The 55,932-nt window shown below is 62.9% G+C and carries 52 protein-coding genes and 1 tRNA gene (2 of these 53 cut by a window edge); 30 read left to right on the top strand and 23 right to left on the bottom strand.

The genetic code is table 11. From position 1 onward, the window contains the following. Positions 1–512 carry the 3' end of an indolepyruvate ferredoxin oxidoreductase family protein gene (locus AB4Y85_RS11745; protein ID WP_441985075.1) on the top strand. 2,989 nt of this gene lie to the left of the window's left edge, so 512 of the gene's 3,501 nt are visible here — the last part of the coding sequence; the start codon falls outside the window, past its left edge; its stop codon occupies positions 510–512. A 172-nt stretch (positions 513–684) separates the two neighbouring features. Here AB4Y85_RS11745 and AB4Y85_RS11740 read toward each other — a convergent pair whose 3' ends face one another. Further along, positions 685–1,884 (bottom strand): amino acid aminotransferase, encoded by a 1,200-nt coding sequence (locus AB4Y85_RS11740; RefSeq protein WP_441985074.1) that lies wholly within the window; start codon positions 1,882–1,884, stop codon positions 685–687. Positions 1,885–1,987: 103 nt separating this feature from the next. Then, positions 1,988–2,695, bottom strand: a complete 708-nt coding sequence (locus AB4Y85_RS11735) for a uracil-DNA glycosylase (protein WP_441985073.1) — start codon at positions 2,693–2,695, stop codon at positions 1,988–1,990. Positions 2,696–2,896: 201 nt separating this feature from the next. Here AB4Y85_RS11735 and AB4Y85_RS11730 point away from each other — a divergent pair, with 201 nt between their 5' ends. From AB4Y85_RS11730 to AB4Y85_RS11710, 5 genes are all read left to right on the top strand, one after another. Then, positions 2,897–4,405, top strand: a complete 1,509-nt coding sequence (locus tag AB4Y85_RS11730) for a bifunctional metallophosphatase/5'-nucleotidase (protein ID WP_441985072.1) — start codon at positions 2,897–2,899, stop codon at positions 4,403–4,405. A 144-nt stretch (positions 4,406–4,549) separates the two neighbouring features. Next, a complete protein-coding gene (locus AB4Y85_RS11725; protein WP_441985071.1) occupies positions 4,550–6,781 on the top strand; it encodes an HWE histidine kinase domain-containing protein in 2,232 nt (743 codons plus the stop codon). 139 nt (positions 6,782–6,920) lie between these two features. Beyond that, on the top strand, positions 6,921–7,982 hold the full coding sequence (gene hemH / locus AB4Y85_RS11720; protein ID WP_441985070.1) for a ferrochelatase: 1,062 nt from the start codon (positions 6,921–6,923) through the stop codon (positions 7,980–7,982). Positions 7,983–8,209: 227 nt separating this feature from the next. After that, positions 8,210–9,196, top strand: coding sequence for an SPFH domain-containing protein (locus AB4Y85_RS11715; protein ID WP_441985069.1), 987 nt, complete (start codon positions 8,210–8,212; stop codon positions 9,194–9,196). Next, a complete protein-coding gene (locus AB4Y85_RS11710) occupies positions 9,193–9,642 on the top strand; it encodes an NfeD family protein (protein WP_441985068.1) in 450 nt (149 codons plus the stop codon). Before AB4Y85_RS11715 ends, AB4Y85_RS11710 begins: the two co-directional genes overlap by 4 nt. Here AB4Y85_RS11710 and AB4Y85_RS11705 read toward each other — a convergent pair. Beyond that, positions 9,639–10,634 (bottom strand): KpsF/GutQ family sugar-phosphate isomerase, encoded by a 996-nt coding sequence (locus tag AB4Y85_RS11705; protein ID WP_441985067.1) that lies wholly within the window; start codon positions 10,632–10,634, stop codon positions 9,639–9,641. The genes AB4Y85_RS11710 and AB4Y85_RS11705 overlap by 4 nt on opposite strands. 50 nt (positions 10,635–10,684) lie before the next feature. Beyond that, a complete protein-coding gene (locus tag AB4Y85_RS11700) occupies positions 10,685–11,551 on the bottom strand; it encodes a UTP--glucose-1-phosphate uridylyltransferase (protein WP_441985066.1) in 867 nt (288 codons plus the stop codon). 213 nt (positions 11,552–11,764) lie between these two features. On the opposite strand from AB4Y85_RS11700, the gene galE reads away from it, so the two are divergent. The 4 genes from galE to AB4Y85_RS11680 all read left to right on the top strand — a co-directional run bounded on the left by galE (position 11,765) and on the right by AB4Y85_RS11680 (position 16,125). Then, positions 11,765–12,751: a UDP-glucose 4-epimerase GalE gene (gene galE, locus AB4Y85_RS11695; RefSeq protein WP_441985065.1), complete on the top strand. Its 987-nt coding sequence runs from the start codon at positions 11,765–11,767 to the stop codon at positions 12,749–12,751. A 78-nt stretch (positions 12,752–12,829) separates the two neighbouring features. Further along, positions 12,830–14,038, top strand: a complete 1,209-nt coding sequence (locus AB4Y85_RS11690) for a lytic murein transglycosylase (RefSeq protein ID WP_441985064.1) — start codon at positions 12,830–12,832, stop codon at positions 14,036–14,038. Positions 14,039–14,098: 60 nt separating this feature from the next. Next, positions 14,099–15,340, top strand: coding sequence for an SGNH/GDSL hydrolase family protein (locus tag AB4Y85_RS11685; protein WP_441985063.1), 1,242 nt, complete (start codon positions 14,099–14,101; stop codon positions 15,338–15,340). Positions 15,341–15,423: 83 nt separating this feature from the next. Continuing rightward, positions 15,424–16,125, top strand: coding sequence for a hypothetical protein (locus tag AB4Y85_RS11680; protein WP_441985062.1), 702 nt, complete (start codon positions 15,424–15,426; stop codon positions 16,123–16,125). A gap of 23 nt (positions 16,126–16,148) precedes the next feature. On the opposite strand, the gene AB4Y85_RS11675 is transcribed toward AB4Y85_RS11680, so the two are convergent. Together AB4Y85_RS11675 and gltB are read right to left on the bottom strand one after the other, a co-directional pair. Then, on the bottom strand, positions 16,149–17,570 hold the full coding sequence (locus AB4Y85_RS11675) for a glutamate synthase subunit beta (protein WP_441985061.1): 1,422 nt from the start codon (positions 17,568–17,570) through the stop codon (positions 16,149–16,151). Between the two features lie 18 nt (positions 17,571–17,588). Beyond that, complete coding sequence (gene gltB, locus AB4Y85_RS11670) at positions 17,589–22,307, bottom strand: glutamate synthase large subunit (RefSeq protein ID WP_441985060.1); 4,719 nt, start codon at positions 22,305–22,307, stop codon at positions 17,589–17,591. A gap of 499 nt (positions 22,308–22,806) precedes the next feature. Here gltB and AB4Y85_RS11665 point away from each other — a divergent pair, with 499 nt between their 5' ends. Further along, complete coding sequence (locus AB4Y85_RS11665; RefSeq protein WP_441985059.1) at positions 22,807–23,883, top strand: threonine aldolase family protein; 1,077 nt, start codon at positions 22,807–22,809, stop codon at positions 23,881–23,883. Positions 23,884–24,054: 171 nt separating this feature from the next. Here AB4Y85_RS11665 and AB4Y85_RS11660 read toward each other — a convergent pair whose 3' ends face one another. After that, entirely contained in the window at positions 24,055–24,516 is a 462-nt protein-coding gene (locus AB4Y85_RS11660; protein WP_441985058.1) for an Hsp20 family protein, read from the bottom strand. Positions 24,517–24,722: 206 nt separating this feature from the next. Between AB4Y85_RS11660 and AB4Y85_RS11655 the strand changes: the two genes are divergently transcribed. Beyond that, positions 24,723–25,784, top strand: coding sequence for an alpha/beta fold hydrolase (locus tag AB4Y85_RS11655; RefSeq protein ID WP_441985057.1), 1,062 nt, complete (start codon positions 24,723–24,725; stop codon positions 25,782–25,784). On the opposite strand, the gene hisN is transcribed toward AB4Y85_RS11655, so the two are convergent. After that, positions 25,704–26,486: a histidinol-phosphatase gene (gene hisN / locus AB4Y85_RS11650; protein ID WP_441985056.1), complete on the bottom strand. Its 783-nt coding sequence runs from the start codon at positions 26,484–26,486 to the stop codon at positions 25,704–25,706. The two genes, AB4Y85_RS11655 and hisN, sit on opposite strands and share 81 nt — an antisense overlap. 114 nt (positions 26,487–26,600) lie before the next feature. On the opposite strand from hisN, the gene AB4Y85_RS11645 reads away from it, so the two are divergent. Further along, positions 26,601–27,860 (top strand): MFS transporter, encoded by a 1,260-nt coding sequence (locus AB4Y85_RS11645; protein WP_441985055.1) that lies wholly within the window; start codon positions 26,601–26,603, stop codon positions 27,858–27,860. A gap of 163 nt (positions 27,861–28,023) precedes the next feature. On the opposite strand, the gene AB4Y85_RS11640 is transcribed toward AB4Y85_RS11645, so the two are convergent. Then, entirely contained in the window at positions 28,024–28,914 is an 891-nt protein-coding gene (locus AB4Y85_RS11640; protein ID WP_441985054.1) for an N-formylglutamate amidohydrolase, read from the bottom strand. A gap of 284 nt (positions 28,915–29,198) precedes the next feature. Here AB4Y85_RS11640 and cpdR point away from each other — a divergent pair, with 284 nt between their 5' ends. From cpdR to AB4Y85_RS11615, 5 genes are all read left to right on the top strand, one after another. Next, complete coding sequence (cpdR, locus tag AB4Y85_RS11635; RefSeq protein ID WP_441985053.1) at positions 29,199–29,555, top strand: cell cycle two-component system response regulator CpdR; 357 nt, start codon at positions 29,199–29,201, stop codon at positions 29,553–29,555. A 200-nt stretch (positions 29,556–29,755) separates the two neighbouring features. Then, positions 29,756–29,830 (top strand) — tRNA-Val (locus AB4Y85_RS11630). 44 nt (positions 29,831–29,874) lie between these two features. Continuing rightward, entirely contained in the window at positions 29,875–30,000 is a 126-nt protein-coding gene (gene ykgO / locus AB4Y85_RS11625; RefSeq protein WP_009763379.1) for a type B 50S ribosomal protein L36, read from the top strand. Positions 30,001–30,127: 127 nt separating this feature from the next. Further along, positions 30,128–30,730 (top strand): tetratricopeptide repeat protein, encoded by a 603-nt coding sequence (locus tag AB4Y85_RS11620; protein WP_441985052.1) that lies wholly within the window; start codon positions 30,128–30,130, stop codon positions 30,728–30,730. A 12-nt stretch (positions 30,731–30,742) separates the two neighbouring features. Next, a complete protein-coding gene (locus AB4Y85_RS11615) occupies positions 30,743–31,732 on the top strand; it encodes an alpha/beta fold hydrolase (RefSeq protein WP_441985051.1) in 990 nt (329 codons plus the stop codon). Positions 31,733–31,863: 131 nt separating this feature from the next. On the opposite strand, the gene pyk is transcribed toward AB4Y85_RS11615, so the two are convergent. From pyk to AB4Y85_RS11600, 3 genes are all read right to left on the bottom strand, one after another. Beyond that, the gene (gene pyk / locus AB4Y85_RS11610) at positions 31,864–33,300 is read right to left on the bottom strand and encodes a pyruvate kinase (protein WP_441985050.1); all 1,437 of its coding nucleotides are present in this window, start codon (positions 33,298–33,300) and stop codon (positions 31,864–31,866) included. Then, a complete protein-coding gene (locus AB4Y85_RS11605; RefSeq protein ID WP_441985049.1) occupies positions 33,297–33,764 on the bottom strand; it encodes a DUF1036 domain-containing protein in 468 nt (155 codons plus the stop codon). The genes pyk and AB4Y85_RS11605 overlap by 4 nt, the downstream gene beginning before the upstream one ends. Positions 33,765–33,961: 197 nt before the next feature. Next, positions 33,962–34,885: a DMT family transporter gene (locus tag AB4Y85_RS11600; protein WP_441985048.1), complete on the bottom strand. Its 924-nt coding sequence runs from the start codon at positions 34,883–34,885 to the stop codon at positions 33,962–33,964. A gap of 126 nt (positions 34,886–35,011) precedes the next feature. Here AB4Y85_RS11600 and AB4Y85_RS11595 point away from each other — a divergent pair, with 126 nt between their 5' ends. The 3 genes from AB4Y85_RS11595 to AB4Y85_RS11585 all read left to right on the top strand — a co-directional run bounded on the left by AB4Y85_RS11595 (position 35,012) and on the right by AB4Y85_RS11585 (position 36,500). Beyond that, positions 35,012–35,860 (top strand): N-formylglutamate amidohydrolase, encoded by an 849-nt coding sequence (locus AB4Y85_RS11595; protein ID WP_441985047.1) that lies wholly within the window; start codon positions 35,012–35,014, stop codon positions 35,858–35,860. A gap of 20 nt (positions 35,861–35,880) precedes the next feature. Further along, positions 35,881–36,177: a DUF1244 domain-containing protein gene (locus AB4Y85_RS11590; RefSeq protein WP_441985146.1), complete on the top strand. Its 297-nt coding sequence runs from the start codon at positions 35,881–35,883 to the stop codon at positions 36,175–36,177. A gap of 65 nt (positions 36,178–36,242) precedes the next feature. Then, positions 36,243–36,500, top strand: a complete 258-nt coding sequence (locus AB4Y85_RS11585; RefSeq protein WP_441985046.1) for a DUF2312 domain-containing protein — start codon at positions 36,243–36,245, stop codon at positions 36,498–36,500. 73 nt (positions 36,501–36,573) lie between these two features. Here the strand turns inward: AB4Y85_RS11585 and AB4Y85_RS11580 are convergent, their stop codons facing one another. The 4 genes from AB4Y85_RS11580 to AB4Y85_RS11565 form a co-directional block, all read right to left on the bottom strand. Beyond that, positions 36,574–36,720 carry a hypothetical protein gene (locus tag AB4Y85_RS11580; RefSeq protein ID WP_441985045.1) on the bottom strand — a complete coding sequence of 49 codons (147 nt, stop codon included), beginning with the start codon at positions 36,718–36,720 and terminating at the stop codon, positions 36,574–36,576. Positions 36,721–37,088: 368 nt separating this feature from the next. Beyond that, positions 37,089–38,750 carry a DUF882 domain-containing protein gene (locus tag AB4Y85_RS11575; RefSeq protein WP_441985044.1) on the bottom strand — a complete coding sequence of 554 codons (1,662 nt, stop codon included), beginning with the start codon at positions 38,748–38,750 and terminating at the stop codon, positions 37,089–37,091. A 140-nt stretch (positions 38,751–38,890) separates the two neighbouring features. Further along, on the bottom strand, positions 38,891–40,624 hold the full coding sequence (locus tag AB4Y85_RS11570; RefSeq protein WP_441985043.1) for a L,D-transpeptidase family protein: 1,734 nt from the start codon (positions 40,622–40,624) through the stop codon (positions 38,891–38,893). Positions 40,625–40,729: 105 nt separating this feature from the next. Further along, on the bottom strand, positions 40,730–41,761 hold the full coding sequence (locus AB4Y85_RS11565) for a sigma-54-dependent transcriptional regulator (RefSeq protein ID WP_441985042.1): 1,032 nt from the start codon (positions 41,759–41,761) through the stop codon (positions 40,730–40,732). Positions 41,762–42,010: 249 nt separating this feature from the next. Here AB4Y85_RS11565 and AB4Y85_RS11560 point away from each other — a divergent pair, with 249 nt between their 5' ends. From AB4Y85_RS11560 to AB4Y85_RS11530, 7 genes are all read left to right on the top strand, one after another. Further along, positions 42,011–43,789, top strand: coding sequence for a M3 family oligoendopeptidase (locus AB4Y85_RS11560; protein WP_441985145.1), 1,779 nt, complete (start codon positions 42,011–42,013; stop codon positions 43,787–43,789). Next, positions 43,789–45,150 (top strand): ABC1 kinase family protein, encoded by a 1,362-nt coding sequence (locus AB4Y85_RS11555; RefSeq protein ID WP_441985041.1) that lies wholly within the window; start codon positions 43,789–43,791, stop codon positions 45,148–45,150. Before AB4Y85_RS11560 ends, AB4Y85_RS11555 begins: the two co-directional genes overlap by 1 nt. A gap of 64 nt (positions 45,151–45,214) precedes the next feature. After that, positions 45,215–46,432, top strand: a complete 1,218-nt coding sequence (locus AB4Y85_RS11550; RefSeq protein WP_441985040.1) for a glycosyltransferase — start codon at positions 45,215–45,217, stop codon at positions 46,430–46,432. Between the two features lie 110 nt (positions 46,433–46,542). Next, positions 46,543–46,836, top strand: coding sequence for an aa3-type cytochrome c oxidase subunit IV (locus AB4Y85_RS11545; RefSeq protein WP_441985039.1), 294 nt, complete (start codon positions 46,543–46,545; stop codon positions 46,834–46,836). Positions 46,837–46,910: 74 nt separating this feature from the next. Further along, complete coding sequence (locus AB4Y85_RS11540; RefSeq protein ID WP_441985038.1) at positions 46,911–48,047, top strand: Re/Si-specific NAD(P)(+) transhydrogenase subunit alpha; 1,137 nt, start codon at positions 46,911–46,913, stop codon at positions 48,045–48,047. Positions 48,048–48,063: 16 nt separating this feature from the next. Continuing rightward, positions 48,064–48,513 (top strand): proton-translocating transhydrogenase family protein, encoded by a 450-nt coding sequence (locus AB4Y85_RS11535; protein WP_441985037.1) that lies wholly within the window; start codon positions 48,064–48,066, stop codon positions 48,511–48,513. A gap of 4 nt (positions 48,514–48,517) precedes the next feature. After that, positions 48,518–49,915: an NAD(P)(+) transhydrogenase (Re/Si-specific) subunit beta gene (locus AB4Y85_RS11530; RefSeq protein WP_441985036.1), complete on the top strand. Its 1,398-nt coding sequence runs from the start codon at positions 48,518–48,520 to the stop codon at positions 49,913–49,915. Between the two features lie 138 nt (positions 49,916–50,053). Here AB4Y85_RS11530 and AB4Y85_RS11525 read toward each other — a convergent pair whose 3' ends face one another. Beyond that, complete coding sequence (locus AB4Y85_RS11525; protein WP_441985035.1) at positions 50,054–50,389, bottom strand: low affinity iron permease family protein; 336 nt, start codon at positions 50,387–50,389, stop codon at positions 50,054–50,056. A 239-nt stretch (positions 50,390–50,628) separates the two neighbouring features. Here AB4Y85_RS11525 and AB4Y85_RS11520 point away from each other — a divergent pair, with 239 nt between their 5' ends. Then, complete coding sequence (locus tag AB4Y85_RS11520) at positions 50,629–51,108, top strand: GNAT family N-acetyltransferase (protein ID WP_441985034.1); 480 nt, start codon at positions 50,629–50,631, stop codon at positions 51,106–51,108. Here AB4Y85_RS11520 and AB4Y85_RS11515 read toward each other — a convergent pair. Then, the gene (locus AB4Y85_RS11515; protein WP_441985033.1) at positions 51,083–51,925 is read right to left on the bottom strand and encodes a helix-turn-helix transcriptional regulator; all 843 of its coding nucleotides are present in this window, start codon (positions 51,923–51,925) and stop codon (positions 51,083–51,085) included. The two genes, AB4Y85_RS11520 and AB4Y85_RS11515, sit on opposite strands and share 26 nt — an antisense overlap. Positions 51,926–51,936: 11 nt before the next feature. Here AB4Y85_RS11515 and AB4Y85_RS11510 point away from each other — a divergent pair, with 11 nt between their 5' ends. Next, positions 51,937–52,521 carry a VOC family protein gene (locus AB4Y85_RS11510; protein WP_441985032.1) on the top strand — a complete coding sequence of 195 codons (585 nt, stop codon included), beginning with the start codon at positions 51,937–51,939 and terminating at the stop codon, positions 52,519–52,521. Between the two features lie 122 nt (positions 52,522–52,643). Here AB4Y85_RS11510 and AB4Y85_RS11505 read toward each other — a convergent pair whose 3' ends face one another. The 5 genes from AB4Y85_RS11505 to AB4Y85_RS11485 form a co-directional block, all read right to left on the bottom strand. Then, positions 52,644–53,504, bottom strand: coding sequence for a tetratricopeptide repeat protein (locus AB4Y85_RS11505; RefSeq protein WP_441985144.1), 861 nt, complete (start codon positions 53,502–53,504; stop codon positions 52,644–52,646). Positions 53,505–53,750: 246 nt separating this feature from the next. Continuing rightward, entirely contained in the window at positions 53,751–54,005 is a 255-nt protein-coding gene (gene rpsU / locus AB4Y85_RS11500; RefSeq protein ID WP_441985031.1) for a 30S ribosomal protein S21, read from the bottom strand. A 171-nt stretch (positions 54,006–54,176) separates the two neighbouring features. Beyond that, on the bottom strand, positions 54,177–55,253 hold the full coding sequence (locus AB4Y85_RS11495) for a 5-(carboxyamino)imidazole ribonucleotide synthase (protein WP_441985030.1): 1,077 nt from the start codon (positions 55,251–55,253) through the stop codon (positions 54,177–54,179). Positions 55,254–55,257: 4 nt separating this feature from the next. After that, the gene (gene purE / locus AB4Y85_RS11490) at positions 55,258–55,749 is read right to left on the bottom strand and encodes a 5-(carboxyamino)imidazole ribonucleotide mutase (RefSeq protein WP_441985029.1); all 492 of its coding nucleotides are present in this window, start codon (positions 55,747–55,749) and stop codon (positions 55,258–55,260) included. A 91-nt stretch (positions 55,750–55,840) separates the two neighbouring features. Continuing rightward, positions 55,841–55,932: the 3' portion of a YdcH family protein gene (locus AB4Y85_RS11485; protein WP_441985028.1), read on the bottom strand. Its footprint extends 109 nt past the window's final position; only the last 92 of its 201 coding nucleotides appear in the window; its start codon lies off the right edge, out of view — the gene reads right to left on this strand; its stop codon occupies positions 55,841–55,843.

The following is a 55,932-nucleotide window of genomic DNA, read 5'->3' as shown; positions in this document are numbered from 1 at the left end:
GCTCGCTCTTCAAGCTCATGGCCTACAAGGACGAGTACGAGGTGGCGCGTCTCTACACCGACGGCCATTTCGAGCGCCAGGTCGCCTCCGCCTTCGAAGGCGAGAACCTGCGCTTCGAGTTCCACCTCGCGCCGCCGCTGCTCGCCCGCAAGGACCCGGCAACCGGCGTGCCGAAGAAGATGAGCTTCGGCCCGTGGATGATGAAGGCTTTCCGCGTGCTCGCGAAGTTCAAGAGCGTACGCGGCACGCCGCTCGATGTGTTCGGATATACACACGAGCGTCGCATGGAACGCGATCTCATCCGCGAGTTCGAGGGACGGATCGGTGAGATCGTGTCAAAGGTCAAAGCCGACAATCATGCGATTGCAGTCGGCCTCGCCAACATCCCACAGAAGATCCGCGGCTTCGGGCATATCAAGGAGCGGAATTTGGAAGTCGCCAGGAAGGAAGAGGCCGATCTTCTCGCCAAATTCCGCACGGAGCCTCAGCCACTGCCGGTCGCGGCGGAGTGAGATATAAAAAACGTCATCCCGGACGGCGCAGCCGATCCGGGATTGTCAGCAGAATAAAGCACTGTCATTCCGGGGCCGCGCAGCGGAGCCCGGAATGACAACGGTGAGGTTCAAGCCACATCCTGCAGACGATCCCGGGTTCTGCTCCGCAGCCCCGGGATGGCACCTTGCCTTAACCCTGGCTCACATCCACGAAGCTCTTCGCGACCTTGGGTGCGTTCTCCTCGTTGAGACCGGCGACGCACATGCGGCCCGATTCCACCAGGTACACACCGTCGCGCTCGCGCATGGCGCGGACCTGCTGCGCGGTGAGACCCGTATAGCTGAACATGCCGCGCTGGCTGGTGAGGAAGCTCACATCGATTTCATTCGATAGGGCGCTGATGTGCTTGGCGAGGAGCTTGCGCACGGAATCCATGCGAATGCGCATCTCGTCCACTTCGCGGGTCCATTGCGCGCGCAGATCGTCGTTGCCGAGAACGGTCGCGACGAGGAGGCCGCCCATCATCGGCGGGCTCGAATAGCTGCGGCGCACGGCGAGCTTCAGCTGGCCCAGCACGCGCTCGGCCTCGTCCTGGCTCTGGCAGACGGCACTCAGGCCGCCGACGCGTTCGCCATAGAGCGAGAAGTTCTTGGAGAACGAATTCGCCACGAGGCAGCTTGCGCGTTCCGCATAGCGGCGCACAAAGGCGGCGTCCGCTTCCAGGCTTTCGCCGAAGCCCTGGTAGGCCATGTCGAACACGACGATGTGGCCCTTGGTCACCAGTACATCAGTGACGGCGGCCTGCTGCTTCTCGTCGAGATCGACGCCGGTCGGATTGTGGCAGACGGGCTGCAGGATCACGATGGAGCCGGATTCCGCTGCTTCCAGCGCCTTCACCATGCCGTCGAAATCGACCGACTTGGTGTCTTTGTTCCAATAGGGATAGGTCGTCGTCTTGAAGCCAGCACGCTGGAACAGGCCGTGATGGTTCTCCCAGGTGGGATCGCTGACGAGAACCGTGCGGCCCGGCGTATGCTTGGCGAGGAAGTCGGCAGCGATGCCGACCGCGCCCGTGCCGCCGATGGTCTGGATCGTGGCGATGCGCTTCTCCGTGCGGGCCGGGTGCTTGTCGCCGAAGACCAGCTTCTGCACGCCTTCGCGATAACCGGCATGGCCATCCATGGGGAGATAGGGGCGCTCAGCGAAACCGATACGCTCGTAAGCCGCCTTCACGGAGCCCAGCACCGGAATGCGGCCCTTCTCGTCAGTATAGACGCCGATGCTGAGATTGACCTTCTCGCTCCGGGGATCGGCCTTGAAGCTGTCGTTGAGCGACAGGATGGGATCGCCCGCAAAGGCTTCGACTTGTCCAAACAATGATTTCGTCATGCTGACCTCCAGGCGCACGCGGCATCTGGCCTGCGGAAGCGCCGTATTGACGCGAGTGTCCTAACTCCGAATGCCGGTTCCCGGCAAGATCGCTGATGGATGATCAAGGTTCCAGCCGCCAATCCACGGGCTCAAGGCCCTTCTCGGCAAGCCATGCATTGGCGCGGCTGAACGGCCGCGTTTTGCGAAAATCGTTGAGGCGGTTGAGCGGGGAGGGGTGGCCCGATTCGATCACCAGATGCTTGCCCTGATCCACCAGCACCGCCCGCTTGCGCGCAGGCCCGCCCCAAAGCAGGAAGACGACGGCGGGCTGCTGGGCGGAGATCGCACTGAGAACTTGGTCCACAAGGTTCGACCACCCGAACTTCATATGCGCGCCGGATTTGCCCGCCTCGACGGTGAGCGCGGTGTTGATGAGAAGCACGCCCTGCTTCGCCCATTTCGACAAATCGCCGGATTTCGGCATGGGATAGCCGAGATCATCCGCCATCTCGGCCAGGATCGTGCGCAAAGATGCCGGCAGCCGCCTTGCTCCGCGATAGGAGAAGGCAAGGCCATGGGAATCGCCCGGCGTCGGGTAGGGGTCCTGGCCCAGCACCACCACTTTGACCTTGTCCAGAGGGGTCAGCCGCATGCTCGTGAACACGGCCTCCGGCGGCGGCAGAACCTCGCCGCCCGTGGCGATGATTGCATCGACTTTTGCTGCCACCGCTTCCGCGCTGCCATCTTGGAAGAAGGGAAGCCTGATCCAGCCGGCGGCGTTCTTTTCTTTGCGGAAATCCGCCAGGGCTTGGGCGATTGGGCCGGTCATGGAGAAAGGTGCCTTTGGGTCAGGTGTGCGGACATCAAACGTGTCCGCCTCTCTTCTAGTCGCCACCGCCGAAAAAGGCATCACTCGGTGCCACCGAGTTGCCCTGTGGGGACATCGACAGATTGTTGCGATTGTGACACGTTGCCGGTCTAGGCTCTCCATGGCTAAGGTAAGCCAGCCCGCTATCAAGGACCTTTGACGATGCTTAAATGCCGACCCTCCGCCGCGCTGCGTGCCGGTTTTCTCGGAATGTCCGTGCTCCTGTCCGGCCCGGCTCTCGCTCAGGAGGCGGTCACGATCCGCTTCGTCCAGACCAACGACATCGACCGCATGGGCCCCGAGAAAGGCCGCGGCGGCTTCGCCAAGCTGGCGACGGTGGTCAAGGAAGAGAAGGCGAAGGGCAATGCCTTCTTCATCCATGCGGGCGACACCATTTCTCCCTCGCTCATGTCGGGCTTCGACAAGGGCGCGCATGTCATCGACATCCTGAACCGCATGGGCGTCGATGCGATGGCGCCGGGCAACCACGAATTCGACCTCGGCGACGCGGCCTTCCGCGCCCGCATGGCGGAAGCCAAGTTCGACGTTCTGGCCACCAACATCCTTGACGGCAACGGCCTGCCGGCCAACACCAAGGCCGACAAGATGGTCGAGGTGCAGGGCATCAAGATCGGCTTCTTCGGCCTGACCACCGAGGAGACGCCCATCGCGTCGAGCCCCGGCACCATCAAGTTCTCCTCCACCATCGACACGGCCCGCGCCAAGTCGAAGGAACTGCGCGAGAAGGGCGCCGACATCGTCGTCGCCATTGCCCACACTCCGCTCGAAGTCGACATGATCGTCGCCCGCTCGGCGAACGTGGACGTGATCATCGGCGGCCATGACGAGCACCTGCTCGCCTTCTACGACGGCAAGGTCACGCTGACCGAATCCGAGTCGCAGGCCAACTACGTCACGGTCACCGAGCTTGCCGTGACGAAAGCCACGAAGGACGGCAAGACCACGGTCGCCTGGACCCCGAACTTCCGCATCGTGGACACCGCGACCGTGAAGCCCGACCCGGAGATCGAAGGCGTCGTGAAGGGCTATGAGGACAAGCTGTCCAAGGAGCTCGACGTGGAGATCGGCGTCACCGAGACCCCGCTCGACAGCCGCCGCGCCACCGTGCGCGGAGGCGAGGCCGCCATGGGCAACCTCGTGGCGGACGCCCTCAAGGCTGCCGTCGGCGCCGACGTGGCCATCACCAATGGCGGCGGCCTGCGCGCCGACAAGCAATATGAGCCCGGCCAGAAGCTGACCCGCCGCAACATCCTGGCGGAAATGCCCTTCGGCAACACCACCGTGCTGCTCGAAATCAAGGGCGAGCACATCAAGGCTGCTCTCGAGAACGGCGTGAGCCAGGTGCGCGAGCTCGGCGGCCGCTTCCCTCAGGTCTCCGGCATCACCGCCGAGGTCGAAGTCAAGGAGCCGGTGGGCAGCCGCGTGAAGTCGGTCAAGATCAACGGCGAGCCGCTCGATCCGGCCAAGACCTACAAGCTTGCCACCAACGACTTCATGGCGCGCGGCGGCGACGGCTATAAGGCCTTGACGGAGGGCAAGTCCCTCATCGACGTCTCGGCCAGCCAGCTCATGGCAAGCCAGGTGATCGACTACATCGCCAAGGCCGGCAAGGTGTCTCCGAAAGTCGAAGGCCGCGTCGTCCTTCGCTGATGTGGAATGGGAAATTGACACCGAGGCTCGCCCGGGCCTCGGCGTCATTCTTTTTGGGGGTAATTTTCCTCTCCATCAATCGCCCGGCCTGTGCCATGTTGGCCGCTCAAACCGAATCCGGCCAAAACCCGGAATTGAAGCAAAGTGTCATTGCAGGCCCAGACCCGTTTAGAAACGCCGACCCTGACCCGGAAGCGCCGCCGTTCCCTTTCGCGCGGGCGCATGACCCTGGTCATGGGCCTGTTCGGCGTCGCCTTCATTCTCCTTACCTTCGGCTATATCGCGTGGGAGCAGCGCAAGCGTCTCATCGAGCGTAATGAGGAAGATATCGCGAGCCACGCCTATTTCCTGGCGGACCATACGGCGCGCCTCCTGGAGGTGACGGATCTCACCCTCAAGCAGACCGTCGAACTCATCTCCGGAAAGAGCTGGGATGAGATCCAGTCCTCGGAGGACCTCTGGCAGCAGATCCGATCCATCAGGGACGCGCTGCCTTATGTCAGCCATGTCTGGCTCAACGATGCGACCGGAAAGCTGCGCCTGACCTCCGCCGCGTTTCCCACGCCGAATGCCAGCGTGGCGGGACGCGAGGCGTTCGCCGTCCAGGCCCGATCGAATCAAGGCCTCGCCATTGGCGAGCCGATGATCGGGATGATCACGAAGGAGCCGAGCTTCCTGGTGACGCGCCGGATCGACGGGCCGGATGGCGCCTTCAATGGCATCACATCCGTCACGGTGGCGCAGTCCTATTTCAATGATTACTGGGGCAAGCTGCGTGTTCCGAAGGGCACGCGGATCACGCTTCTCAGAGGCTCCGACGCGCGGGTGATCGCGCAATATCCGTCACCGAAGGATGGGTTGACGTTTTTTCCCATCGACAAGGCGGCTTTCGACCAGGCCGTGGCGACAAATGCCCTGTCCGGTTCCTACGCCTTCCTGAGCGGCGGCGAACAGCGGATGGGCGCCTATCACCGCGTCGAGGAATTGCCGCTCTACATCAATGTGAGCATGCCGGAGGATGCCTATTGGGGTCCCTGGACGGTTCAGATGCGTCTTTACGGGGCCTTCGCGCTCATCGCCCTGGTGGCGCTTCTGGCGCTGACGTCCCTGGCCTATCAGCAATTCCATGAACAGGCCGCCACGGAAGCCCTTCTGCAACGCGAAGTTTCGTTGCGCACCGGAGAGCTGAAGGCGGAAACGGCGGCGCTCGAAGTTCTCAACCGCACCGGTCAGGCGCTGGCCGCCGAGCTCGATATCGAGCGCATCGTCGAGAATGTGGTCGAGGCGGCCGTTCTGCTTACCGGCGCGCAGACGGGCGTCTTCTTCTCAGGGGTCGATTCCGTTTCTCCCAACGAAGGCGGCAGGCCCGGTGTGCATTACGGACATTACGCATCAGGCGTAGAGCGGACCGCCTTCTCCGATCTTGCCGTGGAGAAAATCTGCGAAGCTGTGTTCGAGGATGGCCGCACGATCCGGATCGACGACATCACGGCGGATTCCGAACATAAGCACTATCTGGCGGAAGAAAGTTTGTCCGAAGGGCGTCCGCGCATCCGCAGCCTGCTCGCGGTTCCGGTGTCCTCGCGGACGGGCAAGATCAACGGCGTGCTGCTCTTCGTTCATGAGAAGGCAGGCGCCTTCACCGAGCGCGCCGAACGTCTCGTGACGGGCCTTGCCGCGCAGGCGGCCATCGCGCTGGAGAACGGGCGTCTCTATCAAGAGGCGCAATACGAGATCGAGGAGCGCCGGCAGGCGCAGAACCAGCAATCCTTCCTGATCCGTGAGCTGCATCACCGGGTGAAGAACACGCTCGCGACCGTGCAGGCCGTGGTGGGCGCGACCGCGCGCTCCACGTCGAGCATCGAGGAGTTCTACAAGGCTTTCGTCGGGCGCATCATCTCGCTCGCCAACACCCATTCGCTCCTCACCGAAGCCCTGTGGCAGACGGCATCCTTGCGTGAGATCCTGGAGAAGGAGCTTATCCCATACAACGATGCGAAGGGCGAGCGGATCGAGCTGGAAGGGCCGGACGTGAAGCTTCCCTCGGAGATCGCGGTTCCCATCGGCATGGCGGTCCACGAGCTGACGACGAATGCCGCGAAATACGGCGCGCTTTCCGTGCGCACGGGCAAGGTCTCGGTCATGTGGAGCGAGCATGGGGAAGGCGACGACAGGCGGTTGTCCCTGTCCTGGGTGGAGCGTGGCGGCCCCCGCGTGGCGCAGCCCGGCAAGCAGGGCTTCGGCTCCCGGCTCCTGCATCGGGTTCTCACGACCCAGCTCAATGCCCAGGTCAATGTGGATTACGAACCTGCGGGCCTGCGCGTCTCCATCGACGCGCCCATCAAGGCGACCGCCAGCCTGAGTCCGCCCGTGTAGCAGGCGCCTCTCCGGTAAAATACGGAGATGCTGCTTTGTCCCGTTGGCGTCACGGTGCAAAAGCCACTATCTAGACCAAATCCAGCACGCGCGGCCCGAGCCGGGTTTCGCGGCCAAGGTTTATTCAAGGGTCCTTTCGATGAATGAGCGAGTGAGCGTAGCGGAATTGGGCCAGATGGCGCGCCCCGTGGATCATCCGACCGTCCGGTCGGGCCGGATCGGTGTACTCCTGCTCAACCTGGGCACGCCCGAGGGCACCACCTACTGGCCCATGCGCCGCTATCTCAAGGAGTTCCTGTCCGACCGCCGCGTGATCGAGACGCCGCGTCTCCTGTGGTGGCCGATCCTCAACCTGATCATCCTCACCAAGCGCCCCGGGCCGAAGGGCCGCGACTACGCCTCGATCTGGAACAACGAGCGCGATGAAGGCCCGCTCAAGACCATCACCCGCAGCCAGGCGGAGCAGGTGGCAGCCCATATGAAGAGCATCGCGGGCGACAAGATCACCGTCGATTGGGCCATGCGCTACGGCAAGCCGGAGGTGCGCGAGCGCATCCAGGCGCTGCTGGACCAGGGCTGCGACCGCATCTTGCTGGTTCCGCTCTATCCGCAATACGCGGCGGCGACCTCGGCCACCGCCTGCGATCAGGCGTTCCGCGCGCTCATGGACATGCGCTGGCAGCCGAGCGTGCGAGTCTCGCCGCCCTATCACGACGATCCGGTCTATATCGAATCCCTCATCGCCTCGATGAAGCGGGACCTCGCCAAGCTCACCTTCGAGCCAGAAGTGATCCTGGTGTCGTTCCACGGCGTGCCGAAGGAATACCTGCTGAAGGGCGACCCCTATCACTGCCAATGCGTGAAGACCTGGCGTCTCATGCGCGAGGCTTTCGGCTGGCCGGAAGACAAATTCCGCCTGACCTTCCAATCTCGCTTCGGCCCGGACGAATGGCTCCAGCCCTATACGGACAAGACCGTCGAGGCGCTCGCGAAAAGCGGCGTGAAGCGCATGGCGATCGTCGCCCCCGGCTTCTCCGCCGACTGCCTCGAAACGCTGGAAGAACTCGACGTCGAGAACCGCGAAATCTTTATGCATAACGGCGGCGAGGAATTCGCCTATCTGCCGTGCCTGAACGACAGCGACGACGGCATGCGCGTCATCAACCACATCGTCGAGCGTGAGCTGCAGGGGTGGCTTTAAAAGAGGAGCGCTGCCGTTTCACTCTCATCATGGCCGGGCTTGTCCCGGCCATCCCGATTGGAAGAACGCAGCGCCTCAATCATCGGGATCACCGGCACAAGTCCGGTGATGACGTTCAGAAACGGGAAGCGGCTATCTCTCAGTTGAAATAAGGACTGACGACCTAGGCGGCACCGCCGCTTTCGGCTAGCCTGAGCCTCTTGCAACTCCGTTGCCTGGGGAAGTGAATGCAGTTTACCGGTTTCGACATCTTCGTGATCGTTCTCGTGCTCGTCGTCGTGGTGACGATTGCCATGGGAGTGAGAACGGTGCCGCAGGGCTATGCCTATACGGTGGAGCGCTTCGGGCGCTATTCGCGCACGCTCACGCCGGGCCTCGGCCTCATCGTGCCGTATATCGACCAGATCGGGAAGCGCGTGAATGTCATGGAGCAGGTGCTCGACATTCCGAGCCAGGAGGCGTTCACGCGTGACAACGCAGGCGTCACCATCGATGCCGCCGCCTTCTATCAGGTGCTCGATGCGGCCCGCGCGTCATATGAGGTTTCGAACCTGAGTCAGGCGCTTCTGGTTTTGACCATGACCAATATCCGTACGGTGGTCGGCTCCATGGATCTCGATCAGCTTCTCTCCCATCGTGACGAGATCAACGAGCGCCTGCTGCGCGTCATGGATGCCGCCGCCTCGCCCTGGGGCGCGAAGGTCACGCGCGTCGAGATCAAGGACATCCTGCCGCCGCAGGATCTGGCCGGCGCGATGGCGCGGCAGATGAAGGCCGAGCGCGAAAAGCGCGCCGCCGTGTTGGAAGCGGAGGGGTTGAGGCAGGCCGAGATCCTGCGCGCCGAAGGCGACAAGCAGGCGCAGATTCTCTCGGCGGAAGGCCGCAAGGAAGCTGCCTTCCGCGATGCCGAGGCCCGCGAGCGTTTGGCGGAAGCCGAAGCCAAGGCGACCTCCATGGTCAGCGATGCGATCACCCGCGGCGATCTTGCCGCCGCCAACTTCATCGTGGCGGAGAAATACATCGACGCCATCCGCAGCATCGCCACCGCGCCGAACCAGAAGGTCGTCATCGTGCCCATCGAAGCCGCAGGCCTTGCGGGCACGCTTGGCGGCATCGCGGAACTGACGAAATCCGTATTCGGCGGGGAGGGCGGCTCGACGTCTCGGCCCGCCCGCACCGTTCCCAAGGTCACGGGCGGATCGGAACGGTCATGATCGCCGATGCCTTCGCAAGCCTCGGCGCCTGGGCCTGGATCATCCTAGGCCTGCTGCTGATCGGAATCGAGCTGCTGGCGCCCGGCATCTTCTTTCTCTGGCTCGGCCTCGCGGCCATCGCGACAGGATTGCTCGATGCGTTGCTCGGCCTGTCCTGGCAGGCCGCCTCCCTCGTCTTCGCCCTGCTCGCGGTGGCGGCGGTGATTTTGGGGCGCTGGGTAACGCGCTCAGGCGCGCAGCCGGAAGCTCAGTCGGCCCTGCTCAACCAGCGCGGCCAGGCCCTCGTCGGGCGCGTGTTCACACTGGAAACGCCGATCAAGGACGGGCAGGGGCGCATCCGCGTGGATGACAGTTCCTGGCGCGTCACCGGTGCGGACCGGTTCGCGGGCGCGAAGGTCCGCGTCGTTCGCGTCGAAGGCTCGACGCTCGTGGTGGACGATCCTTAAGCAGCGCCCGCCCGCAGCAGGTCGAGATAGTGGACCAGTCCCACCGGCTTGCCGTTATCGACCACGATCAGCGCGGTGATCCGCGCCGTTTCCTCGATCTCGAGAGCAGTCGCCACGAGGGCATCCGGCGCGATGGTGCGCGGAGTGCGGGTCATGATGCTGGCGACGGGCAGGGTGCCGAGATCGGGGCGCAGGTTACGGCGCAGGTCGCCGTCGGTGACGATGCCGGCGAGCGTGCCGTCGGGATTGACCACGATCACAGAACCGAAGCCCTTGCGGCCGATCTCTTCGATGGCCTCGTCCATGCGGACATCGATGCCGACGATCGGCAGGCGCTCATCCTTGTGCATGATGTCGCGGACCAGCTTGAGCCGCGCGCCGAGCTTGCCGCCCGGATGGAACACCCGGAAATGCTCCGCCGTGAAGCCGCGCTTCTCCAGAAGCGCCACCGCCAGAGCATCGCCTAGGGCAAGCTGGATCGTGGTGGAGGTAGTGGGCGCGAGCCCATTGGGGCAGGCTTCCTTCGCCTTGGGCAGGGTCAGGCAGATATCGGCGGCCTGGCCCAGGGTTGAATCCCCGTTCGACGTGAAGGCGATCAGCGGCACCCGGAAACGCTTGGCATAGCCGATGATGTCGGCAAGCTCCGTCGTCTCTCCCGACCAGGACAGGGCGAGGATCACGTCCTCGGCCTGCACCATGCCCAGATCGCCATGGCTGGCTTCGGCCGGATGCACGTAATGGGCGGGCGTTCCGGTGGAGGCAAGGGTTGCCACGATCTTGCGGGCCACATGGCCGGACTTGCCCATGCCGGTCACGATGACGCGGCCCTTGGCGGCGGCGATCCGCTCGATGGCGGCGGTGAACGGCTGGCCGAGCCCGTTGCCGATGGAATCCATGAGGATCGACAGGCCCTCCCGCTCCGTCGCAAGAGTGCGGAGCGCCGAGGCGACGGCGGAATCGGACTGTTCGGGGGTCGGTTTTACGAGTGCCATGACCGCCCCTTTAGCATATCGAGGCGGCCATAGTTAACCCTGAAACCCGGTTACTTTTGGCGCAACAGCGCCTCGAGCTCCTTGCGGAAGTCGGCGGAAAGCTCCTCGCGCTCCAGGGCATAGGCCACGTTGGCCATGAGGAAGCCGATCTTCGAGCCGGTGTCGTAGGTCCGGCCCTCGTACTTCATGCCGAAGAAGGGGTGGTCCTTCATCAGGCGGATCATCGAGTCGGTGAGCTGGATCTCGTTGCCTGCGCCGCGCTCCTGGGTGGAGAGCAGGTCGAAGATCTCGGGCTGGAGAATGTAGCGGCCGGAGATGATGTAATTGGAGGGAGCGGTGCCCTTCGGCGGCTTCTCCACCATGCCGGTGATCTCGAAGGTCTGGCCGAATTCCTGCCCCACCGAGACGATGCCGTATTGATGCGTCTGGTCCTCCGGCACTTCCTCCACGGCGATGATGTTGCCGCCATGCTTGTCGTAGGCGGCGATCATCTGCTCCATGGAGCCGCGGCTGAGCATGTCGGGAAGAATGACGGCGAATGGCTCGTCACCCACGAGCTCGCGGGCGCACCACACCGCATGGCCGAGGCCGAGCGGTTCCTGCTGGCGGGTGAAGCTGGTCTGGCCGGCCTTCGGCTGGTCCTTGGCGAGAAGCTCCAGCTCCTTCGTCTTGCCGCGGCTTTCCAGCGTGCGGTTGAGCTCATAGGCAATGTCGAAATGGTCCTCGATCACAGCCTTGTTGCGGCCCGTGACGAAGATGAACTGCTCGATTCCGGCGGCGCGCGCCTCGTCCACCACGTGCTGAACCACGGGACGGTCCACGACGCACATCATTTCTTTCGGCACGGCCTTGGTGGCGGGAAGGAAACGGGTGCCGAGACCGGCAACGGGGAGGACTGCTTTGCGAATGCGCTTCATTGAGTAAGCCATGTTGGGGCAGGGAGGGAACGACAGGAGTCTAAGGCAAAAGAAGGAAAAGGAAACCGATCACGGTCAAGCTTCGGCCTCCCATAACGCCAGATATTGCCTTAGGTTGCATCTTTGTTGCTTCGTTTCTGGCGCCCTGGACCTGAATTGAACCTGAAGCGTTTTGGTTAAGCCGCGAACATAGGCGGTTTTGAGGAGATTCTCATGACAGTCCTGGTGACGGGCGGCGCGGGCTATATCGGCAGTCACATGGTGCTCGAACTGCTCGATGCGGGCGAGACGGTCGTGGTGCTCGACAACCTGTCCACGGGCTTCCGCTGGGCCGTGCCGCCGGAAGCGACGCTCGTCACGGGCGATGTGGGCGATCAGGAGCTCGTGACGCAGGTCATCGAGGAGCACGGCATCGACAGCATCCTGCATTTCGCCGCCCGCATCGTAGTGCCGGAATCGGTCACTGATCCCCTCGGCTATTATTTCAACAACACGGTCAAAACCCGCGCTCTCATCGAGACGGCAGTAAAGGCTGGCGTGAAGAATTTCGTCTTCTCCTCCACCGCCGCCGTCTACGGTAACCTGCAAGTGCCGCTGCTGACCGAGGACATGCCGCTCATCCCCATCAACCCTTATGGCCGCAGCAAGCTCATGAGCGAGTGGATGCTACAGGATGCCGAGGTTGCCCACGGTCTTCGTTACGCGATCTTGCGCTACTTCAACGTGGCGGGCGCGGACCCGAAGGGGCGCTCGGGCCAATCGACCCCGCAGGCTACCCACCTCATCAAGGTGGCGGCCCAGGCGGCGTTGGGGCAGCGGCCCCATCTCGACGTGTTCGGCACCGATTATGAGACCCCGGACGGCACCTGCGTGCGCGACTACATCCAGGTCAACGACCTTGCCCGCGCCCATCTCGTGGCTCTGCGCTACCTGCGCGCCGGCGGAGCCTGCACGGTCATGAATTGCGGCTACGGCCACGGAGCCTCGGTTCTGGAAGTCGCGGACACGGTCAAAAAGGTCTCCGGCACCGATTTCGATGTGCGCCTGAGCCCTCGCCGGGCGGGGGACCCGGCCCAATTGGTCGCGGCGGTCGACCGAATCAGAGCGCTCGGCTGGGAGCCGGTTCACGACAATCTCGAGGAAATCGTCGATCAGGCCCTGCGCTGGGAGCGGGTTCTGGTGGAGCGTAAAGCCGCATAAAGGCGGTCTATCAACCCGGTATTAACTCTCTTAATGTCGCTATGGCGGGACGAACTGTCCCGTACCATGAGCGACCCCATGCATCAGCCGATCCGTGCGATGCGCCGCCTATGTGGCGCACTCTTTCTTGGTCTGACCCTTACGAATGGGGCGATCCCGGCGGCGCATGCGCAGGATGCCGGCTTCCAGCGCTTCGTGCAGAACCTCTGGCCCGCCGCCAAGGCGAAGGGCGTCTCCCGCGCCACCTTCGACGAGGCCTTCCGGGGCGTTCAGCCCGACCCCAAGATCATCGCGCTCACCAAGAAGCAGTCCGAGTTCGTCCGCCCGATCTGGGAATACATCAACGGCTCCATCTCGGCTGAGCGGCTGAAGCGCGGCCAGCAGATGGCGTCCGAATGGTCCAAGACCCTCGCCATGGTCGAGAAGACTTATGGCGTTCCGAGCTCCGTCGTGCTCGGCGTGTGGGGCATGGAAACGAATTTCGGCAGCTTTACCGGCTCGATCTATGCGATTCGGGCGCTCTCGACCCTGGCCTATACGGGCTACCGGGATGACTTCTTCAAGGATGAGTTGCTCGTCGCCCTCCAGATCCTGGAAGGGGAGCACATCGACCGGAACAAGATGCTCGGCTCCTGGGCCGGCGCCATGGGACAGACCCAGTTCATGCCTTCGAGCTTCATGAAATACGCGGTGGACGGCAATCGCGACGGCGTGCGCGACATCTGGGGTTCCGTGCCCGATGCCATGGCCTCCACGGCCAATTACCTGCGCCAGAAGGGCTGGGAGCCGGGGCTTCCCTGGGGCTTCGAGGTCAATCTGCCGAAGGGCTTCGACTTCCGATACCTGAGCGGCACCTTCCCGCAATGGCAGCATGTGGGCCTGCGCCGCACTGACGGCAAAGCCATGCCGCGCGGCGGCGAGGCCACTCTGTTCCTGCCCGGCGGGGCGAACGGCCCGGCCTTCCTGGTCACCAAGAACTACGACGTGATCAAGACCTACAATTCGTCCGATGCCTATGCCATGGGCGTGGCGCATCTGGGCGACCGCCTGATGGGTGGCCTGCCGATCCAGGGCGCTTGGCCCAAGGACCAGCCCATGATGGAAAAGAACGAACGCGAGGAATTGCAGCAGCGTCTGGCGGGCCTCGGCTTCTACGAGGGCACCACGGACGGCAAGTTCGGCTCCAAGACCCGTGACGCGGTGCGGAACTTCCAGCTCAAGCGCGGCTTGATCCCCGACGGCTACGCTGATTACGCAGTCCTCCGCGAATTACGCGCAGCCCGCTGACGAGGTTCCGGTATAGCGCTATATTGAGGCTGCCCGGAACGAGAGGAGCCGCCGATGCGCATGGTGCCGATCCTTCGTATGTTGACGCTGAGCGCGCTGATCGTCGTCAGCGGCGGCCATGCCGCATGGGCGCAATACTACTATCCGCAACAACAACAGCAGCCGCCGGTGGGGCGCCCGAACCCCCGGGCCTATCCGCCCGGCTATTATCCCGGCAAGCTCGTCCAGCCGGCGCAGCCGCAGCAGGGCTTCAGCCTTCGCCGGCTCTTCGGGGCTCCCGAGGAGCCTCCGCCGCCCGCCCGAGAGCCGGTGGCAAGGCCTAAGCGGCTCGCACCTCCGCCGGCAGCCGTGGTGGCGAAGCCCGAAAAGCCGAAGGTCGATCCCACGACCCATGTGGTGGTGTTCGGCGATTCGCTTGCCGATTTCGCCCGTCAGGGCCTGGACGCCATGTTCTCCGAGAACCAGGATGTGGCCGTCGTCGCCAAGACGCGCGGCGGCAGCACCCTTGTGCGCAGCGACCCTGCAGAATGGCCTAACTTCATCAAGAGCACCTTTGATTCCGGACAGAAAGCGACGCTTGCCGTCGTCATGTTGGGCCTGAGCGACCGGCAGGCGCTGAAGGATGGCGACGACAGCGTGGACCTGCTCTCCGACCGCTGGAAGGACGTCTATACCCGCCGCATCGACGGCATCATGCGCAGCTTCAATGAGCGCAATATTCCGGTGGTCTGGATCGGCCTGCCGCCCATGAAGAACAGCCGCCAATCCGAGGACCTCGTCGCCATGAACGAGATCTACCGGGAAAGCGTGCAGCGCAACGGCGGCACATATGTGGACATCTGGCCAGGCTTCGTCGACGACGAGAACCGCTACACCACCAACGGCCCCGATGTGGACGGCGAGCCCGCTCGCCTTCGCACCAGCGACGGCGTCTCCTTTACCAGCGCGGGCGCGCGCAAGGTCGCGCATTTCGCCGATGTGGAGATCAAGAAAATCCTGGAGGCGGTGAAGGGCGGCACGTCCGTCGCGACGACGCCCCCCGATGGACAGCCCGTCTCCATCGAGGCCGCCTTGCCTGCGCCGCCGGACGCCGCCGCTCCCGTCTCCCTGCCCGTGAAGTCGCTGATCGGGCCCGTGCTTCCACTCACCAAGCAGGATGTGACACCCGGCGGAACCCTGGTCTCCGCGCCGCCGAAGCTGACCGGCGATCACGCCTATCCCGTGCAGCGCGCCTTGCGCACAGGTATCGCGCCGAACTCCCGTCCCGGACGGGCGGACGATTTCCGTTGGCCGGGAAGTTAGTCTTTCTGATATTTGGCAAAGGCAATTGTAACATCGTCGCTAAATGCTAACTTCCTGCAGAGGTTTCTGATAAGAAGTTAGCGATGACGACACCCTTAGCCTGCAAGTTGCGATGGGCGGATGATGCTCTCAGCAATCTTGCAGATGAAGCAACACAGAGAGTTTCGTGGTTTGGTCTCGATCCGAACTTTATGGATTCTCCAGGTGATATAATTTGCGATCTTCTCCATCCACTGGAGAACGGCTTCATCACGGATGAGGCGCTCGATTTTGCTCCTGATGTTCGAGCTATCCTCATCCAGATTATGGATTCAATCACGGCATATCAGCGGGAGGTTGGTCTCGATCCTGATCCGACGCTTACTATCGATCATCCGAAATGGAGAGAGATACGCGCTTTAGCAAAGAGAGTTCATGAAGCGATCTTCGCACAGCAGAACGCTTTCCTTGAGCATATCGCACTGAAACACGACATCCTTTCCATCCGAGATGTGGCGGGGTGCAGGCTTTACTCCAAACAGAACGCTCTGCGCCTTTTAGAGAAAGCTCACGATTCAAGTTTCGGCTGCCTGTGGATTGAAGAATGTGAGGAGCGTCGGGATGCCGAGTTGGGGCGCCATATGACAGGTGACTGGACAACGAGAGGCATCAAGCATCTGAGTGCTGAGTGGGTGAACATCTCGCTCGAATCGGCGAAGAGATTTCTAACCGAGGAGCCGACTGGCGCAGTTCCAAGCTTTTGGGTCTATCCCTGGAGCTTTCAAAATGAAGAGGCCGCCCACTAGACGGCCTCTTCGTCTTATTCTTCTTAAACCGGCAGCGTGCTGTCGCCCATCAGGAACGTGTCGATGGAGCGTGCGGCCTGGCGGCCTTCGCGGATCGCCCAGACCACGAGGGACTGGCCACGGCGCATGTCGCCTGCGACGAAGACCTTCTCGCTCGATGTCTTGTAGCTCCTGTCGTCGGCGACCACGTTGCCGCGACGGTCCATGTCGACGCCCGATTGCTCCAGCAGGCCTTCCTTCACCGACCCCGCGAAGCCGATGGCGATGAAGACGAGGTCGGCCTTGAGGATGAACTCACTGCCTTCAATCGGCTGGCGCTTCTCGTCCACGCGGGCGCATTGCACGCCGGTAGCCTTGCCGTTCTTTCCGACAATGCCGAGCGTCGCCGCCTGGAACTCGCGCTCCGCTCCTTCAGCCTGCGAAGACGAAGTGCGCATCTTCGTCGGCCAATAGGGCCACACGGTGAGCTTGTCCTCACGCTCCGGCGGGCGTGGACGGATGTCGAGCTGCGTGACTGAGAGCGCGCCCTGGCGGAACGCGGTGCCGACGCAGTCGGAAGCCGTGTCGCCACCGCCGATGACGACCACGTGCTTGCCGCCTGCAAGGATAGGTTCAGCAGTTACATCCTCACCGCCGACACGTTGGTTCGACTGGGTGAGATAGGGCATCGCATTGTAAACGCCCTTCAGCTCCTGGCCCGGCAGGTTCGGATTGCGTGGATCTTCCGCGCCGCCTGCAAAGAGCACTGCGTCGAATTCGTTGTGAAGCGAGGCGAAGCTGCGATCCACGCCGATATTCATGCCGCAATGGAAGATCACGCCTTCGGCTTCCATCTGCTTCACGCGACGGTCGATGTGGTACTTCTCCATCTTGAAATCGGGAATGCCGTAGCGCAGCAGGCCGCCGGGACGTGCCTGACGCTCGAACACATGCACTTCATGTCCGGCACGCGCGAGCTGCTGCGCGGCAGCCATACCTGCAGGGCCTGAGCCGATGACGGCGACGCGCTTGCCGGTGGAGATATCTGCGGGTTCCGGCTTGATGAAGCCCATCTCCCACGCCTTGTCGGCAATGGCCTGCTCGATGGTCTTGATCGCGACCGGCTGGTTTTCGAGATTGAGCGTGCAGGCTTCCTCGCACGGCGCCGGGCAGATGCGGCCCGTGAATTCGGGGAAGTTGTTCGTGGTGTGGAGGTTGGCTGCGGCCTCCTCCCAATCGTTCTGCCAGACCAGATCGTTCCAGTCCGGAATCTGGTTGTGTACCGGGCAACCCGTCGGCCCATGGCAGAAGGGAATGCCGCAATCCATGCAGCGCCCCGCCTGCTTCTTCAGATCGTTGTCGTCGAGCGGCAGCGTGAATTCGCGGAAGTGGCGCACGCGCTCACCGGCGAGCTGATACTTCTGCTCCTGCCGGTCGTATTCGAGAAAGCCTGTGACCTTGCCCATCGTTTGCCCCTTTAATCCTTATTCCGCCGCCTGCAGGTTCCGGAGACGATCCATCTCCTGGAGCGCGCGGCGGTACTCGACCGGCATGACCTTCACGAACTTCGTGCGGAAGGTTGCCCAGTTGTCGAGGATTTCCTTCGCGCGGGCCGAGCCCGTATAGGTGTGGTGATTTGTGATGAGCTGCATCAGGCGCTCTTCATCGGGACCGGACATGTTGGCCATGATGTCGATGCGTCCTTTGGTCTCCAGATCGCCGCCATGGTGGTGGAGACGGCGCATCAGGTCCTCTTCCTCCTCGACGGGTTCGAGATCGACCATGGAGAGATTGCAGCGCTTGGAGAACGTGCCGTCCTCGTCGAGCACGTAGGCGATGCCGCCCGACATGCCCGCCGCGAAGTTGCGGCCCGTCTGACCGAGCACGACCACGAGGCCGCCGGTCATGTATTCGCAACCGTGATCGCCCGTGCCTTCGACAACCGCGATGGCGCCGGAATTGCGCACGGCGAAACGCTCGCCCGCCACGCCACGGAAGTAAGCCTCGCCTGCGATCGCTCCGTACATCACGGTGTTGCCGACGATGATCGAGCGCTCAGGTGCCGCTCTCGTGTTCGGCGACGGCTTGATGATGAGCTTGCCGCCCGACAGACCCTTGCCGACATAGTCGTTCGCCACGCCCTCCAACTCGACGGTGACGCCTGCAGCGAGCCATGCGCCGAAGCTCTGGCCCGCGGTGCCCTTCAGCTTCACGGTGATCGTGTCGTCGGGCAGGCCCTCATGGCCGTAGCGCTTCGCCACTTCGCCGGAAAGCATCGCGCCAGCCGTACGGTCGGAGCTGCGGATCGTGGCTTCGATGCTGACGGCTTCGCCATTCTCCAGCGCGGGTCCTGCCTTTGCGATGAACTCGCGGTCGAGCACCTTCGCGATGGGATGAACCTGACGCTCGAGATGACGGATAGCGACGTTCGCGGGCACTTCCGGCTTGTGGAAGAGCTTCGTGAAGTCGAGGCCCTTCGCCTTCCAGTGGTCAATGGCTGCGTTCTTATCGAGAAGATCCGACTGGCCGATCATCTCGTCGATGGTGGTAAAGCCCATCTGCGCCATCAGCTCGCGCACTTCCTCGGCGACGAAGAAGAAGTAGTTGACGACATGCTCAGGCAGGCCCTTGAAGCGCTTGCGCAAGACCGGGTCCTGCGTGGCGACGCCGACGGGGCAGGTGTTCAGATGGCACTTGCGCATCATGATGCAGCCCGCAGCGATCAGCGGCGCGGTCGAGAAGCCGAATTCGTCGGCGCCGAGCAGCGCCGCGATCACCACGTCACGGCCCGTGCGCAGCCCGCCATCGGCCTGAAGCGCAACGCGGCCGCGCAGGCGGTTGAGTACCAGTGTCTGCTGCGTTTCGGCAAGGCCGATTTCCCACGGCGAGCCTGCATGCTTGAGCGAGGTCAGCGGTGAGGCGCCCGTGCCGCCCTCGAAGCCGGAGATCGTGATGTGATCGGCGCGTGCCTTGGCAACGCCGGCAGCAACCGTGCCGACGCCGACTTCGGCAACGAGCTTCACCGACACGTCGGCTGCGGGGTTCACGTTCTTCAGGTCGAAGATCAGCTGCGCCAGATCCTCGATGGAGTAGATGTCGTGATGCGGCGGCGGGGAGATGAGGCCCACACCCGGTGTCGAGTGGCGCACGCGGGCAATCGTTGCGTTAACCTTGTGACCGGGCAACTGGCCGCCTTCGCCGGGCTTCGCGCCTTGCGCCACCTTGATCTGCATCATGTCGGCATTGACGAGATATTCCGTCGTCACGCCGAAGCGGCCGGAGGCGACCTGCTTAATGGCGGAACGCTTGGAGCGTCCATCCGAGAGCTTACGGAAGCGCTCCGGCTCCTCGCCGCCTTCGCCGGTGTTGGACTTGCCGCCGATGGAGTTCATGGCGAGCGCCAGGGTCTCGTGCGCTTCCTTCGAGATCGATCCGAAGGACATGGCGCCGGTGGAGAAGCGCTTCACGATTTCCTGCGCTGGCTCGACCTCGCTCAATTCGACAGGCGTGCGTCCGTTATCTTCCGCATTCTTGATGCGGAAGAGGCCGCGAATGGTCTTCAGCTCGTTGTCCTGCTCGTTCACGAGGCGCGCATATTCGCGGTAGCGATCCTGCGCGTTGAGGCGCACCGCATGCTGGAGCGTCGCCACCGTGTCCGGGTTCCAGGCGTGAACCTCGCCGCGCTGGCGGAAGGCATATTCGCCGCCCACATCGAGCGCGTTGCGGTAGATCGGAGCATCGCCGAAAGCATCGCGGTGACGCTGGACGGTTTCCTCCGCCACCTCATCCATGCCGATGCCTTCGATGGTGGTCGCGGTACCGAAGAAATCGCGCGACACGAAATCGGTCTTGAGGCCGACCGCATCGAAGATCTGCGCGCCGCAATAGGATTGATAGGTGGAGATGCCCATCTTGGACATGACCTTCAGCAGGCCCTTGCCGATGGACTTGATGTAGCGCTTCACTGCCTCGTCCGCGTCCACCTCTTCCGGCAGCTCGCCGTTCTTGAGCATGTCGGCGATGGTCTCGAAGGCGAGGTACGGGTTGATCGCTTCCGCGCCGTAGCCGGCAAGGCATGCGAAGTGATGAATCTCGCGCGGCTCGCCGGATTCGACAACGAGGCCGACCGAAGTGCGCAGGCCCTTGCGGATCAGGTAGTTGTGCACGGCGGCGGTGGCGAGGAGCGCCGGTATCGGAATACGGTCCGGGCCCACCATGCGGTCAGTGAGGATGATGATGTTGTAGCCGCCGTGAACCGCTGCTTCCGCGCGGTCGCAGAGGCGGTCGAGCGCGCCGTCGAGTGCGGATGCGCCGAGTTCGGCATCATAGGTGATGTCGAGGGTCTTCGTGTCGAAGCGGTCCTCGAAATGGCCGATGCAGCGGATCTTCTCCAGGTCCTCGTTGGTGAGGATCGGCTGGCGCACTTCGAGACGCTTGCGGCGCGAGGTGCCCTCCAGATCGAGGATGTTCGGGCGCGGGCCGATGAACGACACGAGGCTCATGACGAGCTCCTCGCGGATCGGATCGATCGGCGGGTTCGTCACCTGCGCGAAGTTCTGCTTGAAATAGGTGTAAAGCAGCTTTGACTTGTCGGAGAGCGCGGAGATCGGCGTGTCGGAACCCATGGAGCCGACAGCCTCCTGACCGGTCACGGCCATGGGTTGCAGAAGCAGCTTCAGGTCCTCCGTCGTGTAGCCGAAGGCCTGCTGGCGGTCGAGCAGCGACACGTCGGTGCGCGACTCGCGTGCCTGCACGGGCTTCAGGTCTTCCAGAACGATCTGCGTGCGCTTCAGCCATTCCTTGTAAGGGTGTGCATTGGAAAGCTGCTGCTTGATCTCGTCGTCGGAGACGATGCGGCCTTCCTCCAGATCGATGAGGAGCATCTTGCCCGGTTGCAGGCGCCACTTCTCGACGATCTTCTCTTCCGGAATCGGCAGAACGCCCATCTCGGAGGCGAGCACCACGAGACCGTCATCGGTCACGAGATAACGCGCGGGGCGCAGGCCGTTGCGGTCGAGCGTCGCGCCGATCTGCTTGCCGTCGGTGAAGCACACGGCGGCGGGGCCGTCCCACGGCTCCATGAGGGCGGCGTGATATTCGTAGAACGCACGGCGGTCGTCGTTCATGAGCGGGTTGCCGGCCCATGCTTCCGGGATCAGCATCATCATCGCGTGCGACAGCGAGTAGCCGCCGCGTACTAGGAATTCGAGTGCGTTGTCGAAGCAGGCGGTGTCGGACTGGCCCTCGTAGGAGACCGGCCAGATCTTCGAGATGTCGTTGCCGAAGAGTTCGGAATCGACGGAAGCCTGGCGCGCCGCCATCCAGTTCACGTTGCCGCGCAACGTGTTGATCTCGCCGTTATGCGCGACCATGCGGTACGGGTGAGCGAGCTGCCATGTCGGGAAAGTGTTCGTCGCGAAACGCTGGTGCACGAGGGCGATGGCGCTCTCGAAGCGCTCGTCCTGGAGATCCAGATAATAGTCGCGCAGCTGCGTGACCAGCACCATGCCCTTGTAGACGACGGTGCGGGAGGAGAGGCTCACCGGGTAATAACCGGCGGCGCGCTCGTCCTTCATGTCGTAGACGGCGTTGGAGATGACCTTGCGGGCGAGGAACAGGCGACGCTCGAACGTCTCCTGGTCGTCCATGCCTTTGCCCTTGCCGATGAAGATCTGGCGATGTTGCGGCTCCGTGGCCTTCACGCTCTCGCCGAGATCGCTGGAATCCACGGGCACCTCGCGCCAGCCGAGAACCTGCAGGCCCTCATCGGTGATCGCCTTGGTGACGATCCCTTCGACGAGGTCGAAGCCCTCCTTGTCGCGCGGCATGAAGAGGTGGCCGACACCGTATTGGCCTTCCTCGGGCAGCCAGATGCCGACCTTGGCGCACTCAGCCGCGAAGAACTTGTGCGGGATCTGGACGAGGATGCCGCAGCCGTCGCCCATCTTCGGATCCGCGCCGACCGCGCCGCGATGGTCGAGGTTGTGAAGGATCGACAGACCCTGCTCGACGATCTCGTGGGTCTTGCGGTTCTTCATGTCGGCGATGAAGCCGACGCCGCAGGAATCCTGCTCGTTGGATGGATCGTAGAGGCCTTGCGCAACCGGCAGGCCCGGATCGCGCACGAACCTGACCTTATCCGTTTTGGCGGCGGTGCGGCTTGGGACTTGGGTTTCCAGGCTCTTCATCGGCACGTCGCTCATGGGCAGATCCTTCACATCCGAACACTATTCTAGTCGCTTCGAGGCGGTTTTCGGGCCGCCGGATGATGAGGATCGTCCGGGTGCCCGCCGCTTCTGGGGTTTCGAGGGTTGGGTCCGGCAGGGGAGCCCGCACCTCGCGGGCACCTTTGGGCTGTCTTCAGCCCAGAGTCGCCCGTTCCGCCCACGTTTTGCGGGCGGTTTTCGTGGTATCTCGTTTCGTTCGCGTCAGGCGAAGCATCAAGAAGACCTCAGGGACGAAAAAGGGGTGCGGGGCACCCCAAAAGGGACAGCATCGCTGTCCTAATGAGGTCAAAGTGCCAGAGTTCATTGCAGGGCACAAGAGGGTTTAGAAAGATTTTAGACAAAAGTTACAAGCTGCTAATTCCGAATGTAACAAAAGCTATTTTTGGATAGCTCAAACGAAAGCCTTCTCCAATGGGTCAATGATCTTGACATGTCGCCTTCATTCAGGAGGTTAGCGCCTCCAGGGAGTAAGGTTATGAACTTCGCGAGCGACAATATCGTAGGGGCAAGCCCCCAGGTCATGCAGGCCCTGGCCGAGGCCAATGCCGGGGCCATGGCCGCCTATGGGGCGGACGAGATCACCAAACGGGTGAAGGCCCGCTTCAACGAGATCTTCGAGCGCGAAGTGTCGGTCTTCTTCGTGACCACGGGCACCGCCGCCAATGCGCTCGCCCTTGCTTCAGCCGTGCCGCCCTATGGTCTGTGCGTCTGCCATCGGGAAGCGCATGTGATCGACGATGAATGCGGCGCGCCGGAATTCTTCATGCATGGGGCGAAGCTCGCAGGCCTCCCGGGCGTCGCCGCCAAGCTCGACGCGGAGGATGTCGCCGCCTATCTGCGCAGCCTGCCGAAAGCCGTGAAGCAGATGCCGCCGAAAGCCCTGTCGATCTCGCAGGTCACGGAATGCGGCACTGTCTACACCCTGGAGGAGATCGCAGCCCTGAGCGCAGTCTGCCGGGAACACGGCCTTGCATTCCACATGGATGGCGCGCGCTTCACCAATGCCCTCGTGGCGCTGGACTGCACTCCGGCCGAGATGACCTGGAAGCAGGGCGTGGACATTCTCTCCTTCGGCGGCACCAAGAACGGCTGCCTCATGGCCGAAGCCATCGTGGTGTTCAGGAAGGATTTGGCGGAAGCCATGGATTACCGCGCCAAGCGCGCAGGGCAGATCGTCTCCAAGGGCCGGCTGATCTCGGCGCAGTTCGAGGGCTATTTCGCTAACGATCACTGGTACGCCAATGCCCGCCATGCCAACCGGCTGGCGAAGCGGCTCTCCGATGGCCTTACGCAGCTTCCCGGCATCCGTCTGGCATGGCCGACCGAGGCGAACGAGGTGTTCGCGATCATCCCGGCATCCGTCGACAAGGCGCTGAAGGAAGCGGGCGTACTCTATCACCCCTGGACGGAGGCGAGCCTGCCGAAAGGCGAGCAGGTCGGGCAGGGAGAACATCTGGTCCGTCTGGTTCTGTCCTTCGCCAGCCGCGACGAAGATATCGGGAAAGTGATTGAGATCGCCAGCATAGCGATTGCCCGTCAGGCGGCGGAGTAGGTTTCTGCCCTAACCTTGCCGCATTCTCCCGCGATGTGTCCTCTCACGAGACCGTTGACCAACGGGGTACACCTCCAGCCCCGGCGGGATATCAAGGACCAGGTTTCAAAAAACAAAAAAAAGCGCCCCGGACAAACCGGGGCGCTCTTCGTTTGAGCTCTGGGGAAGGCGTTAAGCAGCCTTCTGGGCCTCGATGGCCGTCCGAGCGCCATTGGATGAAATCGGGATGAGCTTGGGCTTCTTGGCCTCCGGAATCTCGCGCACGAGATCGAGATGGAGCAGGCCGTTCTCGAGGGCAGCACCCACAACCTGCACGCCGTCGGCCAGCTGGAAGCGCCGGTCGAAGCTGCGCGCCGCAATGCCCTGATGGAGCACTTCAGCTCTGCGCTCGTCGGTGGGCTTGCGCTCGCCGCGCACGGAGAGGGTGTTTTCCTTGACCTCGATGGTCAGATCCTGATCGGTGAAGCCGGCGACCGCGATGGAGATGCGATACGCATTCTCGCCGGTGCGCTCGATATTGTAGGGCGGGTAGCTCGGGGCCGCGTCGACGCCGACCATCTGGTCGAGCATCGAGAACAGACGGTCGAAACCGACCGTGTTGCGGTAGAGGGGAGCAAGATCGAACTGTCGCATGGCATATTCTCCTAGAAGCAACATGCATCTGTCGAAGGATCCACCTGCCATAGGCTGGATCCGGATAAGCGCGCCGCCGTCATGGCCGGCGCTGTTTTGATGTGGGAATAGAGGAGGTTGTCCGCAAGGGGCTCGCTTATCGAGCCATGGGTACCCTATATATGAGGGCAACAGCGCGACCATGAGACCTGCTCAGAGACCTGCCCGTGGAATTCTTCCCCACTCCCGATAATTCCGTGCCCGGCGATCCGGTGCTCACCAGCATCACCACGGCTGACGGAATCGCCTTGCGCGTCGCCTATTGGCAAGCTGAAACCGATCAGCCGAAGGGCACGGTCTGCGTGCTGCACGGGCGGGCGGAGTTTATCGAGAAATATTTCGAGACGGTGAGCGAGTTGTTGAAGCGCGGCTTTGCCGTGGTGACCTTCGACTGGCGCGGGCAGGGACTCTCCGGCCGTCAGGTGAAGAACCCGCGCAAAGGCCATGTGCGCCGCTTCGCCGACTACCGCCATGACATCGAGGCCGTGCGCGACCAGATCCTGATGCCGCTCATGCCCGAGCCGCATTTCGCACTGGCGCATTCCATGGGTGGAGCGATTGCGCTCAACGCGGCCTATGAGAGCTGGCTGCCCTTCCGCCGCCTCGTCACCACCACGCCGATGATCGCGCTCTCCATCGTCAGGCGCACAGGCGGCGCGACTTTCCTCGCGCGCTTTCTCAGGACTCTAGGGTTCGGCAAGATGTTCGTTCCCGGCGGGGGCGAAACATCCATCTCCACTCTGCCGTTCAAGGGCAATCGCCTCACGACCGATCCGGTGCGTTATGCCCGCAATGCCGATGCCGCGACCGCCATTGGGCCGGGCGCCATCGGTGCACCGACCGTGGCTTGGCTCGATGCCGCTTTTCGTTTCATGAAGTGCTTTACCGCGCCGAATTATGCGCTGAAGATCCGGCTTCCGACGCTCATCGTCGCGGCAGGAGAAGATCCGGTTTGCGCCACGCCGGCGACGGAACGCTTCGCCGCGCGGCTGAAGGCCGGCCATGCCATCGTGATCCCCGGCGCACGCCACGAAATCCTCATGGAGCGCGACGACATTCGCGATCAGTTCTGGGCGGCCTTCGATGCGTTCATTCCGGGAACGCCCGATCCGGTCTTCGGGCAGAAGCCGGACCTCGCAATCCTCGGCTTATCGGCTGAGAAGCTCGACGGCGGCGGCGTGGACGCGCCGGTCGCCAGCAGCCACGATGCGCCCTCCTTCAGCGGGTGAACCGCCGTCCCAGGTGGTGACGATGCCGCCAGCGCCTTCGATGATCGGCACGAGCGCCGCGATGTCGTAGGGCTTGAGGCCCGATTCCACGACAATATCGATATGGCCTGCCGCAAGCATGCAATAGGCATAGCAATCGCAACCATAGCGGGCGAGGCGGACCACGCTCTCCACGCGGTCATAGGCGCGCAGCTCGTCGCCTGCGAAAAGCTTCGGGCTCGTGGTGGAGATCACCGCATCCTTCAGGGATTCGCAGCGGCGGGTCATGAGCTTGCGCTCGCCGCCGGGGCCGCGATAGGTCGCGCTGCCGCCATCGCCGAAGAAGCGCTCGCCCGTGAACGGCTGATGCATCATGCCGAAAACGGGCCGGCCCTTGTGGGTAAGGCCGATCAGCGTGCCCCAGGTGGGAAGCCCCGCGATGAAGGCGCGCGTGCCGTCGATGGGGTCGAGCACCCATACATATTCCGCATCCGCGTTCTCCGAGCCGAATTCCTCGCCGATGATGCCGTGGCTCGGGAAGCTGCGCTTGATGAGGTTGCGGATCGCCACTTCACCGGCCCTGTCGGCCTCCGTCACCGGATCGAAGGCCCCGCCGCGAGATTTGTCCTCCGTGGCGATGGCCGTGCGGAAGAAGGGCAGGATCGCCTGACCGGACGAGGTCGCGAGCTCGTTGACGAAATGCGAAAAGTCGATGAGCCCCATGACGCGCGAATTCCTCTATGTCTGTTCATGGGCCGCAATCGCCCGTTGTTCTCCAGCTTTTATCAAGCATGCTAGAGGCGGCAAGAGACTAACAGTATTTCGGGGGGCATGTTCATGGATACCGGCATCAAGGCGGCGCCGACCCGCCAGGAGACGGCCCTTTTCCTCGTAGGCGCCCTGGCGGCGATCTATGCAATCAGCCAGTTCCTGCGCAATTCCATCGGCGTCATCGCCAATGACCTCGCCCGCGAGCTCTCCCTTTCGGCGACGCAGACTGGCTTGTTGTCCAGTGCCTTCTTCTTTGCCTTTGCCGCGGTGCAGATCTCTGTCGGCATCGCCATCGACCGCTATGGGCCGAAGAACACCATGCTGGTCACTGCGGTGCTGACGGTTGTCTCCACAATCCTGTTCGCGCTCGCCCCTTCGGCTTCCGCGCTCATTGCCGCCCGTGCCCTCATGGGACTCGGCTGCTCGACCTTTCTCATGGCCCCTCTGGTGATCTTCGCAAGGCGCTTCACGCCTCTGAAATTCGCCGGGCTCGCCAGCCTGCATATGAGCCTCGCCAATATCGGAACGCTCTCGGCCACCGCCCCGCTTGCCCTGTCCGCCGCCTATCTGGGCTGGCGGGAATCGTTCCTGACTGTAGCCGGGTTTACCACCATCATCGCGGTCATTCTCGTCTGGGCCGTGCCGAAGGATCAGGCCAAGGGTGAGGGGCGAGAGAATCTGTCCGATGCCTTCCGAGGCGTCTCGGAGGCGCTGAAGGTGCGTTCCTTCTGGCCGGTCTTCTTCGTGCACCTGACCACCTATGGCTGCTTCGCCTCCGTCGTCGGCCTCTGGGGCGGGCCGTGGCTGAAGGATGTGCATGGGGCCGATCTGGAGACCCGAGGCAGCATTCTGCTGATCGCAGCCTGCGGGCAGATTGCCGGGCTCCTGACCTGGGGCGCACTCGACCGCCATTGGGGAAGCTACAAGCAGCTCGTGCTGCTGGCGGGAACAGCCACCGCTCTCCTGCTGATCGGTCTCATCGTGCTGCCGCTCAGCCTGACTGGGGCAACGATCTGGTTCGGCCTGTTCGGTTTCTGCGTCGCTTTCACGCCGATCCTCATGGCCCATGGAAAGTCGCTCTTCCCGCCCGAGATCATGGGGAGAGGCATCACGCTCATGAATATAGGCACCATGGGCGGGGCCTTCCTCTCCCAAAGCGTCACCGGCCTCCTGATCGACCTCGCCGGGCGCAACGGGCAGGGAGCCTACACGGCGGTCAATTATCAGCTCGTCTTCGGAGCGCTGGCGGCCTGGCTGTTGCTGAGCCTTGCCGTCTACACGCGGGCTATCGATCTGCATCCGAGCAGGCATGCATCCAAAGCATAGCCAAGAACGTCGATTCCACTTGCAATTTGTGCAGCGCGAAGTAATTATTGCACTGCGGTATGGCGATTGGCGTCGCCGCACCGCCGCCCTTCCTGGGCGTTTCCTCCCTAAACTTCGGGCCGCTTTCAGCGGCCTTTTTCTTTTTAGGGCAGAGTTTAGCCAATCACTCCGCAGCAATGGGCCGGATCGTGAACTCGCCTTCGAGGTCTGAGATGACTTGGGCGAAGGCGATGGACAGGTCGGCGGAAAGCGCGCCGAAGCCCGGTTTCTTCTGCATCGCACGCTCATCCATGTAGAGCGCCCGGTTGATTTCGATCTGTAGGGCGTGGCGGCCGAGCGCCGGCTCGCCGTAATGCTCGGTGATGAAGCCGCCCGCATAGGGCTTGTTGCGGATCACCGTATAGCCCCGCCCCCTCAAGGCCGCTTCTACAAGATCGATGAGCAGGGTGGCGCAGGAGGTGCCGTAGCGGTCCCCCAGCACGATATCGGCCTTGATGCCGTCGTCCCGGCTGACGCTGGAGGAGGGCATGGAATGGCAATCGATCAGGATCGCCTGGCCGAATGTCTCGGCCGTACGGCGCACGAGGCCTCTTAAAGTGCGGTGATAGGGCTTGTAGAGCCATTCGATCCGGTGGAGCGCCTCATCCACAGGCAAACGCGACTGATAGATCTCCTGCCCATCGGCCACGATGCGGGGGATGGTGCCGAGGCCGCCTGCCACCCGCATGGAGCGGGTATTGGCGAATGGCGGCAGCCGCCCGTCGAACATGCGGGAATCGAGCTCGTAGGGCTCCCGGTTCAGGTCGAGATAGGCTCGTGGGAAGCGCGCCGCCAAAAGGGGAGCGCCGAGATCGGGGACCGAGGAGAACAGCTCGTCCACGAAGGCATCCTCGGACCGGCGCAGGGCCATGGGATCGAGCCGCGAGGCCGCGAGGAAGGCCGCAGGATAAATCGCGCCGGCATGCGGGGCATTGAAGACGAACGGAATCGTCTGCCCCGTGGGCTCGCTCAGAATGAAAGGGGGGTCGAACTCATCGACGATGGCAGGCCGCATCGGAACAATGGCTACGCTGGAAAATAAATCGTCCGGTTAGTGTAAGGCAGCGCCGCATTCTGTCCACGACAATATCGTTTCTATAGCATCGGACCAAAAAGTGGATTTGCACTTTTTGGATCAATCCGATGCTTTCTCTTTGAATCAGAGCATCGTTCCCACGCAAAACCGGCGCCACTTTTGCGCACGATGCTCCAGGCCGCGTCGTTCTTTCACGGGTTATTTACCCAATTGGGCCCATGAAGACACATTCTCATTCGCCACGATTCGGGGCATGGCAGCCGATGAAGATCCTTCTCGCTGAAGACGACAACGACATGAGGCGCTTTCTTGTGAAGGCGCTGGAGAACGCAGGCTACGAAGTGGCCCCGTTCGATAATGGCCTTTCCGCCTATAACCGCCTGCGCGAGGAGCCCTTCGAGCTCCTGCTGACGGATATAGTCATGCCGGAAATGGACGGCATCGAGCTGGCCCGCAAGGCCACCGAGCTCGATCCGGACATCAAGGTCATGTTCATCACGGGTTTCGCCGCCGTGGCCCTGAACCCGGATTCACAGGCTCCGAAGGATGCGAAGGTGCTTTCCAAGCCCTTCCACCTGCGCGATCTGGTGACCGAGGTCGATAAAATGATGGCAGCCTAAGGCATCGAACCGGTCCGATGCCCTCTCTTTGAATGAGAGCATCGTCCAGTGCGGACCCAGCGGGCCGCGCAAGCGAAAACCGGAACCACTTTTCCGCACGATGCTCCAAAAAGGTTGCTCAACATGACTTGCGCATATGCCCACTTGTGGGTATATCGCCTCCCACAGCCGAAACGGGACGTCAAAAATCACCGTTTCCCGGGCGCGTAGCTCAGCGGGAGAGCACTACGTTGACATCGTAGGGGTCGCTGGTTCGATCCCAGCCGCGCCCACCATTTTCTTTTTTCCGGCCTTCCCGAAGGGCCGCAGGAGACCGGATATGAAGATCCGTAACTCGTTGAAGTCGATCCGCGGTCGTCACCGCGACAACCAGCTGGTTCGTCGCAAGGGCCGGGTCTACATCATCAACAAGACCCAGAAGCGCTACAAGGCTCGTCAGGGCTAAGTGCATCGTCAGGGGAAGCGGACACCGTTTCCCCGAAAAGACGATGCGACCTGAAAGAGTTCGCTGCGGCAACGCCGCGCACGCTTTTATGAATTGACCGCGCATGCCGGGATCCTAAAATCCCGGCATGCGCTTTTTTGTGGGTTTGCTGACCTTATCCTTAAGCTTCGTGGCACTGCCCTTGAGTGCGCAGGAATCCACGCGCCCCAGTGAAGCTCCGAGAGAGCAGGCGACTCCGCCTCGTCCGCGCCCCACCACCATCGACGATCTGTTCGATCGGCTGGCCAAGGCCAAGTCAGAGCCGGAGGCGGAAGGAATCACCTCGCTCATCGAGCGGCGCTTCCAGCGTTCCGGGTCCGATACGGCCGATCTTCTTCTCAGCCGCGCCACGGAAGCCTTCGGCAAGAAGGATTATCCGCTCGCCATCGAGCTGCTCGACCGGGTGGTCACGCTTCAGCCAAACTGGGCGGAAGCCTGGTACAGGCGGGCGACCGTGTTCTACCAGATCGACGATCCGGTCGGCGCCATGGCCGATCTCAGCCGGGCCTTGAAGATCGAGCCGCGCCATTTCAACGCCTGGACCGGCCTCGGCCACATCTTCATGGCCTCGGACGACAAGGCCCGCGCGCTGGAGGCCTATCGTCGGGTGCTCAAGCTCAACCCGAAGCTCTCGACCGTTCAAACCCTCGTGGATCGCCTGGGCCACGATGTGGATGGGCAGGATCTCTGATATTCAATCCTGATGAGTGTTGTTCTTGGTATCCTGGCGACCTTCCTGCTGAGTGTCCTGGCTGGAGCCATCTTCACCCATGTTCATGGCTGGATCATCGCGCGCCGCTACCCGCCGACGGGGAAGTTCATTTCCATCGACGAGTGCCGGCTGCATTACCGGGAGGCCAAGCCCGACGGTGAGCCGCGCGGCACCATCGTGCTTCTGCATGGCGCCTCCTCGAATCTCGTCGAATCCATGCTGGGCCTCGGCTGGCATCTGGCGCAGCGCTACCGGGTCCTCGCTTTCGACAGGCCGGGCCATGGCTGGAGCGAGCGCAAGCGGGGATTAAGCGAAGCCGAGCCCGCGCGTCAGGCGGCGCTTATCGCCACGGCCCTGCGCAAACTCGATGTGCGCAACTCCGTCGTGGTCGGGCATTCCTGGTCGGGAACCATCGTGCCGCATTTTGCGCTGGATCATCGGGATGTGGCGGGCGCCATCCTCGTCCTTGCCGGCATCACTACGCCCTGGCCGGGCGGCACAATGGGCTGGTTCAAGCGCTTCATCGATTCGTGGATAGGCTGGCTGATGATGCGCAGCCTCGCGCTGCCCATCACCCTGGTGCTGCGCCCCTGGATGAAGCGGAAGACCTTCTATCCACAGCCGGCCCCGCCCAGCATCGTGAGAAAAGGCTTCATCCCGTTGGCGTTCAGGCCTCGTGCTTATGAGGCCAACATGCAGGACTTCGCCGTCATGTACGATGGGGTGTGCTCTTTAAGCCCGCGCTACGGCGACATCCGCATGCCGGTCGTGGTGGTGGCGGGCGATCGCGACGAGATCGTCTGGACCGATCTGCACAGTCAGGCCTTCGTGCACGCGGTTCCCGGTGCAAGGCTGATTCTGATGCCGGGGATCGGGCATATGCCGCAATACGCCGACGCCAGCACGGTTCTGGCGGCTATCGAGGAGCTGGCGGAGGAGATCGCGAGCTCGCAGGTTCTGCAAGTGCAAGCCTCATCCTGAGAGTTCGCACTGCCTGTCATGGCCGGGCTTGTCCCGGCCATCCCGATTGGTAGAGCGCAACGCTTCAATGCACCGGGATCACCGGCACAAGGCCGGTGATGACGTGAGGGTGCTGGAAAGCGCGCAGCGCCTCAAGCCTTGGCCGCGTGCTCCTGATTGATGAAGGCGATACGCACCATGTTGGTGGCGCCCGGAGTGCCGAAGGGCACGCCTGCCACGATGATGATGCGGTCGCCGATAACGGAATGGCCCTCGCGCACGGCGAACTTGCAGGCGCGGAACGCCATGTCGTCCATGTCGCTCGCATCCTTGGTGCGGATGGAATGCACACCCCACACGAGAGCGAGGCGCCGCGCCGTGTCCTGGCTGGGAGTGAGAGCGATCACCGTTGAGTTCGGACGCTCGCGGGCGATGCGGAACGCGGTCGAGCCGGAGAAGGTCCAAGCCGCGATGGTCTTGAGGTTCAGCGTGTCGGCGATCTGGTGCGCGCCGGCGGCGATGGCGTCCGAACCCGTGGCTTCCGGCTCGGTGTTGAGGGTGCGCATGATCGACCAGTAATTCTGATCCTGCTCCACCTCTTCCGCGATGCGGCTCATGGTGGAAACCGCCTCGATGGGATAATCGCCAGAAGCGCTTTCCGCCGAGAGCATCACCGCGTCCGCGCCGTCATAAACGGCGGTCGCCACGTCGGAGACTTCGGCGCGGGTGGGCACTGGCGCCGTGATCATGGATTCGAGCATCTGCGTTGCCACAACCACCGGCTTGCCGAGACGGCGGGCGGCGCGGACGATGCGCTTCTGAATACCGGGCACTTTCTCGAGCGGCATTTCTACGCCGAGATCGCCGCGCGCCACCATCACCGCGTCGGAGATCTCCATGATTTCGTCGAGGCGCGTGATGGCCTGCGGCTTTTCGAGCTTCGACATGACGAGAGCGCGGCCGCGGGCCACCTTCTTCACCTCGGCCACGTCTTCGGGACGCTGCACGAAGGAAAGCGCAATCCAGTCGACGCCCGCATCGAGAGCGGCTTCGAGATCCGAGCGGTCCTTCTCCGTCATAGCGGCGACGGGGATCGTCGTGTCCGGCAGGCTCACGCCCTTGCGGTTCGAGATCTTGCCTGCCACCTCGACAACGGTCGTGGCGGAGCCTTCCTTCACGCTCTTCACGCGAAGACGCAGCTTGCCGTCGTCGATGAGAACCGTGTGGCCGGGCTCCAACGAGGACAGGATTTCCGGATGGGGCATGTGGACACGGGTCACGTCGCCCGGTGTCTTGTCGGCATCGAGCGTGAAGGTCTGGCCCGGCTCCAGCATGGCGCTGTCGCCATTGAACATGCCCACGCGCAGCTTCGGACCCTGAAGGTCGGCGAGGATGGCGATGGGGCGCTTGAATTTGGCCTCGACGGCGCGCAGCACAGCCACGCGTTCCTTCAGCCGCTCACGCGGCAGGTGGCTCATGTTGAGGCGGAACACATCGGCTCCGGCCTGGAAGAGCTTCTCGATCATTTCCTGCGATTCGGAAGCCGGACCCAGCGTTGCGAGAATTTTGGTGCGCCGTGAGCGTCTCATGGTTGTGCCCCCCCAGGGCGGTTTGTTTCTGTGAGCTGGATGGTCCAGCTTTTTTGTTCACCGGTATCGACTTCGAAGAAGCCGCTGCGATCAAAGCCTCTCGCGAGGCAATCCTCCGTGCCGCGGATCGTGAATTCTCGTTCGCGGGTACACATGAAGGAGCGTCCGCTCCATTCGCCGCCCCGGTCGTAATCGATCGCGTAGATATAGTAGAAGCGGCCGCCGAGTTGCCCCTTGAGCAGGGTCTCGCAGCCGCGCGCATTCAGGTTCCACCAGCCCTCCGTCACCCAGCCTTGAGCGTCGCGGTAGCCGAGCGCGATGCCCACGCGGCTCGACGTCATGTTGCACAGGCGCAGGTCCGCGTAAGCCGGGGACGCCATCAGGAACATTCCGCCGGCAACGAACGTCGCCAGCGCAAGGCTCCGCCGCCAGCGGGAAGCCGATGTGAGAGGTGCGGCAGTCATAGAGGTCGATTCAGTCAATCTGTCAGGAATGAAATCGCACAATGCGTCGGAAACTATGTCGAATCGTTGTCGGCCAGAAGTGAAAGCGCATCAAGCCAAAACAGCAGCGTTTTCAACATTTAGCCTGCTAAAAATCTGATTCACCGCGCCGTTGAAGGCTTTCAGCCTTGTTTTGCCCTTCGTTTGAAGGGGGAAATTCAATGCGCTTTCGACGCGGCATCGGAGCGGGGACGGGCCGCCCAGATGCCGATCAGGATCAGGGCTCCGCCCAAAGCCTGCATGGAGGAGAGCGCCTCGCTCAGGATGAGCCAGCCGAAGAGTGCGGCGGCGACCGCTTCCAGGAAGATCACGAGAGAGGAGAAGACGGCCGGCAGCCGACCCAGGGCGATGGCCAGAAGGCCTTGCCCGCCCGCGTGGCTGATGAGGGACATAGCCACGAGGGCCGCGACGCCCTGCAGGGTGTGCGGCATCACCCGTGGATCGAGCACGAGCGCGACGATCAGCAGGATCACGGCCGTCACGACGGTCGCCTCGAAGGTGACGCGGGCCGCGCCCGCATTCTCACGCGCCTTGCCGACGGCAATGAAATAGAGGCCGAAAAAGATGGCTGTGCATATTCCGAAGAGATCGCCTTGGAGGCGGGACGTGCCGATCTGGAGGCTTTCCCCGATCAGGGCCGCGCCACCCGCAAGGCAAAATGCAAGGCCGATGACTGTGCCGCGGGAGACCCGCTGCTTGAGCACGAGCCAGGTGATCAGCACGACGAAAAGCGGGGCGGTGGTGGCGAAGAAGGTGGCGTTGGCCACCGTCGTATCGCGAATCGACAGGTGCCAGAAGAAGAGATCCCCCGAGAAGACGAGGCCCGCCAGCACATTCGCCTTGGCGAACCACACCTTCGGTTTGTCCCTCGGTGCCTTCGCCTCCTCGATTCGCATCCAGGCATAGAGGAGCGGCAGGCACAGGGCCACGCGCCAGAAGGCGCTGGCGAAGGGGCCCACATCCGTCAGGGCGAAGCGCACGAAGATCGGGGAGATGCCCATGGCGACCGCGCCGAGGCACAGCGCCGTGAAAGCCGGTGCTATCCCTGAATCGACACGTGCGGTTGTGGATGATGAGGACATGTGGGCCTTTGGGCGCTTGCGCAGGAATGTTGCGCGGTTGGTCGCGTTGTCACGTCTGGTAGGGCAGGTTAAGCCATCCTTTCAACCCTGCATTTCCACTCAAGCTCAAGTTATTCGGTCTCCACCATGTCCGCCTCCCTCGCGCTCGAGAGCGCCGCCGGTCTCACCCTTGAGACGTCCCTGGAGCCTTGCCCCGTCGAGACCATCGCGGGTGCTGTCGAAACCGGCATCCTTCTCCTGTGCGATCACGCTTCGAATGCGGTCCCGGCTGATTTGGGCGATCTCGGATTGCCGGAGAGCCAGTTCCAGCGCCACATCGCCTACGATATCGGCGCTGCGGCGGTGACGCGTTCCCTTGCAGAGCGCCTCAATGCGCCAGCACTTCTCACTCAATTCTCCCGCCTCATCATCGACCCCAATCGCGGGCGCGACGATCCGACCCTGGTCATGCGGCTCTCCGACGGCGCGGTGGTGCCGGGCAATGCCAAGGTGGACGAGGCCGAGGTGCAGAGGCGAATCGCCCGCTTCTACGATCCCTACGATGCCGCCATCTCGGAGGCGATCCACAAGGCAATAGGGGCGGGCCATCCGCCGGTCATCGTGACGGTGCACAGCTACACGCCGATCTGGCGCGGCTGGCCGAGGCCCTGGCATGTCGGCATTCTCTGGGATGCGGATGACCGCTTCGCCAAGCCCCTGTTGGAGGGCCTGATGGCGGAGGAAGGACTCGTCGTGGGCGACAACGAGCCCTATGATGGGGCGCTCGCGGGCGACACCATCGACCGCCACGCCACGATCCGGGGCCTCGCCAATGCGCTGATCGAGATCCGGCAGGATCTCATCAGTTCGGATGAGGGCGCGGAGGAATGGGCGGAGCGCTTCGCCGGGCTTCTCAAGCCTCTCGCCGCAAGGGCAGACCTGCGCCTGCCAACGGCTTTCGGAACCCGCACGCGGGAGCGCCTGCGCCAGCATTGAGGAGAAAACCTGTGAAGGATTTGGACGCCGCGACCCGGACCGAACTGGAAGCCGCCGCTTTCCGCAGGCTCGTCGAGCATCTGCGCGAGCGCGGCGACGTGCAGAACATCGACCTGATGAACCTCGCGGGTTTTTGCCGAAACTGCCTGTCCAACTGGATCAAGGAAGCCGCTGACGCCCGCGGCATCGCGCTCACCAAGGACGAGAGCCGCGAGCATGTCTACGGCATGCCCTACGAGGAGTGGAAGGAGCGCCACCAGAGCGAGGCTTCTCCGTCGCAGCTAAAGAATTTTGAAGAATCGAAGCCGAGGCATTAAACCCGCTTCAACCAAATCGAACGTAACACTGGCGCTAACGCCATCATCAATCAGGGGCTTCATTCATGGATGACGCAGCTTTCAACACCGAATCCGTCGCAGCCGACCAGCTGAAGGCCTTCATCGAGCGCATCGAGCGATTGGAGGAGGAAAAGGCCGGCATCGCCGGAGACATCAAGGACGTCTATTCCGAGGCCAAGGGCAACGGCTTCGATACCAAGGTTCTCCGCAAGATCGTCTCCTTACGCAAGCGCGACTACGCCGAGCGTCAGGAAGAGGACGCGATCCTCGAACTCTACATGCAGGCTCTCGGGATGGTCTGAGGCGCCTGACGCTACGATATGTTTTCAAAAGGCCCGCTGCCTCGCGCTGCGGGCCTTTTTCTTTGCGTGAAGTTTATGCCGCCAGGGCGATGGCTGCGGCGATCATGCCGAGCGAAGCAGACAGCCCGATCCAGTCGAGCGCCCACGAAAGATCGTCGTCCACCGGCGAGGGGAGTGGCGTGGGATCGCCCAGCACCATTTCCTTGTCATCGTCGTCCATGGATCTCTCCAATCCCTGCATAGGGTTGTAGGCCGCATGGACAGGGCAGACGATCACTCTTCGGTATTCATCGGAGGCAGGAAGGCGCGGAGGGAGTAATGACCTCGGCGAGGCTCAGTGTCATCCCCGGCGAGCGGAGCGAGGGAAGGGGATCCATAACGCGGCGCGTGTGGGTGGATTCCCTTCCCCTCCGCTCCGGCCGGGAATGACACTGAGGAAGGATACTCACTCACGTCATCACCGGCCTTGTGCCGGTGATCCCGATTGCCTTGAGGCGCGGCGCTCTTCGGATCGGGATGGCCGGGACAGGCCCGGCCATGACGGTGATGAGCAACAAAAAAGGCGGGGTCTGTGCCCCGCCTTTTCGCTTACCGCACCACCGGCAGCGACTTCACCGCCGGGCCTGTGAACTTGTTGGTCGCCAGATCCCCGATGGGTTTGTTCGAGAAGCCCATATGCAGGCTGGGCTCCGCCGACATGAGGGCGCTGAGCGCCGTCGATGGCTGTTTCGGAGCGGAAGGAGCGGGCTTCGTCGCGACGGGCGCGGGCTTCGGCTTGATGTCCTTGGGCAGATCGCGCGGGGTGGAGCCTGTGACCACAGGAATATCGACCGGAGCGGCGGAGGCCACGGCGATGGGGCGCATGTCAGGCCGTGGCGGCGGCAGCGGAACCAATCCCACGCTGGAATCGGTGGAGCCGCGCAGATCCGCGAGAACCGGGATCGGATTCGTTGCGGAAAGCGAATCGGGGCGGGCTGGAGGCAGCGGCGCATAGGCCAACGCCGTTGTCGGGATCAGCTCCTCGGGCGCATCGGGGCGGCGAGGCGGAATCGGGGCGAAGGCATCCTTGCCGATGGACATATCAGAGCCGTTCGCGGCTTGGCCCTCTGGCCCCTGCTGCCAGGCGAGCGTCGGGCCGGATGGCGTATTGACGGTGCTAGGCTGACCGTTGATCCGGGTCGGAGGGAGAGGCGCCGATTGCGGAACCGAAAGCTCCTCGCGCAGAGCCGGAGCCATGGCGGCGACCACGGTCGGCGAGGGAGCCGGATCGGGCCGCGCTTGTGCCACCGCCACCGGGGCCTGACGCGCAACAGGAGCATTCCGGTTCTCGTATTGCTGCAAGACGGCCGTGGGCGAGGCGTTCGAATCGTCCGCGTAATAGCCATTGGCATTGCCGCGCGACGCCATGATCGTCCGGCTGGGCCGCGATGCGGTGCGGATTTCCTCCGCATCCTCCTCAGCGTCCTCATCGAGACCGAACAGGGTGGCCCAGAAGCTCTTGCGGCGCGGTTGGGCGGCAATGGCCTCATCGGCATCCGCATAGGCCGAATAGCCTGCAACCGTGCCGCCAGCGGCGAGCACGTCCGCGCGGGCGAGCTCGTAGCCGGGGAGGGGACGTCCGTCGGACGGAACATGCACCGTGCGGCCATCGGGGAAGATGCGGGTGAGCTGGTCGCGGGTCATGCGCGGCCATGCGCGCACGCTGCCTACGTCGAGATGGACGAAGGGTGTGTAGGCGTTGGGATAATAGCCGACGCCGCCGCGCTGAAGCCGCATGCCGATGGCGCGCAGGCGGTCGGCGGATACGTCGGGCAGGTAGAAGTCCAGGGCCTTGCCCTGCATGTGCTGGCTGTTCTTGGCGACCGCGCTGGAGCGGCGGCGCAGCATGGAATTCGTCTGGGGCGCGCGATAGGCGGAGTTCACGCGTACCGGCGCGTCCGATCCGACCTCGCGATAAACCTCCCACACTGTATCGAACAGGCGCGGATCCATGCGCGTCGACTCGGCCCGGCGCCAGTCGCGCAGGAACCAGTTGAGCTGTTGCAGGGCGCCGGAATCGTACTGGCCGTTCCGCCTGAAGGTGACGGTCAGCGTCTCTTTGGTGTTGTTGTGGTAGAAGGTCAGCGTGCGCGTGTCGCCATTGGCAACGGCATTCTGCGTGCCGCGCACGCCGCCGGCCATGATGGCGAGAAAAGCCACGAGCCCGATGCCAAAGCGGCTCAAGCGGCGGTCCGAACGCAATACTCTCACTGTGATACTCGTCTTGTACGCTACGCACCGCGGCGGAGCGCGGCAGAACCTTATAGTGAAAGGATCTTTGCCGAAGACGGTTACCTTCCGGTTAAATCGGAGACGAAAAAGCGGCCTGAATGGCCGCTTTTGGATAAGTTTCAATCGGCGAGGTTGAGGGCGGCGCGCACCTTGCGGTCGAGGCCGTAGAGATCGTTGAAGGATTTCAGCTCGCCCTTCTCATCCACCGCGAGAGTGAAATAGGTCAGGTGCACGGGAAGCGGCTGGGAGAGGTTTACATAGCGCTCGCCCTTGCCGACGAGGCCGCGCAGCTTCTCGCCGGTCCACTTGCCGTCCTTGGCGAAGATTTCGTCCGCCAGTTCAAAGGGCTTGTCCACGCGCACGCAGCCATGGCTGAAGGCGCGCCTGGCGGCGGAGAAGAGATTGCGGTTCGGCGTGTCGTGCAGATAGACCGCATGGTTGTTGGGGAACATGAACTTCACGTAACCCAGCGCATTGCGCTCGCCCGGCGGCTGCTGCACGGAAATGTTATTGCCGCGGCGGATGACCTTGTAGCCTTTCCGCGCCGCGTAATAGGGGTCCTGCGCAAGACCGGGCAGGATCTCCTTCTTCATGATCGAGGGCGGAATCGTCCAGGACGGATTCACCACAAGATATTTCATGCTCTCGGAGAAGATCGGCGTCTGCGACTGCTCCTTGCCGACGATCACGCGGGTCTGGTGGACGGTTCTGCCGTTGTCCAGGAATTGCAGGCGGAACTCCGGCACGTTCACCATGATATGGCGGGATCCGAGATCCTGAGGAAGCCAGCGCCAGCGCTCCATATTCGCGATCAGCTCGGCCTCGCGCGCCGCGACGGAGGGGCCGGAGAGTGCCGCCACCGTCTGCGCATTGAGGACCCCATTCGTCGGCAGGCCCTTCTCCTTCTGGAAGGCCGCGACGGCGGAGGCCACGCGCTCGTCATAGACGGTTTCGTTGCTGTCCTTCGTCAGGTTGAAGCGCGCGCGGATGAGGGGCACGCGCGGGTCCTTCATGCCCACTCGCAAGGTCGGGCCTTTCGGCAGGCGCACGCTCGGCTGCGACGGATGGTTGGCGCGCAGTTTGGCGAGACGCTCCTTGAGCGCGCGGTAGCCTTCATGCGGCGGGTTGTAGGTGGCAAGCGCCGCGCCCGCATCCTTCGCGATGCTGACCTTGGCCAGCACCTCGCCGGCCTCGGGCAATTCGAGCTTCGGCGTGGCCAGAGCGGAGAGGCGGGACGGCTCGATGCGTCCACCGCGTGCATCGCGGGCATAGCGGATCACCGAGGCGGACAACTTCAGATCGGCCTCGGCCCATTGCGTGGGCGAGGCATCCTTGCGCAACCTGAAATCGGGCAGCGGATAATCGGCGGAAACGAGCCCATCCTCGTCCGCGTCCTTCAGGCGCGCGGCGACAGCCTGCGCTGCGGGCGTCCAGGCGCCGTCATGCACCCAGGCGAGAGGCTTCTCGGCTTGAGCGTAATAGGCGGTGAGCGATTCGCGTTCTTTCTTGCCCAGTCGCATCTGGCGGGTAGTGGCATCGTCCGCGAGCAGACCTTCCACTGCCATGCGCAGAACATCCTGCTGCATCAGTGCCGTCACGGGCGCGGGATCGGGCATCGGCACGTCGATGACGGGCTCGGGTTTGGTCTCGACCGTCTCGAAGGTGACAGGTGCGGGCTCCGTCACCGGGATCGCGGCGTCATCGAAAGAGGGCTCAGCAGGGACTGCCGCGACGATGGGAGCAGGCGCATCCGGCGAGAGATCGGTGCCGTTCTCCGCCATGGCCGAGAGTGAGAACAGTGAGACGGATCCCAACAGGCCCAGCCAGATCGTCGTCTTGCGTAAATCACGCATGACCGTGCTCCTCATCGCAATGGTGGAGGATGCAGGACCCTCCGGTCTCAAATAAATTTTGGCAGTGTGCAGGCACACCCCTGCTACGCTTAACGCACGAATGCGTCATGCGGCTGCATCGCTTAGGCCAAGTTCTTTCAATTTTCGGTAAAGGGTCGAGCGGCCGATGCCGAGATGGCGCGAGATGGCGGACAAATGTCCTTGGTAATGCATGAGGGCGAAGCGGATCGCGCGTTCTTCGATCTCCGCCAATGTGAGCATGTCGCCGCCATCGCGGAGCAGGGAAACCGCATGCGGATCGGGACGCGAGGCGGCCTCCGGCGCGCGGATGGGCGCCAGCGTGCGCATGATCGGCGCGGGCGGCACCTCCACGCGGAAGCCTTCTACATGCACCGCGATCTGCGGGAATTCGCCAGGCGTGAGCGAAGTGCCGTCGGCAAGAATCACGGCGCGGTAGACGGCGTTTTCCAGCTGGCGCAGATTGCCGGGCCAGTCGTAGCGGGTGAGAAGGGCCACGGCGTCCGCCGACAGCCCCCTGATCCGCTTGCCCTCGTCAGTCGCGAAGCGCTCCGCGAAGAGCCGCGCCCATTCCGTGACGTTCTCGCGCTGAGCGCGTAAGGGACGGATCGCGATGGGCAGGGCCTGGAGACGGTAATAGAGATCTTCCCGGACATGGCCCGCGCGCACTCGCTCGCTGATGTCGAACCCGGTGGATGCGATGATGCGCACATCCAGACGTCTCGCCATCCGCGAGGGAGCATCCTGTTGGGCCAGGAGGTCCATTAGCCTGTCCTGAGCCGAAATGGTCAGGTGCTCGGCGCTCTCGATGAACAGGGTGCCGCTATTTGCTTCCCTTACAGCCCTGAGAAAGGCTGTTTCCGCGTCGTCGCGGGCGTGCGCGTCCTCGGCCTGGAAGCGAATGAAGGAGCGGGCCTTGCGGTCGCCGCTCTCATGTATGGCCTTGGCCAGCGCCTTCGCGCCGCTGCCGGGCTCGCTTTCGATCAGAACGGGCAGGGGGGAGCGGGAAGCCCTGTCCGCCAGCCGCGCCATCTTCTCCCGCTCGGAGCCCGCGACGAGGCCAGCCGCGCCCTGCCGGAGGGTGCGGATGTCGTCGAAGAAGAAGCGGGAAAGGGGCATCAAGCTGCAAAATAAGGAGAATCGGTCCGGCGATGCTGGGCGAGAAGGGTAAACCAGGTGTTAATGGATGGAACTTTCCTTCACCGCATCCTCATTGAGGCTGGGTTGATCCGAAGCCGGTCGACGCCAATATGAGTGGCATTCTTGCCCCGAGCCCCGTTCCCGGTCATGGTCCGTCCCTTGCCTCTTATGAAAGCCTCTCCCTTGCACCAGACATCCACTACAGGCGCCGCCCAGGTCGATCTCGGCATGCTTCCCGAATGGAACCTGTCCCATCTCTATCCGGGCATGGACAGCGATGCATTCAAGCGCGATCTCGCCTGGTCTGAGGGGGAGTGCAAGGCGTTTGCTACGGCCTATCGCGGCAAGCTCGATGCCATGGTGCGCGGCGAGAAGGGACCCGAGACCCTGACCGAGGTGATCAAGCGCTACGAGGCGCTGGAGGATGTGCTTGGCCGCATCATGTCCTATGCGGGCCTCGTCTATTCCGGCGACACCACCGACCCGATCCGCGCCAAGTTCTACGGCGACACCCAGGAGCGGCTGACGACGGCCTCCACCGAGCTCCTGTTCTTCGGGCTGGAGCTCAACCGCATCGACGATGCGGTGCTGGACAAGGCGGTCGCGCAGGCCCCGCTGTCCCATTACAAACCGTGGATCGAGGACCTGCGCAAGGACAAGCCCTTCCAGCTCGACGACAAGATCGAGCAGCTTTTCCATGAGAAGTCCGTGACCGGGCGTTCCGCCTGGAACCGTCTGTTCGACGAGACCATCGCATCGCTTCGCTTCAACGTGCGCGGCGAGGAACTGCCGATCGAGCCGACGCTCAACAAGCTGCAGGACACGGACGAGACTATCCGCAAGGATGCGTCCGACGCACTCGCGAAAACCTTCCAGGCGAACTTACGCACCTTCACGCTCATCACCAACACGCTCGCCAAGGACAAGGAAATCTCCGACCGCTGGCGCGGCTTCGAGGACGTGGCGGATTCCCGCCATCTCGCCAACCGCGTCGAGCGCGAGGTGGTGGAGGCGCTGGTTTCCGCCGTGCGCGAGGCCTATCCGCGCCTGTCGCACCGCTATTATGCGCTGAAAGCCAAGTGGTTCGGCAAGGACAAGCTCGACCATTGGGACCGCAATGCGCCGCTCCCCAAAGTCGAACAGCGCACGATCCCGTGGAACGAGGCGCGCGATACGGTGCTCTCCGCTTATTCCGCCTTCTCGCCAAAGATGGCCGACATCGCGCAGCGCTTCTTCGACGAAGACTGGATCGATGCGCCCACCCGTCCCGGCAAGGCGCCCGGCGCTTTCGCGCATCCGACCGTGCCCTCAGCGCATCCGTATGTGCTGCTCAACTACCAGGGCAAGCCGCGCGATGTGATGACGCTCGCGCATGAACTCGGCCACGGCGTGCATCAGGTTCTCGCCGCGCCCAACGGCGCGCTCATGGCGCCGACGCCGCTGACATTGGCCGAGACGGCAAGTGTGTTCGGCGAAATGCTCACCTTCCGCCGCCTGCTCGATCAGACCACGAACCCGGTGCAGCGCAAGGCGATGTTGGCGGCCAAGGTCGAGGACATGCTCAACACGGTCGTGCGCCAGATCGCGTTTTATTCCTTCGAGCGGAAAGTGCATCTGGAACGGCGCAACGGCGAGCTCACCGCCGACAAATTGTGCGAACTCTGGATGTCGGTGCAGGACGAGAGCCTTGGTCCGTCGATCCGTTTGGGTGCGGGCTACGAGAGCTTCTGGACCTACATCCCGCACTTCATCCATTCCCCCTTCTACGTCTACGCCTATGCCTTCGGCGACTGCCTCGTGAACTCGCTCTACGGCAAATACGAGACGGCCAACGAGGGCTTCGTGGATCGCTATTTCGCGCTTCTCTCGGCGGGCGGGTCCAAGCCCTACGGAGAGCTTCTCGCGCCCTTCGGCCTCGACGCCCGCGATCCGTCCTTCTGGCAGATCGGCCTGTCGATGATCGAGCGGCTGATCGGTGAACTCGAGGCGATGGAAAAGACAGCCTGATGGCGGATAACGAGGCGAACCGCTTTTCCGCACGCGCGGCGCGCTATGCCCGTGTCGGCGCCAATATGGGCGGTGTCGCCGCGCGCATGGCGGGCTCGCGCCTTTTCGGGCGCGAGGGAGCGGATGCCTCCAACGCGGCTTTGCTCGCGCAGGCGCTGGGAGGCCTGAAAGGGCCGATCATGAAGGTGGCGCAGCTGCTCGCCACTATCCCCGATCTGATCCCGCCGGAATACGCATCCGAATTGCAGAAGCTCCAGAGCGAGGCGCCGCCCATGGGTGCGGCTTTCGTGAAGCGGCGCATGCAGGCGGAACTTGGGGCCCAATGGCAGGACCGCTTCGGCTCGTTCGACCTCAACCCGTCCGCCGCGGCATCGTTGGGGCAGGTGCATCGCGCCACGACGAAGGGCGGCGAGAAGCTCGCCTGCAAGCTGCAATATCCCGACATGCAATCCGCCGTGGAGGCGGACCTCAAGCAGCTGGAATTCGTCTTCGCCCTTCACCGCCGCATGGACCCTGCCATCGACACGCGCGAGATCTCCAAGGAGATCGGCGAGCGAGTGCGCGAGGAACTCGATTACGAGCGCGAGGCCAAGCACGCCGCGCTCTATGCGCGAGCCTTGAGCGATGTGGACGAAGTGCGCGTGCCGGACGTGCATCCGGAGCTGTCCACCAAGCGACTGTTGTCGCTGCAATGGCTCGAAGGCGAGAAGATCCTGCAATTCACCGAGAGCCCGGTGGAAATCCGCAACCGGCTGGCGATTGCCATGTTCAAGGCTTGGTGGCACCCCTTCAGCCATACGGCGGTGATCCATGGCGATCCGCATCTCGGCAATTACACGGTCTTTTCCGAGGGCGGCGAGGCGAGGGGCATCAACCTGCTCGATTACGGCTGCATCCGCATCTTCCATCCGCGCTTCGTCGGCGGTGTGGTCGATCTCTATCGCGGCTTGCAGACCGATGACCGCGCCCGCATCGTCCATGCCTACGAGACCTGGGGCTTCAAGAATCTCTCGAACGAGCTGATCGACATTCTCAATATCTGGGCCCGCTTCATCTATGCCCCGCTCCTCGACGATCGGGTGCGCACCGTCGCCGACGGAGTGAAGCCCGGCGAATACGGCCGCCGTCAGGCTTTCGAGGTGCATAAGGCCCTGAAGGAAAAGGGGCCGGTCACGGTGCCGCGCGAATTCGTGTTCATGGACCGGGCGGCGGTCGGCCTCGGCGCGGTGTTCCTGCACCTCAAGGCCGAGCTGAACTATCATCAGCTCTTTGAGACCGAAATCGAACGATTCTCTCTCGATGCCCTGGCCCAGCGGCAGCAGGAGATTTTGGTAGCTTCCGGTTTACCCTCTCCCATGTAATGAGGTTGCACATCCGGTCGTGAGCCTTTACAGGCTTACGATACGTTAAGGGGGCAGCCAAAAAATGAAGATCGTCTTCGTCCACCAGAATTTTCCAGGCCAATTCCTGCGTCTGGCAAAGACCTTCGTCGAGGAAGGCCACGAGGTGGTTGCTCTGGGGATGCAGCGCGAATGCAAGATCCCCGGCGTGAAGTATTATTCCTACAACGCTGTTCCGGGGCCGGACGACCCGAAGTGGGATAACCGCTACTCTCCAGTCATCCCCCGTCTTCGCCGCGCCTATGGTGTGGCCCACAAGGCCCGCGAGCTGGCCAATCAGGGCCTCGAGCCGGATGTGGTGGTCGTCAATACGGGCTGGGGTGAAAACCTGTTCCTGAAGGATGTTTGGCCCAAGGCCAAGCATGTGGCCTATTTTGAATATTACTACTCCGCCAAGGGTCAGGATCTCGATTTCGACCCGGAATTCCCGGTCTCTAGCGAAGAAGTGATCTGGCGGCTGCGCCTCAAGAACTCGATGCAGCTCGGGGCGCTGGATGCCGCCGATGTGGCGGTGGCCCCCACGCAATACCAGCGCGATACGTTCCCGACTTACCTGCATGATCGGATCGAGATCATCCACGACGGCATCGATACCGACTTCCTCAAGCCGAACCCGACCGTCAAGCTTCAGCTCGGCGACAAAGGCGTGAAGTTCACTCGCGAGAAGCCCGTCGTCACCTATGTGACCCGGAACATCGAGCCGATGCGCGGCGCGCATATCGTCCTGCGCAGCCTGCCCTACCTCCTCGACATCAATCCCGATCTGCAGGTCGCCATCATCGGCGGCAAGGGCACCAGCTATTCGGGCTCGGCTCCCGAGGGGCAGGCCTGGCTCGACGTGTTCCGCTCCAAGATCGAGCGCCCCGTGGACTGGTCGCGCGTCCATTTCCTCGGAAACCTGCCTTACGAGCATTTCGTCAAGGTGCTGCAGGTCTCCTCGGCCCATATCTACATGACCTATCCCTTCGTCCTCTCCTGGTCCTCCATCGAATCCATGGCGCTCGAATGCCGGATCGTGGCCTCGGATACGGCCCCGGTTCGCGAGATCATCACCGATGGCGTGAATGGCCGCCTTTTCCCGTTCTTCGACGAGAAGGCCCTGGCCGAGCGGGTGCGCGAAACCTTGGCCGACACGGAAAAATCCGCCGCCATGGCCCGCGAGGCACGCCGGATTGCGGTGGAGAAATATGATTACAAAAAGGTTTGCCTGCCTCAATGGCGCGAGTTTCTTGGGATAAAATAACGCTTTGCCGCGTTCATAAAGTTGCCAAGTAAGCGTCGCGAAAGATTGCGGCGCCTCACCGCATGCGTTAAACGCAGCAATTAACAACCTAAGCTAACAAGGCGTGAATCATGGCCGATACAAAACATGCGCCGCATGGGGGTTACAGTCCGGATATGGACGGCCCCGCCCATGAGGTGACCTACACCGGATTTGTGCGTTTTGCCGAAATCGGCACCGCCATCGTCATCTGTTTCGTGCTGGCTCTGGCGGTCGGCGGAATTAAGCATGCCTGGCTGACTTCCATCATGGGTGTCATCCTCTCGCTGGTTGCGGGCGGAATAGGGGCCATGTCGCCCTCCATCGGGGTCAGGGCCCCGGCGGCGGTCGGCGTTCTGCTGTTGTTGGCTTTGGTCTTCTTCTAATTCTTTCTCTTCCAAAAAGCCCTGTTTCAGGGCTTTTTGTTTGTCTGACATAAAATCGTTCGCAGGGGGGAAGCATGCGGATTGCCGTTTTATCCGAAACCGATGCCGTGGAAACACGTGTCGCCGCCACGCCTGACACGATCAAGAAATACAAAGCGCTCGGCGCCGATGTGGCCGTTCAGGCCGGCGCCGGCCTGAAGGCCGGCATTCCCGATGCGGAATTTGAGGCTGCCGGTGCGACCATCGCCGCCAATGCTGCCGAGGCTCTGAAGGATGCGGATGTCGTCCTCAAGGTCCGCCGTCCCGGTCAGGGCGAGCTCGAGGGCGTGAAGCCCGGCGCGCTCGTCATCGGCATCCTGGACCCTTACGGCCAGGATGCGGCGCTCAAAGCCCTGGCGGAGGCCCAGGTCGCGGCCTTCTCCATGGAGCTGATGCCCCGCATCACCCGTGCGCAGGTCATGGACGTGCTCTCCTCCCAGGCCAACCTCGCCGGCTACCGCGCTGTCGTGGATGCCACCGCCGAATATGGCCGCGCCATGCCGATGATGATGACCGCAGCCGGCACCGTGCCCGCCGCCCGCGTCTTCATCATGGGAGCGGGCGTCGCCGGTCTTCAGGCTGTCGCCACGGCTCGCCGCCTCGGCGCAATCGTGACCGCCACCGATGTGCGCCCCGCCGCCAAGGAGCAGGTGGAGAGCCTCGGCGCCAAGTTCGTCGCGGTCGAGGACGAGGAATTCAAGCAGGCCGAGACCGCCGGCGGCTACGCCAAGGAAATGTCGGCGGAGTACAAGGCCAAGCAGGCGGACCTCGTGACCGCCCACATCGCCAAGCAGGACATCGTCATCACCACGGCGCTGATCCCTGGCCGCCCGGCTCCGAAGCTCATCACGAAGGCCATGGTGGAATCCATGAAGCCGGGCTCCGTGATCGTCGATCTGGCGGTGGAGCGCGGCGGCAATTGCGAGGTCTCCAAGCCCGGCAAGATCGCGACCCATAACGGCGTGAAGATCGTCGGCCACCTCAACGTGCCCGGCCGTCTCGCGGCCACTGCGTCGAGCCTCTACGCGAAGAACCTCTATGCCTTCGTCGAGACGCTGATCGACAAGGAGAGCAAGGCGCTTTCCGTGAAATGGGACGACGAGCTCGTGAAGGCGACCTGCCTGACCCGGGACGGCGCGATCGTCCACTCCGCATTCCAGCCTAAAGCTTAATTCTAGGGGGACCATCATGGCGACACTCACGCCTGAACAGGCCGTCGAGCAGGCCCGCGCGGCAGCCGAGACGGCCCAGCGCGCGGCCGATACCGCGCAGGCCCTGGCCGACCAGGTGGCAGCCGCCGCCGGAGCAGCCGTTTCCACCGTCACTCACGGCGCGGTGGACCCCACGGTCTTCCGCCTCGCCATCTTCGTGCTGGCGATCTTCGTCGGCTATTACGTGGTCTGGCAGGTGACTCCTGCGCTGCACACGCCGCTCATGTCGGTGACCAACGCCATCTCCTCGGTCATCGTGGTCGGCGCGCTCCTGGCGGTCGGCGTCAATGTGGCCGACAGCTTCGGGGACGGGCCCATCTGGGCGCGCGCGCTCGGCTTCATCGGCCTCATCCTTGCCAGCATCAACATTTTCGGCGGCTTCCTGGTGACCCAGCGCATGCTTGCCATGTACCGGAAGAAGGGTTGAGGCCATGTCGGCAAACCTTGCCTCGCTCCTTTATCTCGTCTCCGGCGTCCTGTTCATCCTGGCGCTGCGCGGCCTGTCGCATCCCACCACCTCCCGGCAGGGCAACCTGTACGGCATGGTGGGCATGGGCATCGCCATCGTCACAACCCTGTTCGTGTCCCCGCCCAGCGGCTTTAGCGGCTGGTTCCTGGCTTTCTGGGGCATCGTGATCGGTGGCGCCATCGGCGCGGTCATCGCCAGGCGCGTGCCCATGACGGCCATGCCGCAGCTGGTCGCGGCCTTCCACTCGCTGGTCGGCCTCGCAGCGGTGCTCGTAGCAGCGGGCGCGCTCTATGCGCCGCAGGCCTTCGGCATCGGCGCACCGGGCACGATCCATGGTGGTTCGCTGTTCGAAATGGCGCTCGGCGCCGCTATCGGCGCCATCACCTTCACGGGCTCGGTCATCGCGTTCCTGAAGCTCGACGGGCGCATGTCCGGCAAGCCCATCCTGCTGACGGGCCGTCACTTCATCAACATCGCGCTCGGCGTGCTGCTGCTGGTGCTGCTCGTCACCTTCATCCGCACGGAAAGCCACACGGTGTTCTGGCTCATCGTGCTGGTGTCCTTCGTGCTCGGCGTCACGCTCATCATCCCCATCGGCGGCGCGGACATGCCTGTCGTGGTGTCGATGCTGAACTCCTACTCGGGTTGGGCCGCAGCCGGCATCGGCTTCACGCTCGGCAACCTCGCGCTCATCATCACGGGCGCGCTGGTCGGTTCCTCGGGCGCGATCCTGTCCTACATCATGTGCAAGGGCATGAACCGCTCCTTCATCTCCGTCATCCTCGGCGGCTTCGGTGGGGATACCACCGCAGCGGCAGGCGGTGCGGTCGAGACGCGCCCCGTCAAGCAGGGCTCGGCGGATGACGCGGCCTACATCATGAAGAACGCCGCCAAGGTCATCATCGTGCCGGGTTACGGCATGGCGGTCGCCCAGGCGCAGCACGCGCTTCGCGAGATGGCCGACGAGCTGAAGGCCGAGGGCGTGGAAGTGAAGTATGCCATTCACCCGGTGGCGGGCCGCATGCCCGGCCACATGAACGTGCTGCTCGCGGAAGCCAACGTGCCTTACGACGAGGTCTTCGAACTCGAGGACATCAACAGCGAATTCGCGCAGGCCGACGTGGCCTTCGTGATCGGCGCCAACGATGTCACGAACCCCGCCGCCAAGACCGATCCGGCCTCGCCGATCTTTGGCATGCCGATCCTCGATGTCGAGCGCGCCAAGACCGTGCTCTTCATCAAGCGCGGCATGGGCTCGGGCTATGCGGGCGTCGAGAACGAGCTGTTCTTCCGCGACAACACCATGATGCTCTTCGGCGATGCCAAGAAGGTCGTGGACGATATCCTGAAGAACATCTGATCTCCTTCGAAGGTAAAATGAAAATGCCCGGCTAAGCGCCGGGCATTTTCATTTTCGGGCGTTCCGTTCTCATCCTGAGAGCCAAGCCCATCATGAACCGGACTTTCAGGATGAGGACGGAACAATCGATGGGTCGGGTTAGGCCGCCTCCTTGAAGCCGAGCTTCTCTTCACGAAGGCTGCGGATCTCGTGCAGCAGCTCCCGGTTCGTGCTCTCCATGTCACGCAGCCGCACCTCCATCTCGTCGATGGTGCGGTTTCCCGTGTTCTGGAGCAGGAACACCATCAGGAAGGTGCAGATCGTGGTTCCGGTGTTGATCACAAGCTGCCACGTATCGGAGAATTGAAAAATCGGGCCCGAGATGGCCCATACCAGGACAAGCCCGCAGGCTGCCATGAAGGCATAGGGATGTCCGAGATTGTCTGAGATCCACTCTGCGAGAAGCTCGAAACGGTTCGTGATGAATGTTTTCATGGTGCTCTCCTTGCGACCAGCCGCCACAGGCCCAATCACAGGAGAGCTGAGCGATCAGCCGCCTATGCGAGCCTCTGACGGCATGGTCTTTCGACTGTCGCTGGGCATGGGTTTATGCTTCCATCAATGGGCAGGTCCTCGGTGTCCCGCAGGCCTGCTATGCTCTTTGAGGCTGACTTTTAAGCCTCAGAAGGCATAACACGCATCCCGATCAGTTTGTTCAGTCCGGACCGCCTTCCATGCCTTCCATCACCCTGCGCACCGCCCAGCCTCACGACCGCGACACGGTCGTCGAGCTGATTCATCGCCTAAATGTGTTCGAGGCGGATCTGACGGGCGACCGGCGCCGGGATTACGGTGCGGCCAATGCCTATTACGATGACCTGCTGACCCGTTTGTCGCGGCGGGGCGGACGGATCGTCCTGGCGGAAACCGGCAGAAGCGTCGTGGCGGCCATGGGCTTCTCGCTGGATCAGGATGCGGCCTATGTCACCGACGATGTGCGCCAGCACGGCACGGTGACGGACCTGATCGTCGATGAGGAGTATCGGGGGCAGGGGATTGGGCAGAAGCTTCTGCTGGAGGCCGAGCGCCTGACGCGGGAGGCGGGCCTGAAGCGCCTCGTCATTGGTGCCCTCGTCGCCAACGAGCGGGCCGAGCGCACCTACCGCGCCTTCGGCTTTCAACCTTACGTTACCATCCTGGCAAAGGAACTATAAGGCCGGCGCCCTGCGCCGCGGCTTCAGCAGGCGTGTAGATTACGAACTGTACTCTGCCATCCCCGACATCTGCTTGCAGAGTGGCATAATCGTAAACTATTCGCCCGAGGTTCGGATGGTTGATAGTCTTGCGCCACGTTGCCGGCGCACGAACATCCTGGCGCGGCCACCATAAGGCAAATTCTCTGCTTGCTTTTAAGAGGCGGGCCACACGCGCGCGGCAGAACTGATCATCATGAAGCTGTGCCGTTTGAGCGCGATATTGGGCAATTGCTCCCTTCGCGATTTCATCCCAATCCACGAAGAGCTTGCGCCAGTCGGCATTGAGAAACAGTAGATCCAAAATGTTGCGCGTGTCCGGTGAGAGCGCGTCGAAATCTCCGAACAATTGAGTAGCGGGCTCATTCCACGCCATGACGTTCCAATAGAGATCGGTCACGTAGACCGGATATGGAGAGAGACCGCGCAGAGTCGCTAGAAGTGGAGCAGGCAGTTCCTGTGTTGATCGTGCCAGCGTAGCCAAAGCCAGATCGGGTCTCGCAAGGTTGATCAAATGAACTCGCTCGGCGGAGTCGAGGCGCAGAGCGTTACCAAGCCGCGTGAGCACAGCAAGAGAAGGATTTGTGGGCCTTGCCTGTTCCATCCAGGTATACCAGGTGGCGCTGATGCCAGCGAGTTGGGCGACCTCTTCGCGGAGCAATCCTAAAGCCCGGCGTCGCGGTGAGGGCGTGATGCCGACGTCAACCGGCTGAACTTTTTCGCGCCTGGATTTGAGAAAGTCCGCTAGTTCTTCTCGTCGCGTATTGCTATCCAGCACGGATCTCTCCAATGGTGGTACTGCTGCTACTAGTAGTGCTGGTCATCTGGTACCAGTATTTAGGATCATTGTATCTGGCTTCTCCACTAGGAGAACCAAAAATGTCTAAGACCCGTCGTGAAGTTGTTTCCGCTGTTGGCAGTGTAGCCGTTGCTGCTGCGTACAATGTTGAGGCGGAAGCTGCCAACGTGATCGAGAACGAAAAGGCCGGTGCGCTCTCGGCTATTCGGCATATGGATTACGTAGTGATTTTTGCCCGAGACCTGTCGGCCATGCGCCAATTCTATGAGAAAGTTATGGCGTTTCCGCTTTATCGCGAGCTATTTCCGCAATGGATCGAGTATCGTGTCGGCGGCACTTTGCTGGCTCTAACGCAGAAGGGCGTGCTTTTCAATGATCCTGATCCTGCCAAGGGTGCGGCAGCGCTTCAGCTCGCTTTCCGCGTGACACCGGAGCAGGTGAATGCCTGTGCAAAGGATCTCAAAGCTCAAGGAATCACGTTGCTCTCGGAACCCACTGACCAACCCTGGGGGCACCGGACGCTCTTCTTCCGCGATCCTGATGGCAACATCATCGAGATCTACGCAGATATTTGAAGTCACCGTAGAAGTCAGATTTACAAAAGGAGAGGGCGCCCGAATTGCGCCCTCTTGGTATCGGCTGCAGTCTTCGACAAGAGCGGCTACACGATGCGCCGCTTCATACATAACATGGTCAATTACCTGAACAGGCCTGCCACGCCGCCCTGGAGGCGCTGGTTGCCCTGGCGGGCGACCGTGTTCGACGAGTCCAGGGCGAGAGCGCGGGAATAGCTCTCGACGGCGCCTTGCTTGTCGCCCTTTCTCTCCATCGCCACGCCGCGCCACGCCCAGGAGTTGGCGTCCCGGTTGTCGACGTTGAGGGCCGCGTTGAAGTCCTCGATGGCCTTGTCGTACTGGTTCGTGGCCACATAGCTCTGGCCGCGGGCGGCGTAAGGCGCGCCCACGAAGGGGTTGCGGTCGATGGTGGCGTCGAAGTCGAGGATCGCCTGGGGGTGCATGTTCTGGCGCTGGTAGAGCAGGCCGCGCGAGTGAAGCGCCTCGGCCGATTCGGGCAGCAGGCGGGTCGCCATGTTCAGGTCGCTCAGGGCTTCCTGGAAATTGTTCTGGGCGCGCAGCAGGTTGGCGCGGCCGATATAGGCGGGGCCGTAATTCGGGTCAGCCTGGATCGCGCGGCTGAAGTCGGCCAAGGCCTGATCGTTCCGATTCGTCTGGCGAAGCGCCAGCGCGCGGTTGGTATAGGCCGGGGCGTAATTGGGATCGATCTGGATCGCCTTGGTGAAATCGGCGGTCGCGTCGCTGTAGCGGCCCACGCGGGCATAGGCCGCGCCGCGGGTATTGTAGGCGCTCGGATCGTTCGGATTGCGCGAGATCACGTCGGAGAGGGACGAGATGTTCACCTGGCTCGTGCCCTGCGTGTCCTCTTCCACCACGGCGATCCGCTGGGAGGGGCCGCCACCTGTGGTGCTGCAGGCTGCTAGGCCAAGGGTGGCAAGGGTCAGACTCACGGGTACAAAACGGCGAATGGATCGGGCGAGCACCTTCGTCTCCAAATTCTTACTCAACGTACTGGAGTAACCATACTGGCGGAAAATCCTTAACAGCCGTGAAACACGGCAACAGAAAGGCGGTCCGGAAAGAAAACATGATCGGCTCCAGCTGCTTGGGCTGCACGATGCGCTCTTTATGGAATGGAGCCCCGGACATGCAAACAGCGCCTCTGCTGTCGCAGAAAGCGCTGTTTCACAATCGATAGGCTGGCCCTTTTCAGGGCCTGCTTGAAGATCTTAGCGGGGTGCGCCTGTGCGCGGCGCCGGTACCACGCGCGGCTTCGAAGGCAGGAGGCCTTCGCGCTGCATGCGCTTGCGGATCAGCTTGCGGGCGCGGCGAACGGCCTCGGCCTTCTCGCGAGCCTTCTTCTCAGAGGGCTTCTCGTAGTGGCCGCGAAGCTTCATCTCGCGGAAGATGCCCTCACGCTGCATCTTCTTCTTGAGAGCGCGGAGCGCCTGATCGACGTTGTTATCCCGGACAAGAACCTGCACGCGAATTCCTCGTAAATTTCGAACCGTTTCGATTGTGGTAAAAGCAAACGAGGCGCGTCATGCGCACCTCAATACTGGGTCGCCTCGATATCAGAAGCAGGCTTGCCTGTCCAGACTTGCTTCCGACAAAAGCGCTACGCGAGAACAATAACGCGTCTTATCCAACTAAGTTCAGGCCTTTTCCGGGAAAACACGGGTGACATGCCCCATTTTCCGGCCAGCCCGAGCCTCGGCCTTGCCGTAGAGGTGCAGATGGGTGCCCGGCTCGGCCAGAATCTGCTCCCAGGCATCTACATCGTGCCCGATCAGATTCTTCATCTCCACGCGGCCCAGGCGGGCGGGTTCGCCCAAGGGCCACCCGCAGACGGCTCGGATATGCTGCTCGAACTGCGAGGTCACGGCCCCGCCGAGGGTCCAGTGACCGGAATTGTGGACCCGGGGAGCGATCTCGTTCACCACCAGGCGCTCGCCGCCCTCCGTGACGAGGAACAGCTCGACCGCGAGCACGCCTACGTAATCCAGGGCATCCGCGATGGATTTCGCGATCGCGAAGGCCTCGTTCTCGGTCTTGAAGGAAACGCCTGCGGGAACCCGCGTCACGTCGAGGATGTGGTGGCGGTGCTCATTGGCGCACAGATCGTAGGCCGCGAAATTCCCCGAGGCGGTGCGGGCCGCCACCACGGAGACCTCCCGCTCGAAGGGTACGAAGCCTTCGAGAATCGATGAGGCGCGGCCAATCTCGTCCCAGGCGGCAACCGGGTCGGTGCCGGGCCGGATCATGACCTGGCCCTTGCCGTCATAGCCGAAGCGCCGGGTCTTGAGCACGGCAGGGGCGCCGATGCGCTCCAGGGCGGCCTTCAGCTCGGCTGCGTCGGAAAAGGCGGCGAAGGGCGCCACCGGAATGCCGAGGCCGGAAATGAAGCTCTTTTCCAGGAAACGGTCCTGCGAGACCGCCAGCGCCTGCGCGTTGGGCGCGAGCAGGGTATGGGCGCTCAACGTGGCGGCGGTTTCGCTCGGCACGTTCTCGAATTCATAAGTCACCACGTCCACGGATTTGGCGAAGCGCACCAGCGCCGCCTCGTCCTCATAAGGTGCGACAGTCACGTCGGCGGCCACGTCGAAGGCGGGGCTGTTCTCCTCGGGCGCGTAGACATGGACCTTGAGGCCCAGTTCAGCGGCCGCCATGGCCATCATGCGGCCCAGCTGTCCGCCGCCGAGGATACCGATGGTGCAGCCGGGACGGATCATGATGTCAGCCTTCGTCAGAGGGGCGCTCGGCCACGCTGTCGCTCTGGCGCCGGCGCCAGGCATCGAGGCGCTGGGCCAGGGCGGGATCTTGCAGGGCGAGCACGGCGGCGGAAAGCAGGGCCGCATTCACGGCGCCGGCCTTGCCGATGGCGAGCGTTCCGACCGGAATGCCGGCGGGCATCTGCACGATGGAGAGCAGGCTGTCCTGGCCGGACAGGGCCTTCGATTCCACCGGCACGCCGAAAACAGGGAGGGGGGTCATGGAGGCGGCCATGCCCGGCAGATGGGCGGCGCCCCCTGCGCCCGCGATGATCACCTGGAAGCCCTCGGCCCTGGCGCCCTTGGCGAAGGCCACAAGGCGGTCCGGGGTACGGTGGGCGGAGACGATGCGGGCATCGTAAGCGATGCCGAGCGCATCCAGGGTCTCGGCGGCGTGGCGCATGGTGGCCCAGTCCGACTGACTGCCCATAATGATGGCAACGGGGGCTTGCGCCATGATGTGCTCCGGCTCTGACGCCAAGGGGATGAGGCGGACATAACGAAGCAACCCTGGACAGGCAAGCTTCGCCTCGAAAACTCCAGAGAAATCAGGCGATGATGTCGGGGGTCAGCTGGTCTTCGATCTGGATGATCTGATCTTTCAGGGCGAGCTTGCGCTTCTTCAGGCGCTGAACCTGCA

The sequence above is a fragment of the Microvirga sp. 2YAF29 genome (assembly GCF_052114605.1).
In the GTDB taxonomy this organism is placed as follows: domain Bacteria; phylum Pseudomonadota; class Alphaproteobacteria; order Rhizobiales; family Beijerinckiaceae; genus Microvirga.
The sequence above is the reverse complement of the archived record's forward strand: the minus strand, read 5'-3'. Positions and strand labels throughout refer to the sequence as shown.

Coding starts and splice junctions, on each gene's coding strand:
- AB4Y85_RS11710 (WP_441985068.1), top strand. CDS start 9,193: ATGATCGCCGATGCCTTCGCAAGCCTCGGCGCCTGGGCCTGGATCATC.
- AB4Y85_RS11715 (WP_441985069.1), top strand. CDS start 8,210: ATGCAGTTTACCGGTTTCGACATCTTCGTGATCGTTCTCGTGCTCGTC.
- AB4Y85_RS11520 (WP_441985034.1), top strand. CDS start 50,629: ATGCCTTCCATCACCCTGCGCACCGCCCAGCCTCACGACCGCGACACG.
- gltB (WP_441985060.1), bottom strand. CDS start 22,307: ATGAGCGACGTGCCGATGAAGAGCCTGGAAACCCAAGTCCCAAGCCGC.
- AB4Y85_RS11605 (WP_441985049.1), bottom strand. CDS start 33,764: ATGACTGCCGCACCTCTCACATCGGCTTCCCGCTGGCGGCGGAGCCTT.
- AB4Y85_RS11540 (WP_441985038.1), top strand. CDS start 46,911: ATGCGGATTGCCGTTTTATCCGAAACCGATGCCGTGGAAACACGTGTC.
- AB4Y85_RS11550 (WP_441985040.1), top strand. CDS start 45,215: ATGAAGATCGTCTTCGTCCACCAGAATTTTCCAGGCCAATTCCTGCGT.
- AB4Y85_RS11570 (WP_441985043.1), bottom strand. CDS start 40,624: ATGCGTGATTTACGCAAGACGACGATCTGGCTGGGCCTGTTGGGATCC.
- AB4Y85_RS11525 (WP_441985035.1), bottom strand. CDS start 50,389: ATGAAAACATTCATCACGAACCGTTTCGAGCTTCTCGCAGAGTGGATC.
- AB4Y85_RS11735 (WP_441985073.1), bottom strand. CDS start 2,695: ATGACCGGCCCAATCGCCCAAGCCCTGGCGGATTTCCGCAAAGAAAAG.
- AB4Y85_RS11580 (WP_441985045.1), bottom strand. CDS start 36,720: ATGGACGACGATGACAAGGAAATGGTGCTGGGCGATCCCACGCCACTC.
- ykgO (WP_009763379.1), top strand. CDS start 29,875: ATGAAGATCCGTAACTCGTTGAAGTCGATCCGCGGTCGTCACCGCGAC.
- AB4Y85_RS11560 (WP_441985145.1), top strand. CDS start 42,011: ATGCTTCCCGAATGGAACCTGTCCCATCTCTATCCGGGCATGGACAGC.
- purE (WP_441985029.1), bottom strand. CDS start 55,749: ATGGCGCAAGCCCCCGTTGCCATCATTATGGGCAGTCAGTCGGACTGG.
- hisN (WP_441985056.1), bottom strand. CDS start 26,486: ATGGGGCTCATCGACTTTTCGCATTTCGTCAACGAGCTCGCGACCTCG.
- AB4Y85_RS11660 (WP_441985058.1), bottom strand. CDS start 24,516: ATGCGACAGTTCGATCTTGCTCCCCTCTACCGCAACACGGTCGGTTTC.
- AB4Y85_RS11740 (WP_441985074.1), bottom strand. CDS start 1,884: ATGACGAAATCATTGTTTGGACAAGTCGAAGCCTTTGCGGGCGATCCC.
- AB4Y85_RS11700 (WP_441985066.1), bottom strand. CDS start 11,551: ATGAAGCGCATTCGCAAAGCAGTCCTCCCCGTTGCCGGTCTCGGCACC.
- AB4Y85_RS11545 (WP_441985039.1), top strand. CDS start 46,543: ATGGCCGATACAAAACATGCGCCGCATGGGGGTTACAGTCCGGATATG.
- hemH (WP_441985070.1), top strand. CDS start 6,921: ATGAATGAGCGAGTGAGCGTAGCGGAATTGGGCCAGATGGCGCGCCCC.
- AB4Y85_RS11585 (WP_441985046.1), top strand. CDS start 36,243: ATGGATGACGCAGCTTTCAACACCGAATCCGTCGCAGCCGACCAGCTG.
- AB4Y85_RS11565 (WP_441985042.1), bottom strand. CDS start 41,761: ATGCCCCTTTCCCGCTTCTTCTTCGACGACATCCGCACCCTCCGGCAG.
- AB4Y85_RS11595 (WP_441985047.1), top strand. CDS start 35,012: ATGTCCGCCTCCCTCGCGCTCGAGAGCGCCGCCGGTCTCACCCTTGAG.
- AB4Y85_RS11535 (WP_441985037.1), top strand. CDS start 48,064: ATGGCGACACTCACGCCTGAACAGGCCGTCGAGCAGGCCCGCGCGGCA.
- AB4Y85_RS11730 (WP_441985072.1), top strand. CDS start 2,897: ATGCTTAAATGCCGACCCTCCGCCGCGCTGCGTGCCGGTTTTCTCGGA.
- AB4Y85_RS11495 (WP_441985030.1), bottom strand. CDS start 55,253: ATGATCCGTCCCGGCTGCACCATCGGTATCCTCGGCGGCGGACAGCTG.
- AB4Y85_RS11685 (WP_441985063.1), top strand. CDS start 14,099: ATGGTGCCGATCCTTCGTATGTTGACGCTGAGCGCGCTGATCGTCGTC.
- pyk (WP_441985050.1), bottom strand. CDS start 33,300: ATGAGACGCTCACGGCGCACCAAAATTCTCGCAACGCTGGGTCCGGCT.
- AB4Y85_RS11705 (WP_441985067.1), bottom strand. CDS start 10,634: ATGGCACTCGTAAAACCGACCCCCGAACAGTCCGATTCCGCCGTCGCC.
- AB4Y85_RS11600 (WP_441985048.1), bottom strand. CDS start 34,885: ATGTCCTCATCATCCACAACCGCACGTGTCGATTCAGGGATAGCACCG.
- cpdR (WP_441985053.1), top strand. CDS start 29,199: ATGAAGATCCTTCTCGCTGAAGACGACAACGACATGAGGCGCTTTCTT.
- AB4Y85_RS11645 (WP_441985055.1), top strand. CDS start 26,601: ATGGATACCGGCATCAAGGCGGCGCCGACCCGCCAGGAGACGGCCCTT.
- AB4Y85_RS11690 (WP_441985064.1), top strand. CDS start 12,830: ATGCATCAGCCGATCCGTGCGATGCGCCGCCTATGTGGCGCACTCTTT.
- AB4Y85_RS11675 (WP_441985061.1), bottom strand. CDS start 17,570: ATGGGCAAGGTCACAGGCTTTCTCGAATACGACCGGCAGGAGCAGAAG.
- AB4Y85_RS11555 (WP_441985041.1), top strand. CDS start 43,789: ATGGCGGATAACGAGGCGAACCGCTTTTCCGCACGCGCGGCGCGCTAT.
- AB4Y85_RS11680 (WP_441985062.1), top strand. CDS start 15,424: ATGACGACACCCTTAGCCTGCAAGTTGCGATGGGCGGATGATGCTCTC.
- AB4Y85_RS11620 (WP_441985052.1), top strand. CDS start 30,128: ATGCGCTTTTTTGTGGGTTTGCTGACCTTATCCTTAAGCTTCGTGGCA.
- AB4Y85_RS11615 (WP_441985051.1), top strand. CDS start 30,743: ATGAGTGTTGTTCTTGGTATCCTGGCGACCTTCCTGCTGAGTGTCCTG.
- galE (WP_441985065.1), top strand. CDS start 11,765: ATGACAGTCCTGGTGACGGGCGGCGCGGGCTATATCGGCAGTCACATG.
- AB4Y85_RS11510 (WP_441985032.1), top strand. CDS start 51,937: ATGGTGGTACTGCTGCTACTAGTAGTGCTGGTCATCTGGTACCAGTAT.
- AB4Y85_RS11530 (WP_441985036.1), top strand. CDS start 48,518: ATGTCGGCAAACCTTGCCTCGCTCCTTTATCTCGTCTCCGGCGTCCTG.
- AB4Y85_RS11640 (WP_441985054.1), bottom strand. CDS start 28,914: ATGCGGCCTGCCATCGTCGATGAGTTCGACCCCCCTTTCATTCTGAGC.
- AB4Y85_RS11665 (WP_441985059.1), top strand. CDS start 22,807: ATGAACTTCGCGAGCGACAATATCGTAGGGGCAAGCCCCCAGGTCATG.